Annotated in this window: 46 protein-coding genes and 1 pseudogene (1 of these 47 running past the window's edge); 14 read left to right on the top strand and 33 right to left on the bottom strand. The window is 62.7% G+C overall.

The features are described from left to right. The 5 genes in view from PFU01S_RS13330 to PFU01S_RS13310 are tightly spaced (at most 49 nt apart) and all read right to left on the bottom strand, a layout consistent with a single transcriptional unit that may run on beyond the window. Window positions 1-916: the 5' portion of a 2,3-butanediol dehydrogenase gene (locus PFU01S_RS13330; protein WP_248694607.1), read on the bottom strand. It extends 152 nt beyond the left edge of the window; only the first 916 of its 1,068 coding nucleotides appear in the window; it begins with the start codon at window positions 914-916; its stop codon lies beyond the left edge, outside the window. A 49-nt stretch (window positions 917-965) separates the two neighbouring features. After that, entirely contained in the window at window positions 966-2,072 is a 1,107-nt protein-coding gene (locus tag PFU01S_RS13325) for an acetoin dehydrogenase dihydrolipoyllysine-residue acetyltransferase subunit (RefSeq protein ID WP_028687650.1), read from the bottom strand. Then, window positions 2,069-3,091, bottom strand: a complete 1,023-nt coding sequence (locus PFU01S_RS13320) for an alpha-ketoacid dehydrogenase subunit beta (protein ID WP_028687649.1) — start codon at window positions 3,089-3,091, stop codon at window positions 2,069-2,071. Before PFU01S_RS13320 ends, PFU01S_RS13325 begins: the two co-directional genes overlap by 4 nt. Before the next feature lie 33 nt (window positions 3,092-3,124). Then, on the bottom strand, window positions 3,125-4,102 hold the full coding sequence (locus tag PFU01S_RS13315; protein WP_023534974.1) for a thiamine pyrophosphate-dependent dehydrogenase E1 component subunit alpha: 978 nt from the start codon (window positions 4,100-4,102) through the stop codon (window positions 3,125-3,127). A gap of 22 nt (window positions 4,103-4,124) precedes the next feature. Continuing rightward, complete coding sequence (locus tag PFU01S_RS13310; RefSeq protein WP_028687648.1) at window positions 4,125-5,177, bottom strand: NAD(+)/NADH kinase; 1,053 nt, start codon at window positions 5,175-5,177, stop codon at window positions 4,125-4,127. A gap of 282 nt (window positions 5,178-5,459) precedes the next feature. On the opposite strand from PFU01S_RS13310, the gene PFU01S_RS13305 reads away from it, so the two are divergent. After that, entirely contained in the window at window positions 5,460-7,313 is a 1,854-nt protein-coding gene (locus PFU01S_RS13305; RefSeq protein ID WP_028687647.1) for a sigma-54-dependent Fis family transcriptional regulator, read from the top strand. 211 nt (window positions 7,314-7,524) lie between these two features. Here PFU01S_RS13305 and PFU01S_RS13300 read toward each other — a convergent pair whose 3' ends face one another. From PFU01S_RS13300 to PFU01S_RS13265, 8 genes are all read right to left on the bottom strand, one after another. Beyond that, window positions 7,525-8,727, bottom strand: a complete 1,203-nt coding sequence (locus PFU01S_RS13300) for a DUF6708 domain-containing protein (protein ID WP_050438002.1) — start codon at window positions 8,725-8,727, stop codon at window positions 7,525-7,527. Continuing rightward, complete coding sequence (locus PFU01S_RS13295; RefSeq protein WP_042139571.1) at window positions 8,727-11,333, bottom strand: T6SS effector BTH_I2691 family protein; 2,607 nt, start codon at window positions 11,331-11,333, stop codon at window positions 8,727-8,729. The genes PFU01S_RS13300 and PFU01S_RS13295 overlap by 1 nt, the downstream gene beginning before the upstream one ends. Before the next feature lie 523 nt (window positions 11,334-11,856). Further along, window positions 11,857-13,212 (bottom strand): acetyl-CoA carboxylase biotin carboxylase subunit, encoded by a 1,356-nt coding sequence (accC, locus tag PFU01S_RS13290; RefSeq protein ID WP_027915162.1) that lies wholly within the window; start codon window positions 13,210-13,212, stop codon window positions 11,857-11,859. Between the two features lie 17 nt (window positions 13,213-13,229). Next, window positions 13,230-13,688, bottom strand: coding sequence for an acetyl-CoA carboxylase biotin carboxyl carrier protein (gene accB, locus PFU01S_RS13285; protein WP_023535179.1), 459 nt, complete (start codon window positions 13,686-13,688; stop codon window positions 13,230-13,232). A gap of 96 nt (window positions 13,689-13,784) precedes the next feature. Continuing rightward, window positions 13,785-14,240, bottom strand: a complete 456-nt coding sequence (gene aroQ, locus PFU01S_RS13280) for a type II 3-dehydroquinate dehydratase (RefSeq protein ID WP_003255330.1) — start codon at window positions 14,238-14,240, stop codon at window positions 13,785-13,787. Window positions 14,241-14,419: 179 nt separating this feature from the next. Beyond that, entirely contained in the window at window positions 14,420-16,183 is a 1,764-nt protein-coding gene (locus tag PFU01S_RS13275; RefSeq protein WP_028687884.1) for a protein-disulfide reductase DsbD, read from the bottom strand. Between the two features lie 125 nt (window positions 16,184-16,308). Then, window positions 16,309-18,003: a methyl-accepting chemotaxis protein gene (locus tag PFU01S_RS13270; RefSeq protein WP_414707723.1), complete on the bottom strand. Its 1,695-nt coding sequence runs from the start codon at window positions 18,001-18,003 to the stop codon at window positions 16,309-16,311. A 390-nt stretch (window positions 18,004-18,393) separates the two neighbouring features. Next, the gene (locus PFU01S_RS13265) at window positions 18,394-19,752 is read right to left on the bottom strand and encodes a diguanylate cyclase (RefSeq protein ID WP_028687886.1); all 1,359 of its coding nucleotides are present in this window, start codon (window positions 19,750-19,752) and stop codon (window positions 18,394-18,396) included. Between the two features lie 248 nt (window positions 19,753-20,000). On the opposite strand from PFU01S_RS13265, the gene PFU01S_RS13260 reads away from it, so the two are divergent. The 4 genes from PFU01S_RS13260 to speA all read left to right on the top strand — a co-directional run bounded on the left by PFU01S_RS13260 (window position 20,001) and on the right by speA (window position 24,245). Continuing rightward, a complete protein-coding gene (locus tag PFU01S_RS13260) occupies window positions 20,001-21,068 on the top strand; it encodes a DUF2333 family protein (RefSeq protein WP_027915166.1) in 1,068 nt (355 codons plus the stop codon). A 1-nt stretch (window position 21,069) separates the two neighbouring features. Then, entirely contained in the window at window positions 21,070-21,606 is a 537-nt protein-coding gene (locus PFU01S_RS13255; RefSeq protein WP_028687887.1) for an NUDIX hydrolase, read from the top strand. A 203-nt stretch (window positions 21,607-21,809) separates the two neighbouring features. Continuing rightward, entirely contained in the window at window positions 21,810-22,181 is a 372-nt protein-coding gene (locus tag PFU01S_RS13250) for a translation initiation factor Sui1 (RefSeq protein ID WP_028687888.1), read from the top strand. Between the two features lie 150 nt (window positions 22,182-22,331). Beyond that, window positions 22,332-24,245, top strand: coding sequence for an arginine decarboxylase (gene speA / locus PFU01S_RS13245; protein WP_023535169.1), 1,914 nt, complete (start codon window positions 22,332-22,334; stop codon window positions 24,243-24,245). 97 nt (window positions 24,246-24,342) lie between these two features. Here speA and PFU01S_RS13240 read toward each other — a convergent pair whose 3' ends face one another. Then, a complete protein-coding gene (locus PFU01S_RS13240; protein WP_028687889.1) occupies window positions 24,343-25,680 on the bottom strand; it encodes an MATE family efflux transporter in 1,338 nt (445 codons plus the stop codon). Between the two features lie 203 nt (window positions 25,681-25,883). Between PFU01S_RS13240 and PFU01S_RS13235 the strand changes: the two genes are divergently transcribed. Then, window positions 25,884-30,779 carry an alpha-2-macroglobulin family protein gene (locus PFU01S_RS13235; RefSeq protein ID WP_028687890.1) on the top strand — a complete coding sequence of 1,632 codons (4,896 nt, stop codon included), beginning with the start codon at window positions 25,884-25,886 and terminating at the stop codon, window positions 30,777-30,779. A gap of 52 nt (window positions 30,780-30,831) precedes the next feature. Here PFU01S_RS13235 and PFU01S_RS13230 read toward each other — a convergent pair whose 3' ends face one another. Then, window positions 30,832-31,125: a hypothetical protein gene (locus PFU01S_RS13230; protein WP_023535173.1), complete on the bottom strand. Its 294-nt coding sequence runs from the start codon at window positions 31,123-31,125 to the stop codon at window positions 30,832-30,834. 77 nt (window positions 31,126-31,202) lie between these two features. On the opposite strand from PFU01S_RS13230, the gene pbpC reads away from it, so the two are divergent. Next, a complete protein-coding gene (pbpC, locus tag PFU01S_RS13225) occupies window positions 31,203-33,560 on the top strand; it encodes a peptidoglycan glycosyltransferase PbpC (RefSeq protein WP_028687891.1) in 2,358 nt (785 codons plus the stop codon). Window positions 33,561-33,596: 36 nt separating this feature from the next. Here the strand turns inward: pbpC and PFU01S_RS13220 are convergent, their stop codons facing one another. From PFU01S_RS13220 to PFU01S_RS13185, 8 genes are all read right to left on the bottom strand, one after another. Then, window positions 33,597-34,352 carry a response regulator transcription factor gene (locus tag PFU01S_RS13220; protein WP_080992809.1) on the bottom strand — a complete coding sequence of 252 codons (756 nt, stop codon included), beginning with the start codon at window positions 34,350-34,352 and terminating at the stop codon, window positions 33,597-33,599. Window positions 34,353-34,492: 140 nt separating this feature from the next. Continuing rightward, a complete protein-coding gene (locus tag PFU01S_RS13215; protein WP_023535174.1) occupies window positions 34,493-34,963 on the bottom strand; it encodes an A24 family peptidase in 471 nt (156 codons plus the stop codon). A gap of 207 nt (window positions 34,964-35,170) precedes the next feature. Continuing rightward, a complete protein-coding gene (locus PFU01S_RS13210; RefSeq protein WP_028687892.1) occupies window positions 35,171-35,740 on the bottom strand; it encodes a DUF4136 domain-containing protein in 570 nt (189 codons plus the stop codon). Window positions 35,741-35,759: 19 nt separating this feature from the next. Next, window positions 35,760-36,389, bottom strand: coding sequence for a DUF4136 domain-containing protein (locus PFU01S_RS13205; RefSeq protein ID WP_028687893.1), 630 nt, complete (start codon window positions 36,387-36,389; stop codon window positions 35,760-35,762). 19 nt (window positions 36,390-36,408) lie between these two features. After that, window positions 36,409-37,158 carry a methyltransferase domain-containing protein gene (locus PFU01S_RS13200; RefSeq protein WP_028687894.1) on the bottom strand — a complete coding sequence of 250 codons (750 nt, stop codon included), beginning with the start codon at window positions 37,156-37,158 and terminating at the stop codon, window positions 36,409-36,411. Next, window positions 37,155-37,460 (bottom strand): MazG-like family protein, encoded by a 306-nt coding sequence (locus PFU01S_RS13195; RefSeq protein ID WP_023535180.1) that lies wholly within the window; start codon window positions 37,458-37,460, stop codon window positions 37,155-37,157. The genes PFU01S_RS13200 and PFU01S_RS13195 overlap by 4 nt, the downstream gene beginning before the upstream one ends. 80 nt (window positions 37,461-37,540) lie before the next feature. Continuing rightward, complete coding sequence (locus tag PFU01S_RS13190; protein WP_028687895.1) at window positions 37,541-38,422, bottom strand: MaoC family dehydratase; 882 nt, start codon at window positions 38,420-38,422, stop codon at window positions 37,541-37,543. A 2-nt stretch (window positions 38,423-38,424) separates the two neighbouring features. Beyond that, on the bottom strand, window positions 38,425-39,777 hold the full coding sequence (locus PFU01S_RS13185) for a 3-oxoacyl-ACP reductase (protein WP_028687896.1): 1,353 nt from the start codon (window positions 39,775-39,777) through the stop codon (window positions 38,425-38,427). Window positions 39,778-39,893: 116 nt separating this feature from the next. Here PFU01S_RS13185 and PFU01S_RS13180 point away from each other — a divergent pair, with 116 nt between their 5' ends. Together PFU01S_RS13180 and PFU01S_RS13175 are read left to right on the top strand one after the other, a co-directional pair. Then, window positions 39,894-41,171: an acetyl-CoA C-acetyltransferase gene (locus PFU01S_RS13180; protein WP_028687897.1), complete on the top strand. Its 1,278-nt coding sequence runs from the start codon at window positions 39,894-39,896 to the stop codon at window positions 41,169-41,171. 107 nt (window positions 41,172-41,278) lie between these two features. Further along, the gene (locus PFU01S_RS13175) at window positions 41,279-42,058 is read left to right on the top strand and encodes an AraC family transcriptional regulator (RefSeq protein ID WP_027915180.1); all 780 of its coding nucleotides are present in this window, start codon (window positions 41,279-41,281) and stop codon (window positions 42,056-42,058) included. Window positions 42,059-42,128: 70 nt separating this feature from the next. Here the strand turns inward: PFU01S_RS13175 and PFU01S_RS22930 are convergent, their stop codons facing one another. The 5 genes and pseudogenes from PFU01S_RS22930 to PFU01S_RS13155 all read right to left on the bottom strand — a co-directional run bounded on the left by PFU01S_RS22930 (window position 42,129) and on the right by PFU01S_RS13155 (window position 47,491). Further along, entirely contained in the window at window positions 42,129-42,857 is a 729-nt protein-coding gene (locus tag PFU01S_RS22930) for a methyl-accepting chemotaxis protein (RefSeq protein ID WP_371920049.1), read from the bottom strand. 129 nt (window positions 42,858-42,986) lie between these two features. Next, a pseudogene (locus PFU01S_RS22925) lies at window positions 42,987-43,916 on the bottom strand (cache domain-containing sensor histidine kinase); the annotation flags it as partial. A 333-nt stretch (window positions 43,917-44,249) separates the two neighbouring features. After that, complete coding sequence (gene cueR / locus PFU01S_RS13165; protein ID WP_027915182.1) at window positions 44,250-44,660, bottom strand: Cu(I)-responsive transcriptional regulator; 411 nt, start codon at window positions 44,658-44,660, stop codon at window positions 44,250-44,252. Then, on the bottom strand, window positions 44,657-47,053 hold the full coding sequence (locus PFU01S_RS13160) for a heavy metal translocating P-type ATPase (RefSeq protein WP_028687898.1): 2,397 nt from the start codon (window positions 47,051-47,053) through the stop codon (window positions 44,657-44,659). Before PFU01S_RS13160 ends, cueR begins: the two co-directional genes overlap by 4 nt. A gap of 51 nt (window positions 47,054-47,104) precedes the next feature. Continuing rightward, window positions 47,105-47,491 (bottom strand): hypothetical protein, encoded by a 387-nt coding sequence (locus PFU01S_RS13155; protein WP_028687899.1) that lies wholly within the window; start codon window positions 47,489-47,491, stop codon window positions 47,105-47,107. Between the two features lie 137 nt (window positions 47,492-47,628). On the opposite strand from PFU01S_RS13155, the gene PFU01S_RS13150 reads away from it, so the two are divergent. From PFU01S_RS13150 to PFU01S_RS13140, 3 genes are all read left to right on the top strand, one after another. Next, window positions 47,629-47,826 (top strand): heavy-metal-associated domain-containing protein, encoded by a 198-nt coding sequence (locus PFU01S_RS13150; protein ID WP_028687900.1) that lies wholly within the window; start codon window positions 47,629-47,631, stop codon window positions 47,824-47,826. 98 nt (window positions 47,827-47,924) lie between these two features. Then, on the top strand, window positions 47,925-49,106 hold the full coding sequence (locus PFU01S_RS13145; protein WP_028687901.1) for a multidrug effflux MFS transporter: 1,182 nt from the start codon (window positions 47,925-47,927) through the stop codon (window positions 49,104-49,106). 342 nt (window positions 49,107-49,448) lie between these two features. Beyond that, window positions 49,449-50,162, top strand: coding sequence for an ArsR/SmtB family transcription factor (locus PFU01S_RS13140; RefSeq protein WP_027915187.1), 714 nt, complete (start codon window positions 49,449-49,451; stop codon window positions 50,160-50,162). A gap of 5 nt (window positions 50,163-50,167) precedes the next feature. On the opposite strand, the gene PFU01S_RS13135 is transcribed toward PFU01S_RS13140, so the two are convergent. The 5 genes from PFU01S_RS13135 to PFU01S_RS13115 form a co-directional block, all read right to left on the bottom strand. Continuing rightward, a complete protein-coding gene (locus PFU01S_RS13135; protein WP_028687902.1) occupies window positions 50,168-51,115 on the bottom strand; it encodes an adenosine deaminase in 948 nt (315 codons plus the stop codon). A gap of 85 nt (window positions 51,116-51,200) precedes the next feature. After that, on the bottom strand, window positions 51,201-51,887 hold the full coding sequence (locus tag PFU01S_RS13130) for an SDR family oxidoreductase (RefSeq protein WP_028687903.1): 687 nt from the start codon (window positions 51,885-51,887) through the stop codon (window positions 51,201-51,203). 384 nt (window positions 51,888-52,271) lie between these two features. After that, the gene (locus tag PFU01S_RS13125) at window positions 52,272-52,856 is read right to left on the bottom strand and encodes an IMPACT family protein (RefSeq protein WP_028687904.1); all 585 of its coding nucleotides are present in this window, start codon (window positions 52,854-52,856) and stop codon (window positions 52,272-52,274) included. A 9-nt stretch (window positions 52,857-52,865) separates the two neighbouring features. Further along, window positions 52,866-53,528: a TetR/AcrR family transcriptional regulator gene (locus PFU01S_RS13120; protein ID WP_023535181.1), complete on the bottom strand. Its 663-nt coding sequence runs from the start codon at window positions 53,526-53,528 to the stop codon at window positions 52,866-52,868. Window positions 53,529-53,618: 90 nt separating this feature from the next. Continuing rightward, on the bottom strand, window positions 53,619-54,539 hold the full coding sequence (locus tag PFU01S_RS13115) for a LysR family transcriptional regulator (protein ID WP_027915191.1): 921 nt from the start codon (window positions 54,537-54,539) through the stop codon (window positions 53,619-53,621). A gap of 115 nt (window positions 54,540-54,654) precedes the next feature. Between PFU01S_RS13115 and aptA the strand changes: the two genes are divergently transcribed. Next, window positions 54,655-56,001, top strand: coding sequence for an omega-aminotransferase AptA (gene aptA, locus PFU01S_RS13110; RefSeq protein ID WP_027915192.1), 1,347 nt, complete (start codon window positions 54,655-54,657; stop codon window positions 55,999-56,001). A 69-nt stretch (window positions 56,002-56,070) separates the two neighbouring features. Further along, the gene (locus tag PFU01S_RS13105) at window positions 56,071-57,564 is read left to right on the top strand and encodes a CoA-acylating methylmalonate-semialdehyde dehydrogenase (RefSeq protein WP_028687905.1); all 1,494 of its coding nucleotides are present in this window, start codon (window positions 56,071-56,073) and stop codon (window positions 57,562-57,564) included. Window positions 57,565-57,671 lie beyond the last annotated feature (107 nt).

Here is a 57,671-nt window from a genome sequence, read left to right as displayed (position 1 = left end):
TCACGTCGGCGAACTCGCCGTTGTAGGCCAGGGCGCCGATCACCTGCTTCTCGGTGGACACCAGTTCGAAGAAGTTGAATTCACTCGGCTCTTCGAAAATCCCCACCATCACACACTTGCCGGCCTTGCGAAGGGTGTCGATGGCCAGCTTGGCCGTGTGCTTGTTGCCGATGCACTCGAAGCTCACGTCAGCCCCCAGCCCGGCGGTGAGCACGCGAATCTCGGCCAACACATCGCACTGGTTAGGGTCCAGGACCACGCTGGCGCCCACTTCCAATGCCTTGGCCTTGCGCGCCGAAGACATTTCCAAGGCGATCACCCGCGCCGCGCCTGCCGCCTTGGCGCACATGATGGTGCACAGCCCGATGGTACCGGCGCCCACCACCACCACGGTCTGGCCCAGCAGGCTGCCCGCTTTTTTCACCGCGTGCATGCCGACCGCCAGCGGTTCGATCAGCGCCCCTGCCTCCGCTGGAAAACCGGGCGGCAGCCGGTAGAGCAGATTGGCCGGCACATTGACCCGCTCGGCGAAGGCGCCATTGTTCATCAGTCCGGTGAACGCCAGTCGCTCACAGATGTTGTACATCCCATGGGTACAGTAATAACAGGTCCCGCAGTGCTGGCAGGCGTCCGCCGCCACCGGATCGCCCACCGCATAGCCCTCGACCCCTGCGCCGAGCTTGGCGATCCGGCCGCAGAACTCGTGGCCGAGGATGCACTGGCCCTGAATACCGGTAAGAGGATGTGGCGCGTCTACCGGGATGAAGACCGGCCCGGCCATGTATTCGTGCAGGTCCGAGCCGCAGATGCCGCACCAGTCCACCTGGATCTGCACCCACCCAGGTGCAGGATCGGCCGGCAGAGGCACCTGCTCGACGCGGATGTCGTTGCGCCCGTGCCAGACCGCCGCGCGCATGTGTGGGTTGCTCAAGTCGTTCATAGGAATCTCCAGAAGCCAGGAAGGGTCAATGGCTGCGCAGGAAAGCGAGCAGGTGCTGGTTGACCGCGTCGGCGGCCTCCATCTGCACCATGTGGCCAGCGTCCGGCATGACCACCACCTGGGCTTCCAGGCCCTGGGCGTGACTGGCCGGAATGATCGCGTCCTTGCCGCCCCAGATCACCAGGGCGGGGTGCTGGCCCAGGACGCCGCGCAGGTCGTGGCGTTGCCGATCGCCCTCGGCCAGGGCCGAGGCCAGCACCTGCAGCGCCTGGTCTACGCCCTCAAGACGCTTGAACTTGAGCATGTCTTCGAGCAGCTGCCGCGTGACCAGGGCTGGATCGGCGAACAGTTGCACCATCTGCGGTTTGAGGGCGTTGCGGCTACTTGCCGCGACGAACCCTTGCAGGTATTGCCCATTGATCGCCTCGCCCAGACCCGCGCTGGCGATCAGGCCGAGGCTGGCCACCCGGTGCGGTGCCAGGCGCGCAAGGCCCAGGCAAACCGCGCCGCCCATGGAGTGGCCGACCAGGTGCGCCCGGGGAAGGTCCAGGTGATCGAGCAGGGCCAGCACCGTTTCGCTCAGTTCCTCCAGGTCACCGCGCTGCAAGGCTTTCGCCGACTCGCCATGGCCCGGCAAGTCGAGGGCGATCACGCGTCGCTCGGTGGCCAGGGCAGGGTGGTTGAACAGCCAGTTGTTGAGGTCGCCGCCAAAGCCATGTACCAACACCAAGGGCGTCCCGCCTTCGCCCAATTCGAACCAACGCAACAAGCGACCCTTCACCTCGGCTTTCTGGGGCGCCGGGCCTTGGGCCTGGTCGGTACTACCTTCGGCCACGAACTCGGCCTGGAAGCGCTGTACCACAGCGTCGATGTCGGCGTCGTCGGCTTCGCCTTCAACCACCACGGCCAACAGCGCACCTACCGGCAGGGTCTCATCCGGCCTGGCCACCAGGCGGCGCAGCACGCCACTGAACGGTGCCTCGACGCTGCTGCTGATCTTGTCCGTCTCCACGTCCAGCACTTCGTCGCCCTTGGTGATGACGTCGCCTTCCTGTTTGAGCCAGGTGTCTACCCGGCCTTCGGTCATCGACAAGCCCCATTTGGGCATGGTCAGGGTATGGATCTGGCTCATGCGGCGCTCCTTGTAGCGTCGAGGACGGTGCGCACGGCTGCTTCGATTTTGGCAGCGTCGGGGATATACAGGTCTTCCAGGGCGTCGGAAAACGGAACGGGCGTGTGCGGCGCCGTCACCATTTCGATGGGCCCTTTCAGCGCGCTGAATGCCTTCTGCGCAACCAGGGCGCTGATGTCCGTGGCCATCGAACAACGGGGGTTGGCCTCGTCGATCACCACCAGGCGCCCGGTCTTCTCGACACTCTCAAGGATGCTGTCTTCATCCAGTGGACTGGTGGTGCGCAGGTCCAGGACTTCGCAGTCGATGCCCTGGCGGGCCAGGTTGTTGGCGGCTTCCATGGCCACATGCACCATGCGGCCATACGTCACCAAGGTGACATCGCTGCCATCGCGCAGGTAGTTGGCTTCGCCGAACGGCACCGTGTACACCTCTTCCGGTACGTCGCCCTGCATGCTGTACAGCAGCTTGTGCTCGCAGAAGATCACCGGGTCGTTGTCGCGGATGGCCTGGATCAGCAGGCCCTTGGCGTCATACGGTGAGGACGGGCACACCACCTTCAGGCCTGGGATATGCGTCCACAGCGAGGTGAGCATTTGCGAATGCTGGGCCGCGGCGCGCAGCCCGGCACCGTACATGGTGCGCATGACCAGCGGCGTCACGGCCTTACCGCCGAACATGTAGCGAAACTTGGCCGCCTGGTTGAGGATCTGGTCCAGGCAGCAGCCGGCGAAGTCGACGAACATCAGTTCGCAGACCGGGCGCAAGCCCTGGGTGGCCGCACCAACGGCAGCGCCTACGTAGCCGATCTCCGAGAGGGGCGCATCCAGCACGCGGCCTGGAAACTGGTGGTACAAGCCCTTGGTCACGCCCAGCACGCCACCCCAGGCATCGTCTTCGCCTGGCGCGCCTGCACCGCCGGCCACATCTTCGCCAATGATGAACACGGTATCGTCACGGCGCATTTCCTGAGCCAGGGCTTCGTTGATGGCCTGCTGGTAACTGATCTTTCTTGCCATGGTGGTTCTCCTGTTGTTCTTGTTCTGAGCGGCTCAGGGATAGGCGACGTAGACGTCGGTGAGCAGGTCGGCAGGTTGTGGCTTGGGGTCGGACTTGGCGCGTTGCACGGCGTCTTCGATCAGGTCCTCGACGCGGGCGTCGATGCTGTCCAGCTGCCCTGCTTCGAGCAGCCCCGCGCGCACGGTCTTGTCGCGGAACTGCAGCAGGCAGTCACGGGTTTCGCGCAAGTTCTTCACCTCATCGGGCGCGCGGTAGGTTTGCGCATCGCCTTCGAAGTGACCGTAGTAGCGGCTGAGCTTGACCTCGATCAGCGACGGCCCCTGGCCGGAGCGTGCACGCTCGATGGCGGCACCGGCGGCTTCGTGAACCGCGAAGAAATCGAAACCGTCGATGGTGACCCCTGGCATGCCGAAGCCGGCGGCGCGGTCGGCTATGTGATCGCAGGCCACTGACCAGTTGGACGCCGTGGCTTCGGCATAACCATTGTTCTCGGCGACGAAGATGCACGGCAGGTTCATGATCGCGGCCATGTTCATGGCTTCGAACACCGCGCCTTCATTGGAGGCGCCATCTCCGAAGAAGACCACGGACACATCGTCGCGGCCCTTGAGCTTGGCTGCCAGCGCAGCGCCCACCACCAACGGTGCGCCGGCGCCGACGATACCGTTGGCGCCGAGCATGCCCTTGCCCAGGTCGGCAATGTGCATCGAGCCGCCCTTGCCGCCGCAGACCCCGGTCTTCTTGCCGTAGATCTCGGCCATCATGCCGTACACATCCACGCCTTTGGCGATGCAGTGGCCATGGCCGCGATGGTTGGAGGCGATGCAGTCGCTGTCGCGCAGGTGGGCCATCACCCCCGCCGCGCTGGCCTCTTCACCCGCGTAAAGGTGGACGAAGCCGGGTATTTCGCCTGTGGCGAACTCGACGTGCAGGCGTTCTTCGAAGGCACGAATGGTGCGCATCACTTCATAGGCATGCAGCAGTTGTGCAGAACTCGGTTGATTGGACATCTTGTTGTTCTCCGGGGTTGTCTCAACGGGTCGCGGGGTGCAGCGGGTGGCCCAGGGGTACAGCCAGCAGACGATGCTGGGCGGCATGCGTGAGCACCGCCTGCACGTCCACACTCAAAGGGCCCAGGTGATCGAGGGTGATGGTGGGGGTGTCATGGGCGCAGAATTCGATTTCCCGCTCGCCGTCCAGCGCCAAGGTGCCCTGGACGAGGACCGGGCGGTACGGCGCGTCAGGCGCCATGTAGCCCGAGGCAGTAATGCCGCAGGCTTGCAGCACGCCGGGTGCCACGGGGGCCAGCAGTGCCTGCCCGGCGTCTTCGCCCAGGCGCACCCAGGCCCCGTGAGGCGCTTGCCGCGAGACCGGGCTCCACAGGCCGCACAGTGCCGACAAGCCGATGGCGTGGGGCTCGGCAAAGCAGGCGAAGATTTCGCTCAGGTCCTCGCTGCGGCTCAGGGCCCGCGCACCAATGAAACGCTGAGGCGATACCGCGACCTCCACCAGCGCCCATTCGCTCAGTTGCTGTTGGGGCACCCTGACCAGCAAGCGTTTGTTGCGGCGCAGGCCGATGGAGGTTGGCACCTTGCCGCTGACCACCAGGCCGCCTGCAAGGCCCGCACTGGTGGCTTCGCGCAGCTCTGGGAAGGCGTTGTTGGTGCCGGTGGACAAGGTCAGCAAGGGTACGTCGCCAGCTTCTGCCGCGACGGCCTTGTGCGTACCGTCGCCCCCCAGCACAGCGATCATCGACACCCCCCGCGCCACCATGTTGCGCGTGGCAAGGCGGGTGTCGCTGACGGTCTGGGTCAGCGGCAGGTCGAGTATCTCGAGGGCAGGCCAGTGTTGATCGCGCGCCATCGGCCCGGCGCAGGCTTTGACCACGGCGGCGGCGATGCCAGTCATGTCGCTGGGCATCAGCACGTGGCCGACACCTGTTGCGCCGAATGCGGCGAGCAGGCGCGCGATGGCAGCGGCTTTGTCAGTGCTGGAGTACAAGCCGGCAGTGGCTGTCAGGCGACGCAGGTCTCGGCCTGAAGCAGGGTTGGCAATGATGCCGACCAGTGGGGCGGGTAGCGGCATGGCGCACCTCGTGTTCTTGTTTGCAAGGACAAGAGCAAGCGCGGTGCCAGCTTTGAATGAAATCCCGCAAAGGCCCGCCGCAGAGGCCTGGGATCGTCTTGCCTGCTGCCAGGCGGGTCGCCGTGCTGAGACGCCAGGTGCCGCTCTGGGCGTTGTGCGGCGAGACGCTGAGACGCTGCGTCTCAATCACACCTTTGATCACACCGTGCTTGTCCATGCCTGCGCGCAGGCGCTTAATGGCTGCACAACCACAAGAACAGCAACGAGAACCGGAGGGCCCGAATGCTTGCCGCGAACTCCCGCGCTCATGTCGACTGCGTCAGCAGGGTACTGAAGAACGCCGACCGTCTGCCCCAGGCGCCAGTACCGCCGTTGATCCTCGATTCCTGGCGTCGCTCCATGGAGCTGTACCGTCTCGATCCCGCCTCCGAGCAAGGGCCGCGTATCCTTTCCCAGGCCCTGCTCAACGAATGCCGAGAGCGCTCGGAGCTGTTCCTGCGCATTGCCGGGGATGCCGTGGCGCGCTTGCACGAACAGGTGCGCGAGGCCGACTACTGCGTGCTGCTGACCGATGCCCAGGGCCGCACCATCGATTACCGGGTCGAGTCGGCCATTCGCACTGACTGCCGCAAGGCCGGCCTGTACCTGGGCACCTGCTGGTCGGAAGGAGAAGAGGGTACCTGCGGGGTGGCGGCGGTGCTGACCACCAAGGCACCGGTCACCGTGCACAAGCGCGATCACTTTCGCGCTGCCTTCATCGGCCTGACCTGTAGCGCGGCGCCTGTTTTCGACCCCTTTGGCGAGTTGCTGGGGGTGCTGGACGTCTCTGCGCTGCGCTCGCCCGACGACCGCCGCAGCCAGCACCTGATCCGGCAATTGGTCGAGCAGACCGCACGCGAAATCGAAAACGCCTTTTTCATGCACAGCGCCCAAGGCCACTGGGTGATGCGTGCCCACGGCACCCCAGGCTACGTGGAAAGCCAGCCTGACTATCTACTGGCCTGGGACGCCGACGGTCGCCTGCAGGCGATGAACAGCCTGACACGGCAACGCCTGATGCAGCGCCTGGGACGCTTGCCTGCTCACATTGGTGAGCTGTTCGACCAAGAGCAATTGCGACGGGTCAGCAACGCGTCTGCGCAACGTCTGCCAGGGTTGGGCGAGCTGTATGGCCGGGTCAGCGCCCCCCAGCGCAAGCAGCCGGTCGAGCCCTTGCTGCAAGGCTTGGACCGGCGCATCGAACAACACTTGCGCCTGGCCACACGGGTCAAGGACTGTAACCTAGCAGTACTGGTGCAGGGTGAGACGGGTACAGGCAAGGAAGTTTTTGCTCGCCAGGTGCACCAGCAAAGCAAGCGCGGCACCGGCCCGTTCGTCACGCTCAACTGCGCCGCCATCCCCGAGAACCTGATCGAGAGCGAGTTGTTTGGTTATGTCGCGGGCGCCTTTACCGGGGCTTCGAGCAAGGGTATGCAAGGGCTTGTACACCAGGCCGATGGCGGCACGCTGTTTCTGGACGAGATTGGCGACATGCCACTGAGCCTGCAGACCCGCCTGTTGCGGGTACTGGCAGAAGGTGAGGTAGCCCCCTTGGGGGCTGCGCGGCGCCAGCGCGTGGACATTCAGGTGATCTGCGCCACGCACCGCGACCTCGCGGCGAGGGTGGAGCAGGGACAGTTTCGTGAGGACTTGTATTTTCGCCTGGCCAACGCCCGCTTCGCGTTGCCGGCGCTGCGCGAGCGCGAAGACCGGCTGGGGCTCATTCACCAGTTGCTGGCCGAAGAGGCCGACGCGTGTGGCGTGAGCGTGGCGCTAGCCGACGATGCCTTGCAGGCGTTGCTGGAGTACCGCTGGCCGGGGAACCTGCGCCAGTTGCGGCAGGTGTTGCGTTATGCGTGCGCTGTGAACGAGGGTGGGCAGCTGCGCCTGCTTGACCTGCCTGAGGAAGTTCGTGGGCAGGAGGTTGGCCGAGTCACGAGCGAAGCGTCCTGCCCGGCGCGGCAGCGGTTGTTGGATGCGTTGATCCGGCATCGTTGGAAGCCCGCCGAGGCTGCCCAGGCGTTGGGCATTTCGCGTGCGACATTGTATCGGCGCGTGCACGAGCATCGCATCGAGATGCCTCGTATGAAAGGGTAGCGTCGTGGCGGCATCTTTTTGCTGTTGTTGCTGACCGCGCAATCGTTCAGGCGCCGCAGCTTGCCGCTTCAGAGCCGTGCCCTACGCACAGGCTGCGTTCGGCCTGCTGAAGTCGCGAAGATCAACAGCACAATACACATGGCTGGAAGCAGCGTTCAGTGAATAACCCATGTGGAGTGATCATAGCCAAGAGAAAAACTTCAAGTTGATATCAGCCCGATGAGCCGTCCGCACGATGTGTTTCACCGGAGATATCGTTTTGTAGGCACGCGGTGGCAATTTCGGTCTTTGGCTTACGGGTAGAGGTGCGTTTCTTTCTCTGCGGGCGTTTGCCTGGGCGAGTAGCCCATAGGTAAGCGTTTTCACGCAACCGTGCTTGGATAGCGGGTGGATAATCATCAAGTGTGGTCAGCGGCGGGACGGGTTTTCCGGGCAAACCGGCTTCACGAATGATCCTGGGCCAGCGCGGTTTCCAGCACAGCATCAGGCTTAGCCAATGGCCGGTGCCGATGATCAGGAAGGCGGGCGAGATCAAGACCAGGCCGAGTTTGGTGATTCGAGAGGATTTTCGAAAGTAGTGGGTCAGGCCTTCGAATTGAGGCGTGAAGGCTTGCCAGGGCCAGGGAAAATGCGAGGTGATAGACGGGCGCGGCAGGCCCTCAGGGCCCTCGTCCATGAAGCGGCGGATGAACTCCCACTCGGATTGCTGCTCCGCAAAGTTGTTGGAGGCTTTGCCGACGTGGACGAGTTCTGGATGAAGTGTGCCGGTGAATGAAGGCGGCCATAGGAGTTCCAATGGAAGGCCTACGCCTGCGGCTGTAGCGTATTTTTTATCTGAGCCACTGGAGGTGACGCCGTGCCAGGGAAGTGTGGCGATACCCCCACAGGACGTCGGACGATGCAGGTAGACCTGTTGGGTAATTCGGTTGAAGCGTACTAGCAAATGGCGGGATGTGAACATTTCCAAACGTGAAATACGTAAGCCATATTTTACGTAAGGTATGAAAATCAATAGCGCCAAGCTGGTACTAAATAGCGCTATGAATAGCTGGGGTCCGTATGACTCATCCTGAACGCTTTTATCCATTTCCAACAGTCGCATCAACGATATTGCCGCCATGTATAAGAAAGATGCGGCCGTACCTATGACAGTAGCGGAAATCAGGCTGATAAGTCCGCGTTTATCCTCCCACATGCCACTGCGTATTTCCAGAACGTGCTCGTTATAAATATAAATTGGTCCGCGACTTTTAGGGATATTGCTGGCTGATTTCTTCGCGGCCTCAATCATTTCCTGATCGTCGCTTTCATACACGATTTTTTTTCTGGTTTTTTTATGTCGCTTTTCGAAAGCTTCGCGCTCGTCCTTCGGATCGGTGTAGGCAAGCCATGTAAGCCACTCAAAAAGGTACACTAGGTGGTCTCCCAGATTGCGCTGAACAGGTCTTTGAGTTCTTCTGAGTCTTCGGCATAACCTTTGTCAGATAGTTGAATGCGAAAGCAGCATTTGTTGCACCATTTTTCAAGGGCGTCTTTGTCGATAATAAGTAAGACGGTACTGCTAATGAGCACGATGGCGCCTCCGAACCAGCTCAGGCGACTAAGCCAAAGCATGGCAGCATTGTTCGCGGCCAGTCGTGCTGATAATAGTGACAGCGTAGTGCTTAAGCTACTTGTGTATGTGCTTTTGACGCTGATGGATAGCCAACTTAGAAGCGCACTAGCCTGGGAAAACGCTATTCCTCCTTGTCCCGTGAGTAAGGCAAGAGTAGCGCCTATCCTGGCGCCATAAGCTGCTACTGATAACTGTTCAGATTTAGCTTGTGCATCAAGGGCATCGGAATAGTCCCACCTAATGCTTATGATTCCCCCCACCGCCGCCAAACCAGCCCCCCACAACCGATACCGTCCCAGGCTAACTTGCGCGCCCCGCGCAGTGACGCTGTTCCCACCAACACCCCTGAGTGTCAGTTCAGTGCCCACTGCAAGCAGCTCCATCCCCGCAGCCGCACTGGTAAATGCGGCCGCAGTCACTTCGCTCCAGAAGCGTCGGTCCTTGTCATCCCGTCTGCCTTGTAACAACAGCAGCCCGGCCTCCAACAGCAGCAATCCGCTGGCGACCCGCAAGCGATAGAACTGATTCCCGTGCACCCCGTTCAACGTCTCGGCATAAGCTCGATCAAGCCGGCGCACGATGGGGGCCGCGACGCGACCGGGCGAGGGCGTTTTACCGTCCAGCGCCTGCTCACTCAAGCGCAGTTCCACGGCTTGCTTACCCAGTGAGGCAATGAGGTAGGTGCTCAGGCGTCGATACAGCAACCGGTCAGTGCTACCGGGCGCACCTACTGACAGGCTCTGGCGCCCCAGCTGCCCGAGCCAGGCCAGCGCGCCAGCAGTGTTGGTGGGGCTGTGTTGCGTGAGCTGGTCCAGGTGGCTGTCCAGCCGGCTGAAGTGTGCGGCGAGCTCTTTGGCTTGTTTGAGGGCCGCCTCCAGTTGAAGAATAGGGTCGCTGCCCGGTGCCAGTGCGTCCAGCGCTGTGCGTGTCTGCGCAAGCACCTCTGCGATCTCGCGCTGATTATGGACAAACGAGCGCAGCGCCAGGTTGTCGGGGGTGATAGCGTCGGCGCGCCACCATTGAGCAAGCAGCGCTGCGCCGGATGGCACGCCTTCGAGGCCGGCTACGCACAGCCCTGTCTGGTGCGCAAAGCACAGGCCATTGGCAGGGTCGTTTTCGTCGTAGTGGGCAAGTGCGTCCACCAGCGCGGACGACTTCAACCATGCGAGGTGATCTGCCGCTCTGGACTCGGCGAGACGTTGGGCTTCGGCGCTCTGCGCCTCAAACACATCAAGGTGCTGGTACATACCTTTTAGGTTAACGAGTGACAGATAGCGCTCTTCGAATTGCTTGGCAAATTCTCCATTTTTAGCGCGCGTTTCGAGTTTCTGCCTTTCAAGTTCAGCGGCGCTGTCCAGAATGTGCTCTTTAGCTGTTGCCCACCACTCGGCCATGTACCGTGGAACCGCCTCGTCGCTGCCGAGATAGCCGCGCATCGCCTCTCTGCGGCGATCGACCATTGCGGCAACCTTCCGCTCCGTGAATTGCTGATGCAGTTCGGTGAATGTTTGCGCAACCAACACCTTTCGCTCGTTACTAGGGCCACCGCTCTCAGTGCTGGCTTCCAGCCAATGCTTGAGGTGTTCCATGCCAGCGTTGCGCCAGGCATTGAGTTCCTGGGTAATGCCGATGGCATCCTCCACCACCACGGCAACGCCCCGTGCTTCAGGTTTACTGCCCAAGGGGCCCAAGGCTTGGCGGGCCGCCGCCAGCGAGCTGATGCTTGGTGTACTGAAGACCTGAGCGTCCAACAGCGTGCGCAACACGTCGTTGGATTCCGCGGCAAAGTCGGCGACAAGGTTCAACTGGTCATGACGTATCGTGTAGGGCCTGGGCATTGGGCAGCTGGGGCTGGCGAAGGGCGCTATGTCTACGGCAGGCAGCAGGTCGCGTCGACGCAGCAATTGCCGCTGCGCCGCGATGGTCAACGGATCGGGGCTGTAGAACAGGCGAAGCTCGAGCAAGTCGTCGAGATCATGAACCGTGAATGCCCAGGTCATAGCGCGCACGACATCCTGGAATGTGGAGATGCCAGGCGGTTTTGGCTCTGGATGTTCAGGGTCGAAGAGCGACAGGGCGCCGTTCGCGGCGATTCGGTAGGGAGGGTGAAGGCTGTATTGCCCACTGAGCCTGCGCTTTTCCATGACATACAGGAAACCTTCACGCAGCGGGCGAATGGCATAGTCCGCCTGATGCAGCGCGGCGGTGCGATGCGGGTGGCGCAGGTGTTGAGGCAGAGTAGGGAGCTGCTGACGCTGGTGGGGATTACCGCCCACGGCGGCATAGCGTAATGGCAGAACGGTGAAGGTGCGGGTGCATGAGACGGCGGGCCCTATGGATAAAGGGTCTTGCAAGGCTTCGCAGTTCTGCCGATTGATTTCCATCAGCATCTTCAGATCGAACATGAGGGCCTCTGGCGAATTAAACGGTGCAGGTGTGTTTGAAGGCATTGGGCAAGTGGCAGGCTTTGCTCGAGTGATTCTTCATGGCAGCCTGCCAAACGGAATCGCAAGTCGGTTTTTCGCAAGCAGTACCGAGTAGGCCTGCCGTCTCAACGCCGCATTAACCAGGTACTCATCGAGTCGCTTTCCTGCACTCAATTTATATTCGAAGGTACTGTTTTCGTCTTGCCAGGAAGTTCCCAATGCTCAGTAGGAATTTTCGTTGCAGGGCACGCTTCATACTCAAGCGGCATCGGTGCTTGCTCTTTGCGGCAAGCCAGATCATCAAGTCATGCAAGTTAGAGAGGGCGGCGGGAATACGCAGATTGCTCTGCTAGGTCGGTAGACACCGTTTGCTGGGTGATCGCCATTTGCACAGTGTTTGGCCGCAAGCACCCTGAAGGGCCGTATCAGCCATTAATGAAGCCTAACAGGCAATAAAAAACCCCGGAGCCAGTCCGGGGTTCTTGTACGTCACACTACGCGATCAATCCTGGTTGGCCAGTTTGTGCTCGAGGTAGTGAATGTTGACGCCGCCTTTGCAGAAGCCTTCATCACGCACCAGATCACGGTGCAGCGGGATGTTGGTCTTGATGCCATCGACGACGATCTCGTCCAGGGCATTGCGCATGCGGGCCATGGCTTCGTCACGGTCCTTGCCCCAGGTGATCAGCTTGCCGATCAGCGAGTCATAGTTCGGCGGAACCGAATAACCGCTGTACAGGTGCGAATCGACGCGCACGCCGTTGCCGCCTGGTGCGTGGAAGTGCTTCACCTTGCCGGGGCTTGGGATGAACTTCTTCGGGTCTTCGGCGTTGATACGGCACTCCAGCGAGTGGCCGTGGACCACCACGTCCTCCTGGCGGAACGACAGCTTGTTGCCAGCGGCGATGCTCAGCATCTCCTTGACGATGTCGATGCCTGTGACCATCTCCGACACCGGGTGCTCAACCTGCACACGGGTGTTCATCTCGATGAAGTAGAAGCGGCCATCTTCGTACAGGAACTCGAACGTTCCCGCACCGCGGTAGCCGATCTCGATGCACGCGTCCACGCAGCGCTTGAACACTTCCTGGCGCGCTTTCTCGTCGATGCCTGGGGCCGGAGCCTCTTCCAGCACCTTCTGGTGGCGGCGTTGCAGCGAGCAGTCACGGTCACCGAGGTGTATCGCATTGCCCTGGCCGTCGGACAAGACCTGTACTTCCACGTGACGTGGGTTGGTCAGGAACTTCTCCAGGTACACCATCGGGTTGCCGAAGGCTGCACCGGCTTCGGTACGGGTGAGCTTGGCCGAGGCGATCAAATCCTCTTCCTTGTGCACCACGCGCATGCCGCGACCACCACCGCCACCGGCGGCCTTGATGATCACCGGGTAGCCGACGTCGCGGGCGATGGCCAGCGCGACTTCTTCGTCTTCCGGCAGCGGGCCGTCGGAGCCCGGCACGGTCGGTACACCCGACTTGATCATCGCGTCCTTGGCCGACACCTTGTCACCCATCAGGCGAATGGTGTCGGCTTTGGGGCCAATGAAGGCAAAGCCGGACTTCTCAACCTGCTCGGCAAAATCGGCGTTTTCCGCCAGGAAGCCGTAACCGGGGTGAATCGCGGTCGCGCCGGTGACTTCGGCAGCGGCGATGATCGCCGGGATGTGCAGGTACGAATCCTTGGACGATGCAGGGCCGATGCAGACCGACTCGTCTGCCAGGCCCAGGTGCATCAGTTCACGGTCAGCGGTGGAGTGCACGGCGACGGTCTTGATACCCAGCTCTTTGCAGGCACGCAGGATCCGCAGGGCAATTTCCCCGCGGTTGGCGATCAGGACTTTTTCGAGCTTCCCAGACATCGTTGGCTCTCCGCGATTCAAACGATGGTGAACAGCGGCTGGTCGAACTCAACCGGCTGGCCGTCTTCTACCAGGATGGCGTCGATGACACCGCCGACATCGGCTTCGATGTGGTTCATCATCTTCATGGCTTCGACGATGCACAGGGTGTCGCCTTTCTTCACGCTCTGGCCCACTTCAGCGAAGTTCGGCGAGGTCGGCGAAGGTTTGCGGTAGAAGGTGCCTACCATTGGCGAGCGGATGACGGTGCCCTTGAGGGCCGGGGCAGCGGCGGCAGCTTCGACAGCAGGGGCGGCAGCGGCGACCGGGGCAGCGGCAGGCGCAGCCATCGGGGCAGGTGCGTAGAACTGCTGGGCAGCTGGGGTCTTGCTGTGACGGCTGATGCGAACCGACTCTTCGCCTTCCTTGATCTCCAGCTCGTCGATGCCAGACTCTTCCAGCAGCTCGATCAGTTTCTTGACTTTACGGATATCCATTAATCATCAACTCCCAAAGGTTCGGTCAGGGGGCGAAATTGTTAAAGCGTGTCGACACGCTTCTCTTGACCCTGGCCACCGAGGCCAGGGCTTTCATCATTTGGGCTGTGCGTTGGCAGCCAGCTGTTCCAGCGCGGACTCCAGGGCCAGGCGATAACCGCTGGCGCCCAGACCACAGATCACCCCTACGGCTACATCGGAAAAGTAGGAGTGATGACGGAACGGTTCGCGTTTGTGCACGTTGGACAGGTGCACTTCGATGAATGGGATGCTCACCGCGAGCAATGCGTCACGTAGTGCAACGCTTGTGTGGGTGAATGCAGCCGGATTGATCAGGATGAAATCCACACCCTCGTTGCGTGCCGCATGAATGCGATCGATCAACTCGTATTCGGCATTGCTCTGCAAATACTGCAAATGGTGGCCCGCGGCGCGAGCACGTTGCTCCAGGTCCTGGTTGATCTGGGCCAGGGTCACGGCGCCATAGTGGCCGGGCTCGCGCGTACCGAGCAGGTTCAGATTGGGGCCGTGAAGCACCAGTAGCGTTGCCATCTGCGAGTTCCTTGGATTTGTAGGGCAATTCGACACAGCGCGGCGAGTGTGCCTAAAGCGACGGCAAGTGTCCAGTTCCCGGCAATAGCCAGCACGATGACCGAGATTCGCGCGAAGTATGTGACCGGATAGCAGGATCCGGTCACTGATCGCCGATATGTTCCTATGCCAGCGGGCCGTTACAGGCCTGACGTGTCGCGAACGCGGGACAAAATGGACGCAAAGTTCTCGGCATTTATCTCGCCTATCACCCGATCAGCGGTCAGTTCGCTGCCGTTGGCGGCAAAGAACATCAACGCTGGCGGGCCGAACAACCGATAGCGGTCCAGCAGGGCTCGCTGGGCCGCATCGCTGCGCGTCAGGTCCAGGCGCAACAGTTTGAAGCCCGCCAGTTGCGGCAGTACCTGAGGTGCATTCAACACCTCGTGCTCGATGACTTTGCAACTGATGCACCAGTCTGCGTACCAGTCCAGCAGTACCGGCTGGCCTGCGGCCTTGGCATCGGCCAGTGCAGCATCGAGCGCCTCGGCGGTGGTCAGTGTTTGCCACGCCTGGGCAGGGGGCGCAGCCTGACCAGCCATGCTCTCACCAACCGGAGGCAACGGCCGCAGCGGATCACCCTGGCCGCTGAGGGCGCCATACCCGCAGGCCAGGGCGTAGACCAGCAGCGCCAGGCCAAGCAGTTGGGCCAGGCGTTGGCGAGGCGTCTTGACGACGAATTCCAGTGTCCCCAGGAACACGGCCACCCCGGCCGCGAGCAACCCGATCAGCCCCAAGGTGACGGGCCCTGGCAAGACCCTGCTGAGCAAACCGATGGCCAGCCCCAGCAACAGGACGCCGATGGCGTTCTTGACACTGTTGAGCCATGAGCCGCTTTTCGGCAGCCAGGCGGCGCCACCGGTTGCGACCAGCAGCAGCGGGGCACCCATGCCCAGGCCCAGCGCGAACAGTTTGAGCGCACCGCCCAGGGCGTCTCCACTGGCACTGATATACAGCAGAGCACCGGCCAGCGGCGCCGAAACGCAGGGTGAAACCAACAGGCTGGACAACACGCCCAAGGCCGCGGCGCCCAGCAGCGAGCCGCCTTGGGTGCGATTGGCGACGCCGTCCAGACGGTTGCTCAGGGCCTGGGGCAGCTTGAGTTCGAACAAGCCGAACATGGCCAGGGCGAAAGCCACGAAGAACAGCGCAAAAGGCACCAGTACCCAGGCCGACTGCAGGCGCGCCTGCAGGTTGAGGCCTGCGCCGAACAGGCCCATCAAGGCCCCGAGGGCGGCGAAGCTGGCAGCCATGGACAGCACATAGGCCAGTGACAGCGACAGCCCGCGCAGCCCTCCTGTCTGACCGCGCAGTACCACACCCGAGAGAATGGGCAGCATGGGCAGCACGCATGGCGTGAACGTGAGGCCTACGCCGGCGATGAAGAACAGCAGGAGCGCTTTCCAGTCCCAGACGTGCGTGGCCTGGCTGCTCGGCGCGCTATCACCGTCAATGCTCAGCCGTTCGGTTTCAGGTGGATAGCACAAGCCTTTGTCAGCGCAGCCCTGGTAGCCCACCTGCAAGGTGAAAGCCCTGGAATCATTGCGTGGCAGCTCGATGTCGACGATGCCGTGATACACCTCCACATCGCCGAAGAATTCGTCATGCTTGGCCTCGCCCTTCGGGATGACCGGCGTGCCCAGAACAATGTCGGCCGGCTCGGTTCGAAACACGAAACGGTGGCGGTACAGGTAATAGCCGTCGGTGGCCACCAGGCGCAGCTTGATGGCATGGGCGTCGGCCTGGATCAGGCTGAGCTTGAAGGCTTCGTGTACCGGGAGGAAGTCGGCATTGCCGGCCAGTGAGGAGGCGCCGAGGGTGGCGCTGGGGCGATTGTCCAGCAACCCCGTGGCGAACACCGGGCTGGCCAGCAGTAGGCACAACAGGAAAAACAGGCGGTGCATGGTGAACTCGCAAGAACGAACGTGCCGCGCATCATAACGGAGTTGACGCTCAGGGAACCATGCGTGGGCCTGCCCGTCTTGCCGGTGATGGTCTAAAGCTATTTCGTGGAGCCAGGGCGGTCGGTTCAGGCCCTGAAGGCACCCACCGCCTGGTTCAGTGCGCTGCCAAGGCTAAGCAGGTGGTCGCCTTGCTCGCGTCCTTCACCGATGCGTTGCAGGTTATCTCCGCCCAGTTGATGAATCCGCTCGCTGTGGTCACGGATCTCGCTCACCGCTGCGCTTTGTTGCGCCGTCACTTCGGCAATGCGCAGGGCAGTGTCGGCAATGGTGCGGATCGCGCACACGATTTCGTCCAGTGCACCGTCGGCGGTCTGGGCCTGGTTGGCAGTGGCCTCGGCATGCTCCAGTTGTACCCGCGTACCGTCCACGGCGCCCTTGGCTGCCTGCTGCAATCTGTCGATCAGGGTCTGGATTTCCCCAGTAGCGCCGGTGGTGCGTTGGGCCAGGGTGCGGACTTCGTCGGCTACCACGGCGAACCCGCGACCCATTTCACCGGCGCGGGCGGCTTCGATGGCGGCATTGAGTGCCAGCAGGTTGGTCTGTTCCGCGATGGACCGGATCACTGTCAGCACGCCACCGATCGTGGCCGATTCTTCTGCCAGTTGCTCGATCATGCGCGCGTTGCCCTGCACCTCGTCGACCAGCGTGCGTAAACCCGACAAGCTTTGCCCGATCACCGCCTGGCCCTGTTCCACTGCCCGGCCTGCGTCACGGCTGGCCAGGGCTGCAGCGCTGGCGTCGCCAGCCACCTGCTGGATGGTCGCTTCCAGTTCTCCAAGCGCGTCGCGAATCTGCCCGGTATCCCCGGCCTGTCGTTGTGCGCCATCGTGCAAGGCAGCACTCATGTCGGCCAGCGCATGGCTGCTGCCGGCCACTTGCTCGGCGTTGTGCCGCAGGGCGCCTACCAGTTCGACCAGGTACTGGCGCAGGCGATTGAGCGAAGCCTGGATGTCATGCAGCTCGCGGTTGGTCCTGCCCATTTCGACAGGCTGGGTAAAATCGCCCTCGGCCCAGCGCGACAGCGCAGGCGCCAGGCCGGTGAGTGTGCGTGCAAGACGACGTTGCAGGGTGTCGATGAGCAGGGCGATCAGCAGGATCATCACGATCATCCCCCCTTGCAGGGTGCGCACTTCGCCCGCGATCGTGCCATGCAGGCTGCGCACCTCTGGCTCCAGGGCCGCGATGGCCTGGCGCACTGCCTCCAGTTGTTGCGTGGCGCGGGTCGCCAGGGCGGCGCGCTGGGCGATCTGGGCACGGGTACGTTGCAGCTCGGCCGGATAGCGCCCAACCAGGCTTTGCAACTCGCGCTTGAGGCCTACGGCGACGTCTTCCTGCTGGGCACGGGTATCGGTCTGCAAACCCATCAGCGCGGCAAAGTCATCCGCGCCGGATTCGGCAGCACGGGTCACGCCCAGCAGCGGCAAGCCTTCGATGACGTGCGCCTGGGCCTGAATCGATTGCAGCTCGCGTTCCAGCTCGTTCGCAAGTTCCGGCCGGCCGCTGCCCACCAGCTTTTCCCGCGCCAGGCCAAGCCTGCTCAGGTGCAAGGTCGCCTCGACAAGCGGCAGCAGGTATCGCCCAGCGTCGGGGCTGGTGCTGTCGCGCGCATAGGTGGTCAGTTGCTCCAGATTGGCCCCCAGCTCGCGCTCGGATTGCAGCAACAGCGCCTGGGGGTCACCGGCCAACTTGCCGGCGGCCAGCAACTCACCCGCGCTGAAGGCCTGGAGGTCGTCCAGGCTGGGGCGCAGTTGGCTGGCCATCGCCTCGGGCCATTCGGCCAGCGAGGCTTGCAGTTGAACCGTGGCCTGCAGTGCCGCGGCATGGCGCACGGCATCGCCGTTGCCAAGATAGGCCTGGATGTTCTCGGCCGCCTCAGTCTGGAAATGGCGCGACAGGGTCAGGTAGCGCTCCATCATCTGGTAGGGGCGCTCCAGCGCCCGCTGCGACCACCACAGCGTGACGCCCAGGGCGATGCACACCGTCACCAGTAACAACGTATTCAAATTGGTCAGCCACTTCAGGCGCATAGCCGCGAGCTTCCTGCGGGGGAGGGAGGAGTCAGGGGCCTGAAGTTATTGCGTTCGTGTGACGCGATGATGACGGCGGCACGCAGTTGAATGGCAAAGTGCCTTTATCCTTTGCCCGGCTTTTCAGGGCTCCACACGCACCACGCAATTGCGTCCCGCATGCTTGGCCCGGTACAGCGCCTCGTCGGCCGCGCTGGCCATGGTCAGCGCATCGAGGCCGTCATCGAGTTGCACCACGCCCGCGCTGAACGTACAGCGCAGGTCATGGGGCTGGGCTGGGTAGAGGATTTCGGCAAAACGCCCGCGGATGTCATCGAGCACCTTGTACGCCGCCTCCAATGGGGTATTGGGCATGACGATCGCGAATTCCTCGCCGCCGTAGCGTCCGATGAAATCGGTCTTGCGCAGGCGTTGCTTGAGAAACAGCGCCAGGCTCTTGATTACCCGGTCGCCCATGGGATGGCCGTGGCGATCGTTGATTTTCTTGAAGCGGTCGATGTCGAGCATGGCAAAGCTCAACGGCTGCTGTTCGCGCCGGGCACGGAAGCTGCAATCTTCGAGCAATTGCAGGATATGGGTGTGGTTGTACAGCCCGGTCAGGCTGTCGCGGACCATGCGCGCCTTCAGGTGCCGAGCGCGGGCCGCGCGGTTGCGCACCGTGGTGATCAGGTGGCGCGAGCGAAACGGCTTGGTCAGAAAGTCATCACCGCCTTCGCTCATGGCCTCAAGTTGCTTGTCCAGGTCATCCTCGGCCGACAGGTAGATGATCGGAACACTGACGTAGCGGTCGTTATGGCGAATCACCTTGGCCAGTTCAGGGCCGGTGCACGCCGGCATGTACAGGTCAAGGATGATCAAGTCAGGCTGGAAGTCAGCCAGCTCGGCCATGGTAGCGATCGGGTCGGTCAGGCTGCGGGTGATCATCCCGGCGCCTGCCAACACCCGTTCCGTGAACAGAGCCTGGGTGCGTGAGTCATCGATGATCAGCACGCGCAGGGGATCGTACGGCGCGGCATCGGTCAGTAACTCGACTTTCTCCAGCAGACTGGAAGCCTCCAGTGTCCCGGTGAGGAAATCGCGACCGCCCGCCCGCACGGCGGCCAAGCGCGTCGGGGTATCGGTTTCGTGGTGGCTGAAGAACAGCAGCGGCAGGGGTTTGGTCTGCCGCGCCTGGGCTTCGGCCGCCAACGTCAGGCCCTGGCCGACCCCATTGAAGTCGACGTCCATGATGACCGCCGAAGGCGGGCATTCGTCCACCGATGCGCGAAAGGCATCGGCAGTGGGCAAGGCCTGTACGCCCAGGCCGAAGAATTCCAGTTGCTGGGCCAGGCGCTCGGCGCGGTCGTGGTCCTGCAAGAGGATATAGACCGGCCTGCGCTGGGGCGCCAGCAGCAACTGATCCTGTGGATCGTCCTTGCGCAGGCCACTACGCGCAACATGCTCAGCGGGGCACTGCGGGCTCGGCTCAACTGCTTGGCTCATGTCCTGGCTACTTGTCGTTAGGGGTATGCAGGGGCAGTGATGGCTCTATGCTAGCAGCTCTTGAGCTGCGTATGCGTGGCCCCTTTCAACAAACTGGGCTGAATGACTATTCAGTTCTCGACCCAGGGGTCGCTTATGCGTAAGGCGGTGTCTGCTTTATAGTGCTGTCAGGCGGGCTTGCCGTGGCACCCTGGCGTAGGCCTGTGGTCAAAGCCCCTGAACCGTCGTGACTGATCAAGGATATAGCCATGCTGGACTGGAAAAACCGCGAGGCCAAAGCCGAGCCCCGCGAGCGTGTCGACGGCCGCGGCGCTGCCGCCCGTAGCTATTTTGGTGGCCTGTGGGGCCGCTCACTGTTGGCCCTGATCGGGCTCTACCTGCTGGTGTGCATCGGTCTTGCCTGGTACTGGAGCCAGGAACCCGAATTGTTCCCGGTGCAGCAGAACGCCCAGAGCGCAGCCGAGCGTAACGGCCAGCAGATGGTAGTGGGCTACACCACCGTCGAAACGCTCAAGACCGTGGCGAGCACCTTGTTGAACAAGCCAGGTGGCTATATCGCCAATGACCGTCTCCCGCCAGGCCTGTGGATGGACAACATGCCCAACTGGGAGTACGGCGTACTGGTCCAGGTGCGTGACCTTTCCCGCGCGCTGCGCAAGGACTTCGCCCGCTCCCAGTCGCAATCGACTGAAGACGCCGACCTGGCCAAGGCCGAGCCGCGCTTCAACTTCGATTACAAGAGCTGGATCCTGCCGTCCAGCGAATCGGAATTCGAAGAAGGCATCAAGTCGCTGGCGCGCTATCAGGCTCGCCTGGCTTCAGGCGACAAGGGCGCGATCTTCTATACCCGTGCAGACAACCTGAACAACTGGCTGGGTGACGTCGCTACCCGCCTGGGCTCGCTGTCGCAACGGCTCTCGGCCAGTGTAGGCCGCGTGAAGCTCAACACCACCCTCAAGACCGAGTCCGTGGTGGCTGGCCAGGCGCCGCAGGTAGATGAGGAAGTGGTGGAAACCCCATGGCTGCAGATCGACGACGTGTTCTATGAAGCCCGCGGCCAGGCCTGGGCGCTGTCGCACCTGCTGCGTGCGATCGAAGTCGATTTTGCCGACGTGTTGGCCAAGAAGAACGCCACCGTGAGTGTGCGTCAGATCATCCGGGAACTGGAGGCCTCGCAAGAGCCTCTGTGGAGCCCGATGGTGCTCAACGGCAGTGGTTTCGGCATGTGGGCCAACCACTCGCTGGTCATGGCCAACTACATCTCCCGCGCCAACGCGGCGGTCATCGACCTGCGCCAGCTGCTGTCGCAGGGTTGAGATGAGCTTCAGCCCTGATGAAGCCGCACACCGGGCGGCTTCGGACCGGGAGCAGGTTACCTGGGTGGACGAACACGACCAGGTGCTCGGCGCATTGCCCAGGGCGCAGTTGCGCGAGCGCGGGCTGATCGGGCGCTGCACGTTCATTCTGTTGTTCAATGGTGCCGGTGAACTGTGCGTGCACCGGCGTACCCTGAGCAAGGCGCTGTACCCCGGCTACTGGGACGTTGCCGCCGGCGGCATGGTGGCCGCTGGTGAAACGTACGCCGAATCGGCTGCGCGCGAGCTGGCCGAGGAACTGGGCGTCGCCGACGTGACCTTGCGCTTTCACGAGCGGTTTTTCTTCGATCAGCCTGACAATCGCCTGTGGTGCGCCTTGTACTCGGCAGTGTCCGATGCGCCGCTGCGGCTGCAGCCCGAGGAAGTGATCGAGGCACGTTTCATCGGTATCGACCAGGCCCTGGAGGACAGTCGGCTCAGGCCTTATTGCCCTGACTCGATGGCTGCGTTGATCCGCTACAGGAACAGCCTCGTCTAGCCGCTGCAGAGCGGGTCGCAAAACATTCGCAAAATGGCGCAATCCAGTACTTAGCAACTGCACCGTTTATCGTTACACTGCGCGGCCTTTTCGGGCTGCCGCACGTGTTGCGGCAGTAGCGCCGCCCCTGCCAGAGTGGGGCTTCGCGGTCGGCCTCATGTGCAGGTACGACCAGTTTTTGTCCTCAGCACCGAGGCACAAAAGTGGCCAAGAAAGCTTCTTCCCTCTCCGCCCTCGGCGGTCTCGTTTATTCGACCGATACCGGTCGTCGTTGCCCTGACTGTGGCCAGCCCGTGAATGCCTGTACCTGCAAGCAGCAGGTCATTCCCGAGGGTGATGGTATTGCCCGCGTGCGCCGCGAGAGCAAAGGCCGTGGCGGCAAGACCGTGACGACCGTCACGGGTGTGCCGTTGCCGGCCGATCAGCTCAAGGAACTGGCTGCCACCCTCAAGCGCCGCTGTGGTACCGGTGGCGCGCTCAAGGACGGCGTCATCGAGATCCAGGGTGATCATGTGCAATTGCTGCTCGACGAGCTGAGCAAGCAGGGCTTCAAGGCGAAAAAGTCGGGCGGCTGAGTCGCTCGGCAGGTTTTCGTCCTGCGCTTTCTAAACTCGTCGCAGTGACCAGGGTCTACCCCAGAGCACGGGCGAACCGTCATTTTTGGCTTCTACACTGCTTCCCCGGTTTGACCGGCAGTGTCTTGACTCAATTTATAGGGGACTTGAATGTCCGTACGACGCACACGCAAAGACGATGGTAGCCAATGGACCGTGGCCGACAGCCGCAGTGTTTATGGCATCCGCCATTGGGGCGCTGGGTATTTCGCCATCAATGAAGCCGGGCGCGTCGAAGTGCGCCCCAACGGCCCGGACAGCTCGCCGATCGACCTGTACGAGCAGGTTGACCAGCTGCGCCAGAGCGGCCTGTCGCTGCCTTTGCTGGTGCGCTTCCCCGACATTCTGCAGGACCGCGTACGCCAGCTGACCGGCGCCTTCGACGCCAACATCGCGCGCCTGGAATACCAGAGCCAGTACACCGCCCTGTACCCGATCAAGGTCAACCAGCAGGAGGCGGTGGTCGAGAACATCATCGCCACCCAGAACGTGTCCATCGGGCTGGAAGCCGGCTCCAAACCCGAATTGCTGGCGGTGCTGGCCTTGGCGCCCAAGGGCGGTACCATCGTCTGCAACGGTTACAAGGACCGCGAGTTCATCCGCCTGGCGCTGATGGGACAGAAGCTGGGCCACAACGTCTTCATCGTCATCGAGAAAGAGTCCGAAGTGGCCTTGGTCATCGAGGAAGCGGCCGACCTCAAGGTCAAGCCGCAGGTGGGCCTGCGCGTGCGCCTGTCGTCGCTGGCATCGAGCAAGTGGGCTGACACCGGGGGCGAGAAGTCCAAGTTCGGGCTTTCTGCCGCGCAGCTGATTTCCGTGGTGCAGCGTTTCCGCGATGCCGGCCTTGATCAGGGTATCCGCCTGCTGCACTTCCACATGGGCTCGCAGATCGCCAACCTGGCGGACTACCAGCACGGCTTCAAGGAAGCCATCCGCTATTACGGCGAATTGCGCGCCCTGGGCCTGCCGGTGGACCACATCGATGTGGGCGGCGGCCTGGGTGTGGACTACGACGGCACTCACTCGCGCAACGCCAGCTCGATCAACTATGACATGGATGACTATGCCGGCGTGGTGGTAGGCATGCTCAAAGAGTTCTGCGACGCGCAGGGCTTGCCGCACCCGCACATCTTCTCGGAGAGCGGCCGTTCGCTGACGGCTCACCATGCCATGCTGGTCATCCAGGTCACTGACGTGGAGCGACACAATGACCAGGTGCCGACCATCGAGAACAAGGACGCGCTGCCCGAAACCGTGCAGTGGCTGGCCGATCTGCTGGGGCCCACCGACATCGAGATGGTGACCGAAACCTACTGGCGCGCCACCCACTACATGGGCGATGTAGCCGCCCAGTATGCTGACGGCAAGATCAGCCTGGCCGAGAAAGCCCTGGCCGAGCAGTGCTACTACGCTGTGTGCCGTCGTCTTTACAACTCGCTGAAGGCTCGCCAGCGCTCGCACCGTCAGGTACTCGACGAGCTGAACGACAAGTTGGCGGACAAGTACATCTGCAACTTCTCGGTGTTCCAGAGCCTGCCGGACACCTGGGCCATCGGTCAGGTGCTGCCGATCATCCCGCTGCACCGCCTGGACGAAGAGCCCCTGCGGCGCGCCGTGCTGCAAGACCTGACGTGCGACTCCGACGGCAAGATCAACCAGTATGTCGATGAGCAGAGCATCGAGACCAGCATGCCGGTGCACGCCCTGAACGAGGGCGAGGACTACCTGCTGGGCGTGTTCCTGGTCGGTGCCTACCAGGAGATTCTGGGCGACATGCACAACCTGTTCGGTGACACCGACTCGGTCAACATCTACCAGAATGCCGATGGCAGCGTGTACCACGCCGGTATCGAGACCCACGACACCATCGAGGACATGCTGCGCTACGTGCACCTGTCCCCCGAGGAGCTGATGACTCACTACCGCGACAAGGTGGCCAGCGCCAAGATCACCGCGCGCGAGCGTACCCAGTACCTGGATGCGCTGCGCCTGGGCTTGACCCGTTCGTCCTACCTCTCGTCCTGAGCAGCGTCAGCCCGTGAGGCCTCATTGCCGTCACGCCTTCGCGGCGTGGCGGCAGTGAACACTGGCTTCGAATGCTCACGGGTCCACGCCACTGATCTCACGCCACCCAGGCGTCGTTGCTTTGCAGGCGCCCCGCCACCCAAGCCAACGTCAGGGCGCGCACGCCCATGAAGACGAGAAACGCCAACCACAGGCCATGGTTGCCCAGCCCGCTCAGGGCAAAGGCCAGCGGCAATGCAATCGCGAGCGATGCCAGCATGGCGTTGCGCATTTCCCGAGCACGTGTGGCCCCGATGAACAGCCCATCGAGCAAATAGCTCCACACGGCGATCAACGGCAGGCACGCCAGATAGGGCAGGTACGGGTAAGCCGCCGCCCTGACACTGTCGATATCGGTTTGCAGATCGATGAACAGGTGTCCTCCCACCCAAAACAGACCGGCAAAGACCGAACTCGCAATCAGCGACCATCCACCGGCCACCACCAGCGCACGGCGTAACGTGTCGCGGTCCCGAGCGCCAATGGCGTGACCGCACAGCGCCTCGACCGCGTGCGCCAGGCCATCGAGGGCATAGGCCGTAAGCAGCAGGCCGTTGAGCAGCAGTGCATTGGCCGCCACCGTGGCCTCGCCCAGGCGTGCGCCCTGTACGGCGATTAGTAGAAAGACCAACTGCAAGGCAAGGCTGCGCAAAAAGATGTCGCGGTTCACCGCCAACAGCGGGCGCCAGGCCTGCCAGCGTCTGAGTGCTGCCCAGGCGATGTGGCCCGGATAGGCGCGCAGGGCCGGACGGGTAAGCGCCAGGCCCAGCAGGGCCGCGCACCATTCGGCAATCACCGACGCGCGTGCCGAGCCCAGGACGCCCCAATCCAGGCCGAGCACGAACCACAGGTTCAGCACGATATTGAGCAGGTTGGTGGTCAGCAGGATCGCCAACGGCGCCCGGGCATTCTGTGTCCCCAGAAACCACCCGACCAAGGCGTAGCTGGCCAGTGCCGCCGGCAGGCCCAGCAACCGGGTGTGGAAAAAGGTTTGCGTAGCCTGCCCCAGGGCCGCACTGGGCTGCATGGCGTGCAGTGCCAACTGGCTGAAGGGCATGGCCAGCAGGCCGATGAGCCATGCGAAGCCCACTGCCAGCATCAGGCCCTGAACCAACACCTGGCGCAGGGCGGCGCCATCCCCTCGGCCGGCGGCCTGGGCGGCGAAGCCTGTCGAGCCCATGCGCAAGAAGCCCATCAAGCCGACCATGAAGGTAAACAGCGTAGCGCCCACGGCCACTGCGCCGAGTTGATGGGCATGGGGCAGGTGGCCAATGACGGTGCTGTCGACCAGCGCAACCAGTGGCACCGAGACATTGGACAGGATCATGGGCGCGGCCAGCCCCCACACCTTGAAGTGGGTGGGGCGGTGGTGCCAGTCGGCGAAGAATCGGGGCATGTTCATTCCAGCGAAAACGGGGGCTGCAAACGCTCGAACGGACGCGCGCCAGGCGGCAATGCAAGCCAAGGGCGACAGTGTAACGGCCACGCAACCATTGTGTGCGATCAAGGTCTCATCTGGCGCACAACGCTGGGTGCAGCACTCGGCCTTGCGCTATAGTTGCTGCCTTCATCTACACCCTGCCTTCGAGTGTCTACTCCATGTTCAACAAAGGATTGTTGCTGGCCTGCGCGCTGGCCTTGCTCAGCGCCTGTGACGCCTCAACGCCCGACGCCTCGGCCCCTGCCCAGAAGCCAACCGCCAGCGCTACCGCCAAGACAGCGCAGCGCGAAGACCCCGCCGTGCTTGCCAAGCGCTACGAGGGTCGTGAGCTGACGGTACTGGATGTGTCGGAAGTACAGCTCGATGGCGCGGCCACGCTGTCGGTCAGTTTCTCGGCGCCGCTGGATGCCGACCAGGATTTCGCCAACAGGGTTCACCTGGTGGACACGGTCAAGGGCAAGCTGGACGGTGCCTGGGAGCTGTCCGACAGCCAGATGGAGCTGCGCCTGCGTCACCTGGAACCGCAGCGCAAGCTGGTGCTGACCGTGGACAAAGGCCTGCTGGCTGTCAATGGCAAGGCCTTGCAGGAAGAGTCGATCACTCGCCTTGAGACACGCGACCTGCAACCCACCGTTGGCTTCGCCAGCCGGGGCTCGCTGTTGCCGACGCGGCTGGCAGAGGGACTGCCGGTCATCGCATTGAACGTGGACAAGGTGGATGTGGAGTTCTTTCGCGTCAAACCGGACATGGTCTCCTCGTTCATGGCCAACTGGGGGCGCAGCAGCAGCCTGGAGTACTACCAGTCCAAGGACACGCTGAGCATGGCCGAGCTGGTCTACAGCGGCCGCTTCGACCTCAACCCTGCACGCAACACGCGTGAAACCGTGCTGTTGCCCATTGCCGGCATCAAGCCGCTGCAGGAGCCCGGTGTGTACCTGGCCGTAATGCGCGCCTCGGGTACCTACGATTACTCCCAGCCAGCTACCCTGTTCACCCTGAGCGACATTGGCGTGTCGGCCCACCGCTACCGCGATCGCATCGATGTGTTCGCCCAGGCCCTGGAGGGGGGCAAGGCGATGGATGGCGTCAACATCGAGCTCCACGACAAGAAAGGCAAGCTGCTGGCCCAAGCCAGCACCGATGGCAAAGGCCATGCTGAACTGCCGATCACAACGAAGGCCGATACCCTCATCGCCACCCAAGGCGTGCACACGACCTTGTTGCGGCTCAATACTGCGGCGCTGGACCTGGCGGAATTCGACATCACCGGTCCCCAGGCCAATCCGCTGCAACTCTTCATCTTCGGCCCGCGCGACCTGTATCGCCCAGGCGAAACGGTGCTGTTGAACGGCTTGCTGCGCGACCAGGACGGCAAGCCCGTCAAGGCGCAACCGGTGAACGTCGAAGTACGCCGGCCGGATGAACAAGTCAGCCGCAAGTTCGTCTGGGAAGCAGACGATAACGGCCTGTTCCAGTACCAGTTGCAACTGGCCACCGAGGCGCCGACCGGCCGTTGGCAACTGCTGCTCGACCTGGGCGGCGGACGCAAGCAGGTCTACGAGTTCCTGGTCGAGGACTTCCTGCCTGAGCGGCTGGCCCTCGAACTCAAAGGCAGCAGCAAGCCCCTGGCCCCTGATCAGGACGCGCGCATCGAGGTGACTGGCCGCTATCTATACGGTGCGCCGGCCGCTGGCAATCGCCTGAGTGGCCAGGCCTATGTGCGCCCGCTGCGTGAAGCGGTACCTGCACTGCCGGGCTACCAGTTCGGCTCGGTTACCGAAGGCGAACTGGAGCAGGACTTGGAGCTTGATGAAGTCACCCTCGACCAGGCAGGCAAGGCGGTCCTGGATATTTCCAGCCGCTGGGCAGAGGCGCGTTCGCCGTTGCAACTGACCGTGCAGGCGAGCCTGCAGGAGTCCGGTGGCAGGCCCATCACCCGTCGCCTTGAGCAACCTGTTTGGCCGGCCGAACGCCTCCCAGGCCTGCGCGGGCTGTTCGACGGTGATGAAGCCGACAGTGAAGGCCCGGTGGAATTCGAGTTTCTGGTCGCTAACCGCGAGGGCAAGAAACTGGCCGCCGACGACCTGAAGGTCAGGCTGATCCGCGAGCGACGGGATTACTACTGGAATTATTCGCAAGGTGATGGCTGGAGCTACGCCTACAACGAAAAATTCCTGACCCAGGTGGAAGAGACGGTAAGCGTCAAGGCCGACGCCACGGCCAAGCTGAGCTTCCCGGTCGAGTGGGGCCCCTATCGCGTTGAGGTCGAAGACCCGCAGACCGGCCTGGTGTCCAGTCAGCGCTTCTGGGCAGGCTACCGCGCCCAGGACAATGCCGAGGGCGGAGCGGTACGCCCCGACCAGGTCAAGCTGGCCTTGGACAAGCCCTCCTACGCCGACGGTGCAACGGCCAAGGTCACGGTTACGCCACCAGCCGCCGGCAGTGGTTACTTGATGATCGAGTCCAGCGACGGCCCGTTGTGGTGGCAGGAAATCCAGGTGCCTGCAGAAGGAAAGACCTTCGATATCCCGCTGGACAAAGCCTGGGCACGCCACGACCTTTACCTCAGCACCTTGGTGGTGCGCCCAGGTGAACGCAAGGCCAATGCCACGCCCAAGCGTGCGGTAGGCCTGTTGCACCTGCCGCTCGACCGTGCCGAGCGCAAGCTGGCGGTGACGTTGCAGGCACCGGAAAAAATGCGTCCCAAGCAGCCACTGACGGTGAAAATCAAGGCGGCAAACGCCGACGGCAGCGTGCCTGCACAGGTGCGTGTGCTGGTGTCGGCGGTGGACGTCGGCATCCTCAATATCACCGACTTCAAGACCCCGGATCCCTTTGCAAGCCTGTTTGGTCGCAAGGCCTACGGTGCCGATCAGCTCGACATCTACGGGCAACTGATCGAAGCCGGGCAAGGGCGTCTGGCCAGCCTGGCATTCGGTGGTGACGCGGCGATGGCCAAGGGGGGCAAGCGCCCTAATACCATCGTCACCATCGTGGCCCAGCAGAGCCTGCCGGTGACCCTGAACGAGAAGGGGGAAGGGCAAGCCACGGTCGATATCCCTGATTTCAACGGTGAGTTGAGGCTCATGGCCCAGGCCTGGACCGAGGATCACTTTGGCATGGCAGAGGGCAAGACCGTGGTGGCCGCACCGCTGATTGCCGAACTCTCGGCCCCGCGGTTCCTGGCAGGCGGCGATCAGACGCGTTTGGCGCTGGACCTGGCCAACTTGTCGGGAGCTGCCCAACAGCTGACCGTGCAAGTGACCACCGAAGGGCAAGTGAGCCTGACCGGCAATGCCATGCAGTCTGTGGCGTTGGCCGAAGGCCAGCGGTCCACCCTGATGATTCCGGTGCAGGCCCAAGGTGGCCTGGGGCAGGGCAAGGTGCATGTGCAGGTGACCGGCCTGCAGTTGGCCGGCGAGGCGCAGACCACGTTCGAGCGCGAATGGACACTGGGCGTGCGTCCGGCCTATCCCGCCATGCTCAAGCATTTCCGCGTGGCCTTGAAGGATCAGCCCTGGACGTTGCCCGAGGCGGACCTTGCTGCTTTCGAGCCTGCCGGCCTCGAGGGCACGCTGGCCCTGTCGAGTCGCCCCCCGCTCAACCTCGCCGAACAGATCCGCGCGCTGAAGGCTTACCCGTATGGGTGCCTCGAGCAGACCACCAGCGGGCTGTACCCATCGTTGTATGCGGACGCCGATACCCTAAAACGGCTCGGCATCGAGGGTGAACCGGCCACAGTGCGCAAGCGCAAGATCGAGATGGGCATCGAGCACCTGCTGGGTATGCAGCGCTACAACGGCAGCTTTGGCTTGTGGAGTGCCGACAGCGAAGAGGAATACTGGCTGACGGCCTATGTCACCGACTTCCTTCTGCGTGCCCGCGATCAAGGCTACGGGGTACCCGCCGAGGCGCTGAAGAAAGCCAGCGAGCGGTTGTTGCGCTACCTGCAGGAGCGCAACCTGATCGAGGTGGACTACAGCGAGGACGCCGATCACACCCGGTTCGCCGTGCAGGCTTACGCCGCGCTGGTGCTGTCGCGCAGTCAGCAGGCGCCCTTGGGCGCGCTACGCGGGTTGTTCGAGCGCCGCGCCGATGCGCGTTCCGGTTTGCCGTTGGTGCAACTGGCCGTGGCGCTGGACAAGATGGGTGACAAACCTCGTGCCGACCAGGCCCTGCAGGCAGGGCTCGCCGTCAGCCGCGGCAAGCACTGGATGGCAGACTACGGCAGCCCCCTGCGTGACCAAGCGTTGATCCTGGCACTGCTGCAGGAAAACAAACTTGCCAGTGGCCAGGTGGACCAGCGGCTCTTCGCCCTGTCCGACGAAGTGGCGGCCAATCGCTGGCTGTCCACCCAAGAGCGCAACGCCTTGTTCCTGGCCGGACGTGGCCTGCTGGGTACGCCTGAAGCCAAGTGGCAGGCCCGCCTGGACAGCGCCGGTGAGCTGCGTGATTTCAATAACGCCGAAGCCGGCATGAAGCTGGAAGGGCCCCTGCTGGCATCGCCGCTGACGGTGCAGAACCAAGGCAGCCAGACCGTCTACCAGCAACTGACCCTGTCGGGTTACCCCCGCCAGGCGCCGCCTGCCAGTAGCAATGGCATGCAGATCCGCCGCGAGTACTTGGGCATGAAGGGCCAGCCGCTGGACCTGGCGAACCTGCGCAGCGGCGATCTGGTGCTGGTGCATCTTGCCCTCAAGGCCGATGAGCGCGTTCCCGATGCGCTGGTGGTCGATCTCTTGCCAGCGGGCCTGGAGCTTGAAAACCAGAACCTTGCGCAAAGTGCAGCCAGCCTGGATAACGCCAGCGGCGCAGTGAAGCAATGGCGCGAATCGATGCAAAATGCCAACGTGGTTCACCAGGAGTACCGCGACGACCGTTACGTCGCAGCGCTCAAGCTGGACAGCTACGCAACCACTCACCTGCTGTACCTGGCGCGAGCGGTGACCCCAGGTACCTACCGGGTACCGCCACCGCAGGTCGAGTCGATGTACCGCCCCAACCTGCAGGCCGTGGGGGAAGGGCAGGGTGAAATGACGGTCAAGCCTCGCTAGGGGCAAGCCTTGTGCGGCGATCAGGGCTTTCACCTGTTCGTCGCACGGCCACTCAATGAATCACCCAGCTCATTACCCACAGGCCCAATACCAGCCAGATGATGCCGAGGATGATCGAGGCACGCATGAAGGCGCGGATCGCCGAAAACAGCAACATCAGGCCCACGATCAGGGCCAGGATGCTGACCAGCGAGGTGTCCATGCCCAAGGTGCGCGACAGGCCATCGACGAAGTTGCCGCCCGCATTGGCCAACAGGTTGAACAACCCGCTCAGCGCGTCGACGACGATGCGGATCAGCGATCCCAGTGCTTGCCCCAGCCATTCGAAAAAACCTTCTACATGCATAGTTGCTTCCTGATCAACATGGCGGCGTTCTTGCCGTTTTCAGTGCTTTGGCCCTTGTCGGGGCAGGTCGGTTCCCGATGCCAAGCTTAGCCCGTTGGCGGCGATCGCGAACCGGCAAGGCAGTGCGTGCCCTGGTGATTGGCGCGGTGGCCTTGATGGGGCTGCTGTGGCTGGCCGACCGGATCTGGCCTTTGCCCATGCCTTCCGACGACCTGGCCCGGGTCGTGCTGGCCGAAGATGGCACGCCGTTGTGGCGATTCGCCGATGCCGACGGGGTGTGGCGCTATCCAGTCAGCCCCGAGCAGGTGTCGCCTCTATACCTGCAAGCGTTGCTGACGTACGAGGACCGCTGGTTCTACCATCACCTGGGCGTGAACCCGATGGCTTTGGTCAGGGCGGCGTGGTTGAACGCGCGGGGCGGCCGCGTGGTGTCAGGCGGCAGCACGTTGTCGATGCAGGTAGCGCGCCTGCTCGATCCCCATGATCGCACCGTGGCGGGCAAGTTGCGGCAGCTGTGGCGCACGCTGCAGCTGGAATGGCACCTGTCCAAGCGGGACATTCTGCAAATCTACCTGGACCGCGCGCCGTTCGGCGGCACCTTGCAAGGTGTTGCCGCTGCCAGCTGGGCTTATCTGGGCAAGTCGCCCTTGCACCTGACGCCGTCGGAGGCAGCCCTGCTGGCGGTGCTGCCGCAAGCGCCCAGCCGCCTGCGTCCCGACCGCCACCCCGAGCGCGCCGAACGCGCGCGCAACAAGGTGCTGCAACGGTTGGCGCAGTATCGAGTGTGGCCCGAGCAGCGCCTGCGTGAAGCAGCTGAAGAACCGCTGGTGCTGGCACCGCGCCAGGAGCCGGCATTGGCACCATTGCTGGCCCGCCGTCTGAACACCCCTGGTAGCCCGCCGTTGATCCGTACCACCGTGGACGCCGGGTTACAGCGCCGGCTGGAAGACTTGCTGCTGGGATGGCGAGCGCGCCTGCCGGAGCGCACGTCTGCCGCAATCCTGGTGGTCGATGCGCAGACCATGGCTGTACGCGCTTACTTGGGCTCGATCGACCTCACGGACGCCCGGCGCTTCGGGCACGTGGACATGGTGCGGGCGTTGCGCTCGCCTGGCTCCACGCTCAAGCCGTTTCTGTATGGCCTGGCGATGGATGACGGGCTCATTCATTCCGAGTCGCTGTTGCAGGACGTGCCACGCCGCTACGGTGACTACCGTCCGGGCAATTTTTCCAGCGGCTTCAGCGGGCCGGTGTCGGCCAGTTCGGCATTGGCCCTGTCGCTCAACTTGCCCGCCGTGCAGTTGCTCGAGGCCTATGGCCCGAAACGCTTCGCCGCGCAGCTGCGCATGGGCGGCTTGCCGCTGACGCTACCGCCGCTGGCCGAGCCGAATCTTTCGCTGATCCTGGGCGGTGCCGGTAGCCGCCTGGAAGACCTGGTAGGCGGCTATGCGGCCTTGGCCCGGGAGGGTAAAAGCGCCCAGGTGCGGTTGCAGCCCCAAGCACCCTTGGTGGAGCACCGGCTCTTGTCGCCGGGTGCGGCGTGGATCATTCGGCGCATCCTTGGTGGCCAGGCTCGGCCCGACCGCGATCGGCATGCCGAACTGGTACGTCGCCCCCAACTGGCCTGGAAAACCGGCACCAGCTACGGCTTTCGAGATGCCTGGTCGATTGGCGTCGGCCCTCGCTACCTGATCGGGGTATGGATTGGCCGGCCGGACGGCACCCCTGTGGCCGGGCAGTTCGGTCTGGCCTCGGCCGCCCCGTTGATGCTGCAAGTGCACGACCTGCTCAGCAACCGGGACAGCCAGCGCGGGTTCGAAGCCCCGGTGCAGCGAACGCCTGCCAATGTCGGGGTGGCGGCGATCTGTTGGCCTTTGGGGCAAGCTATGAGCCGCCAGGACGACAACTGCAGGCGCCAGCGCTTTGCCTGGACCCTGGACGGCACCGTTCCCCCTACGTTGCAGGCGGCCGATCAGCCGTTGGGCCTGGGTTTGCGCGAACACATCTGGGTCAACGACCGCGGTTTGCGCGTCGACAGCTCTTGCCCAGGCGCCCAGGCGCGCGAGGTAGCCCTGTGGCCCGCCCCCCTGGAACCCTGGTTGCCTCGAGCTGAACGGCGGGCTGCCCGTCTACCGGCCATGGACCTCACATGCCCACCGCAAGGTCCGGTCAGTGCCCCGCCGCTGGCCATCGTCGGTATTCGTTCTGGTGACCATCTGCGTCGCCCCGCCACCAGTGGTGAGCCGCTGCAAGTGCCAGTGTCGGCGCTGGGCGGTGGTGGGCGGCGTTGGTGGTTCCTCAATGGGCAACCGCTGGGGGAAACCAAGGGGCAGGACAGCCTGCTGGTGCGCCTGCCGCAGGCAGGGCAGGCCGAATTGAGTGCGCTGGACGAAAGCGGTGAGACCGCGCGGGTCGTGTTTCAGGTCAACGAGTAGTACGGCGGTGTGCCGGTGCCTTGGCACCGGCACCTGTCAGTGCGCCGTGAAGCGTTGATTCACCGGGGAGGAGCCTGGTGTCAGAGCCAATGCCAGTTGCGTGCGGTTGTGCATATGGGTCAGGCGCAACACCTGGGACACGTACAGTTTCACTGTGTTTTCGGTGATACCCAATTCACAGGCGATCTGATAATTGGTCTTGCCCTTGCCCACTAGCCGCGCCACCTCCAATTGACGGGGCGAGAGCTTTTCGAACACCGAGGGCAGCTCGGCCTCGGCTTCCTCCGTGTCGCCGGCGCGCCGGTGAGCCCCCTGCCCGCGGGCTTTTTCCAAGTCCTGATACAATTCGTCGACGGACTCTGCCAGATCCTGCAGGCGCTGATTGAGCCCACTGAGGTCGTGGAAACCGCGCTGACGTTCCTGCAGCACCTGCTCCTGGCGGCGTACCCCTTCGAGCAGCTCGTCAAGGTCCATCGGTTTCTGGTAGTAGTCCGCAAAGCCTTCGCGCAGCGCCCGAATGACGTCCTGCTTTTCGGCACGGCCGGTCAACATGATCGCCTCGAACATGCGCTGATTGCCGTCGATCTGCTTTAGAGCCCGCATCAGTTCGATGCCATCGCGTCCGGGCATGTGAAGGTCGCAGATGATCAGACCGATGGCTGGGTCGGCCTTATAGTGTTTTACCGCCTCATCCGTGGAGAGTGCCGATACGCAACTGTATCCCTTGGCTTGCAGGAACTCGCACAGCTGTTCGACGATGACCGACTGATCATCGACTACCAGCACTTTCATTTCACTTACAGGTTTGGACACGATCAACTCCCTGTGAATATACGGCCCTGCTCCCGGGCTAGACGCTCTGGCAGATTAAAAGTAGCCGTACCTCTCGTAGTTGTACAAGGTGTGTACAAGATTAGGGACCGCTGGTTTCTTCATTGGATCCATACAGCTGTCAGAAGGTAGCCAGCCAGCACATAGGGGACGAATGCCTGCTTGTCGCCCATGGCTTCGGTCAGGGCCTGCAGGCGTTTTTTCACCTTGGGGTTGAGCAGCGTCCATAAGCGCCTACGGGTAGTCAGCCAGATCAACAACGCGATCCCGGCCCCGATAAAGGTGCCGAGCACATGATCGGTGCCGGTAGCCAATGCCAGCGCGCCCATCAGTTTGACGTCATCGGCGCCGAAGTGGCCCAGCATGTAGCCGGGCAAGGTGAGGAGCATGACGATGGCCAGCCCCCAGCCTGCCGAGCTAGGGTCGGCGCCAAGCCAAGTGTGGCCGGTTGCGAACAGCCATAGCAGAGCCCCTACGGCCACACCCAGCGTCAATAGATCCGGGAGCTGGCGCTGGCGCACATCCTGTTCGGTACACAAGGCAAGCCACAGAAGAAGAACAATGCTTTGCATCGACAGGTCGCCTTTCCTGGTAGATGAACACTTACCCGTTCAGTCAGGTTTCCTTAGTCAAGATAGACCGGAACCTGCATGACGGCCGTGTGCCGCGAGGAAAAGGCGCTGGGAGAATGAGTTTTGTCGCAGTCGTCGTCTGTCGAGAGGGGCGGTCGGCCTCTGCCTGCACCCCGCCACGGGGCGAGGCAGGCAGAACATGCCCCGCTAGCGTTTGCTGCCAGGTGGATAATTGCCCAGCACCTGAGCCACCGTTTTTTGGATGGCTTCGTTGCGTTCCTGCGGGCTTGGCGGGTAGTTGTTCATGATCTGCTCGGCACTGCCGCGCCAGACCAGCTTGCCATCGCGCCCATCAAGCAAGTCGACCTGGATGGTCGCGACCTTGTAGTCGACGCTGCGGGTTTCGTTGTACATCGGCCCGCCCCAGTAACCTCCCCAATAGCCACCCCACCCGCCGCCGTAGTTGGTGGTGACCTGTTGCTGGCGTTGCTCCACTATCAGATAGGTGCGCACGTTGAGGTCCGCTCGCGTGCCAGGGGGCGCTGGGCGTAGGCCACGCTGATCAAGCTGTTCGCTGACCGCCTGACGGATGCGCTGCTCGGTCAGGTCGCTCTTGATGCGTGGATCGTCAGGACGATATTGCAGGCCGGGCTCCTGCCAGGCCCAGTTGCGGTAGGCGGCAAAATCACGACTCGCGTCGTAGTCCTGCTGCACATTATGGCTTGAGCAGGCAGCCAGCAAGGCCGCGAACGACACGAGTAACAGGCGGCGAAACATGATGAATCTCCGTTAGGCGTTAACTGGGAGGATAGCCGCTGAGGGCCTTGCGCACGGCGTCGCGCACGGCATTTTCACGGTCTCGCGGGGAACCCTGGTCGTTGCCGCTTTCGGCGCTGGCGCTCCAGACGGCCTGGCCGCTGCGGCTGTCGTACAGGTCGATGCGCACCACCATGACCTCAACCTGATAGGTGCGCACCACTGGGGTACTGGCATAACCCCCAAAACCGTTGCGGTAACCGCCATAGCCTACGTTGCCGTAGGGCCCGTAGTAGGGGTCGTAGCCGTCGTAGTCGCGCACTTGGCGCAGGCGTTTCTCACGGCGGATATCGGCGCCGACAAGCAGGTCGCCAACGCCGCTGCGGGCGGGGCGCAAGCCCTGCTGATCGAGCGCTGCGGCGACGGCATCGGCCAACTGCGCAGGATCGGCATTGGCCGAACCGCTGGGCAGGTGGCCGTCACGCCAGCTCCAGCTGCGGTAGCGGCCGTAGTCCCGTGTCGGTGCGGGGTAAGCGCTTGCGTCGAACGTGGTCGCTGCCTGAGGCGGGGCTGGTGGCAGTGGGCGGCTGCTGGCGACGTAGGGATTGGTGCCCTGGCATCCGGCCAGAACCAACGGCAGCAGGGCCAGTGGCAACAGACGGTACGGCATGCTTGCTCCTCACGGCAGGTCAACGTGGGCGACAGACCCAGTGCAGGTAACGGCCCAGGCCGGCGAAACTCGGATGGCGGCGGTGAGCGAGCTCCATTTCCAGCAGGTCCAGCAGCTCGGCGCGGTCCTGAAATTCCTTGGGCATGTAGTCATGGAAAACACGTATGCCACTTTCACTTTCGACCTGCCACAGAGGTTCAAGTTGCGCCCTGAGCGCCCGCGGATCAAGTGGTTTCTGCGGGGTAAGGCTCTGCTTTTCACCTTCGAGGCGATTGCTGCGCAGTTTGCGGAAGTGGCCCTTGAGCAGGTTGCGGTAGACCAGGGCATCGCGGTTGTAGAACGCCAACGACAGCCACCCTTCGGGGGCCGTGAGTTGATGCAGAACTGGCAGGATACTTTCCGGCTCAGCCAGCCATTCAAGTACCGCGTGGCACACGACCACGTCGTAGGGCTCGGTCAGCTCGCCCAGCAACGCTTGCCAGGGTGCCTGGATGAACGTTGCCGCCTGACCCGCTGCGGCAAAGCGGGCCCGTGCCCCTTCGAGCATGGGCTCGGCAGGTTCGGCCAGGGTAAGCTGGTGCCCGCGCTGGGCCAACCATAGCGCCATGTGGCCAAGGCCAGCACCGATATCGAGGATGCGCAACGGGCGATCCGGCAAGGCTTCGGCCAGGTCGGCCTGCAAGACTGCCAGCCTGATCGCACCCTTTGCGCCGCCATAGATCTTTTCGGCAAAACGGGTGGCCAGTTCATCGAAATGACGGTCGTTCATCGTGCGAAGCGCCTTTCACTGTCGGCCAGCTTGGCGCGCACCACCTGGTCCATGTCCAGCCCCAGTTCACTGCACAACAGCAACAGGTAGAGCACGACATCGCCTACTTCCTGACCGGCGTGGGCCAACTGTTCGGGTGGCAGGCGACGTGACTCGTCCTCGCTGAGCCACTGGAAGATTTCAACCAGCTCGGCCATTTCAACGCTGGCGGCCATGGCCAAATTCTTTGGGCTGTGGAAACGTTGCCAGTCATTGGTATCGCGGATTTGATGCAGGCGTTGAGTCAGTTCTTGCAGGTTCATCGGGTTCTCCTCATGGCGCATAGCTTCCGCGCAGGGCCGTTGCAAAGCAAGCTTCCCTGCACGGGGGCAGCACGCGCGAGTCAGCCCTGCAAGCAGGCCCAGCGGCCGAGCATATGTACCACGTCCGCCTGGCCGTCCAGGCGCAGTTCACCCACAGGGCCGGCCTGGCTGGCGCTGAGCACCACCTCCGAGGGCAAGCGCACGGGTTTGTGGAAGTCCACTTCGAACCGATAGCCACTGTGGGGCAAGTGCCCGTGCAGCGCGGCCATGGCCATGGCCTTGCTCCACATGCCGTGGGCGATGGCAGTGGGAAAACCGAACAGCTGGGCGCTGGGGGCGCTGAGGTGAATGGGGTTGTAGTCGCCGCAGACCTTGGCATAACGGCGGCCGATATCACTGTCGGCATACCAGCGCGTGACTTCAGGCAAGCTGCTGGTCTGTTCCTCGGCCGTTTCTGCAGTTTCTGCAGTTTCTGCTTCTACGGGGTCGCCGTCGAGCTTCAGCCCGCGCACGAGCATGCGGCTGGTTTCCCGCCAGAGCACGCCGATACCGTCCGCCGCCTCGGTGACCAGGTCGAACGTTCCACCTTTGGGGTGGGGCTGCAGGTTGTCGGCGTGAACCGCCATTCGCAGCGACTCGATGCCCCCAAGAGGGCGAATGACGTCAATGCGGTTGTGCAGGTGGACCAGCCCCAGTAGCGGAAAGGGAAACTGCTCGGCGGTCATCAGCTGCAGTTGCAGGTTGAACGCCATGATGTGCGGATACGTGGCAGGCAGCCGGCCATCGTCGACGAAACGACACAACTGCCGGTAGGCATGCAGTTGCTTGGGCTGAACCGCCAGGGTGCAGCGCAGCCCGTGCATAGGCAGTTGATCACCGGTGATGCGTCGTTTGCCCGCTGCGCGCAGGTACAGGCTGGCGCGGCTGGCGGGTTGGTGCAGGTCATGCCATTGTCGTTGCATGCTCAGGCCCCCATCAGTGCTTGGCCGCACACCCGCAGCACCTGGCCGCTCACGACACCGGAGCCAGGTTGGCTAAGCCAGGTGATGGCTTCGGCCACATCCTGGGGCTTGCCGCCCTGGCCGAGCGAACTCAGGCGTCGCCCTGCCTCGCGCAAGCCCATGGGCATGGCGCCAGTCATATGGGTCTCAATGAAGCCAGGCGCCACTGCGTTGATGCTGATGCCTTGCTCGGCAAGCGTCGGTGCCCAGGCCTGAGCCAAGCCAATCAGCCCAGCTTTGCTGGCCGCATAGTTGGATTGCCCACGGTTGCCGGCGATGCCGCTGACCGAAGCCAGCAGGGTGATGCGGGCGTCCGCGTGCAACGCGCCGTTATCGAGCAGGGCCTGGGTCAGCACCTGCGGAGCCTTGAGGTTCACCGCCAGCACGGCGTCCCAATATTCGGGGGTCATGTTCGCCAGGGTCTTGTCACGGGTGATGCCTGCGTTGTGCACCAGGATGTCGAGGCCATCGGGCAAGGCCGCCAGCAACTGTTCGGCGGCGTCACTGGCGCAAATGTCCAGTGCTAGCGCCTTGCCACCCAGGCGCGCAGCGAGCGCCTGCAATGGCTCGCTGGCCTGGGGCACATCGAGCAGCAACACGTCGGCACCGTCGCGGGCCAGGGTTTCTGCAATGGCGGCGCCGATGCCGCGGGCAGCCCCGGTGATCAGCGCACGCTTGCCGCTAAGCGGCCGTGTCCAGTCCTCCACCTGAGCCTGGCAGGGCTGAAGGCGCAGCACCTGCCCCGACACGAAGGCGCTCTTGGGTGACAGGAAGAAGCGCAAGGCGCCTTCGAGTTGAGATTCGGCGCCATCACCCACGTACAGCAACTGTGCAGTAGCGCCGTTGCGCAGCTCCTTGGCCAGTGACCGGCTGAACCCTTCAAGCGCACGCTGGGCGACGCTGGCCATCGGGTCAGCGACGGCCTCAGGCGGGCGACCCAACACCACGATATGGGCGCAGGGCGCCAGGTTGCGCAGCAGCGGCTGGAAGAATTCGCGCAACTGCGTGAGCGCATCGCTGTCGGACAAGTGACTGGCATCGAACACCAGCGCCTTGATCTTGGGGCCCAACCCGGCGACCCAGGGTTCGCACTGGAGGCCTTGGCCGTTGAAACCGTAAACCGCGTCGGTCAACCGCGCTGCGAGTGTTTCGACCTGGCGTGCCAAGGGGCCGCCGCCAAGGACCAACGGCCCGTCCACTGGCCGCATGCGGCCCGCTTCCCAGCGCTCCAGGGTGGCTGGACGAGGCAGGCCCAGGCTGTCGACAAGTTTGCGGCCGAGGCTTGAGTTGGCAAAACCAAGGTAGCGATCACTCATGGTGGGTCCTCCGAAAGCAAGTCTGACAGTGTGGACCAGGATTGTGGCCAGGTCGTTCGAATGCAGCAAAAACACCTAGGCTCTACGGATCAAATTGTTTCAGGAGGAACATGCGCATGCGCTCACTTCGCCGGGTCGCTATCTTGGGCGGCAATCGAATCCCATTCGCCCGTTCCAATGGTGCGTACGCCACCGCCAGCAATCAGGACATGCTGACTGCCGCACTCGAGGGGCTCATCGAGCGCTACCGCCTGCACGGCCTGCGCCTTGGCGAAGTGGTGGCAGGGGCGGTACTCAAGCATGCCCGGGACATGAACCTTACGCGCGAGTGCGTGCTGGGTTCACGCCTGTCGGCCTCGACCCCCGCCTATGACATTCAGCAGGCCTGCGGCACCGGGCTTGAAGCTGCATTGCTGGTGGCCAATAAAATTGCCCTCGGGCAGATCGACTGCGGCATCGCCGGCGGCGTCGACACGACCTCCGACGCACCCATCGCCGTGAGCGAAGGGCTGCGCCGAATGATGTTGCAGGCCAACCGGGGCAAGACGCTGGGTGACCGACTCAAGCCTTTTCTGGGCTTGCGGCCTCACCATCTCAAGCCGTCGCTGCCGCGCAACGGCGAGCCACGCACCGGGTTGTCGATGGGCGAGCACTGCGAACGCATGGCCAAAACCTGGCGCATTGGCCGGGACGAGCAGGATGAGATGGCGCTGCGTAGCCATCAATGCCTGGCACGTGCCTACGAAGAAGGTTGGCAGGACGATCTGATGACCCCTTTTCGGTCGCTGACCCGGGACAACAACTTGCGCCCCGAGCTGACACGGGAGCAACTGGCCAAGCTCAAACCGGCCTTCGACCGCAGCGATGAGGGCACCTTGACGGCAGGCAACTCCACGCCGTTGACCGATGGCGCCTCGCTGGTGTTGCTGGGGACTCAGGAGTGGGCAGACCAACATGGCCTGCCGGTGCTCGCCTACCTGGTCGATGGCGAAACAGCCGCGGTGGATTTCGTCGACGGCCGCGAGGGCTTGCTGATGGCGCCCGTGTATGCGGTGCCGCGATTGCTGGCCCGCAACAACCTGACGCTGCAGGATTTCGATTACTACGAGATCCATGAGGCATTCGCGGCCCAGGTACTGTGCACCCTCAAGGCCTGGGAGGATGACCAGTACTGCCGGGACCGCCTTGGGCTGGATGAGCCGCTGGGGGCGATCGACCGTTCTCGGCTGAACGTGAAGGGCAGCTCACTTGGGGCAGGCCATCCATTCGCCGCAACGGGTGGGCGCATCCTGGCCAACTTGGCCAAGCTGCTGTCGACAGCGCCCCAAGGGCGAGGCCTGATCTCGATCTGCGCCGCAGGCGGGCAGGGCGTTACGGTCATCGTCGAGCGGTGAGCGTCGGTGTTGATCCGGCTGGGTGACCGAAGGTGGCCATCGAGCCGGATAACGCCGAGGGCGCCTGGGCTGTTAGGCTTGTCCGATCATCATGATAAGAAGTCGCCATGCCTGCCATCGGACATCCCCGTCCCATTCCAACGCTCGATTGCCTGCCTCGACCACTCTATGCCCGCGCCGAGCGACTGGTCGCCGGCTCGTGGACGACGTCGCATCAACACGACTGGGTGCAGTTTTCCTATGCCATCAGTGGCGTATTGGGGGTGTACACCCAGGCAGGCAGTTACTTCGCCCCGCCGCAATGGGGCGTGTGGATACCCGCGCAGGCCGAGCATGCGGTGTCCAGTTCGATGCAGGCTGAAATGCGCAGCCTCTACATACGCCGCGATGCCTGCCCTTGGGCGGCTGAGCGTTGCCGTGTGCTGGAAGTGACCCCCTTGGCCCGTGAGCTGATCAAGCAGTTCTGCCTGTACCCTGCACATTACCCAGAAGGCGATAGCGCACAGGCGCGTCTGGTCGCCGTGCTGCTTGACCAGTTGCAAGCGTTGCCAGAGGTGGCGTTTTCGTTGCCGCTGCCGCAACACCCAGGCTTGCTTGCCCTGTGCAATGGCCTGATCGCTGCACCGGAGCAGCCGCAGACCTTGCAGCAATGGGCGCGCGAACTGGGGTGTTCGGAAAAGACCCTGATGAGGTTGTTCCAGCGCGAGACCGGGTTGAGCTTTCGCAACTGGCGCCAGCGCATGCGCCTGCTGTCGTCCTTGACCGCGCTCGAGGCGGGGCACACGGTCACTGACGCGGCGCTGGGCTGCGGGTACGACTCGACCTCCGCCTACATCGCCGCGTTCAAGCAGCTGTTCGGTGCCACGCCAGGCGAGCTTAAACTCTAGCGGCTTACCTGGTGCGGCGCCCCGCGGGCCGGGTGAACGTGCACGCCCGATACTCGCGAGGCTTTTGCCGTCAGGTACGGAACCTGCGGACCAGCGCGTCCAGCTCGTTGGACAGGCCGGCGAGGCTTTCGGAGTCCTGGCGGGCTGCCTGGGCCAGTTCTGCCACCAGCTGGGCATCGCCGTGGATCTGGCTGATGTGCCGGTTGATGTCCTCGGCTACTTGGTGCTGCTCTTCGGCTGCCGTGGCGATCTGCGTGTTCATGTCACGGATAACGTCCACCGACTCGCGTATTTGACCAAAGCTGTCGCGGGCCATGCCGATACGGCTCACCGATTGCTGCGAAACTTCGAGGCTGGCGTGCATTTGCGCCGCCACCTCGGCCGTACGCCCGGCCAGGTTGCCCAGCAGGCCGTCGATTTCGGCCGTGGAGTCGGCGGTTCGCTTGGCCAGGGCGCGCACTTCATCTGCCACCACTGCGAACCCACGCCCTTGCTCACCGGCACGGGCCGCTTCGATGGCGGCGTTGAGCGCCAGTAGGTTGGTCTGCTCCGCAATGGAACGGATAGTGCCCAGGATCGACTGGATGGCGTTGCTGTCGCGCTCAAGCTGCTGAATCGACTGCGCCGACTGTTCGATCTCGTGGCTCAGGCGGTCGACGCTGCTGACGGCGGCATCGATCTGCTGCTGGCCTTCGCGCGCCTGCTGCTGGCCGCTGTCGGCCGACTGCGCCGCCTGGCTGCAGGAACGTGCGACCTCGTTGGCAGTGGCGACCATTTCATGGAAGGCGGTGGAGACCATGTCGACTGCCTCACGCTGGCGCCCGGCGGCCTCGGCCATGTCGCTGGACACGCGTGTCGAGCTGGTGGAGGTGTTGAGGATATTGCCGGCCGCGGCGCTGATGTGCTGGATAAGGCTGCGAATGGCCCCCAGGAACTGGTTGAACCAGCTCGCCAGCTGGGCAGTTTCGTCACGGCCGCGGATTTCCAGGTTGCGGGTCAGGTCCCCTTCGCCCTGGGCGATGTCCTCAAGCCCGTTGGTGACGCTGTTGATCGGGCGCACGATCAGTTTGGCGAAGGTGGCACCCACGACGGCGAACACGGCAGCCAGTACCAGCGCGACGATCCCGATCAGCCAGGTCAGGCGGGTGGTGGTCTGCATCACCTCGCGCTGCTCGATCAGCCCGATAAGCGTCCAGCCCAGCTGTTCGTCCGGGTAGATGTTGGCCATGTAGCGAACACCGTCCAGCTCGACTTCAGCCAGGCCCTTGCCGTGCTTGGCAAGCTCGGCGTAGCCGTCGCCGAAGCTCGCCAGTTGTTTGAAGTTGTGCGCGGTATCCCGTGGGTCTACCAAGACGTTGCCGTTATTTTCGACCAGCAGCAGGTACCCACTTTCGCCCAGCTTGATCTGCTTGACGATTTCGGTGAGGCCTTTGATGGAAACGTCGACGTTGACTACGCCGCCAGGGTTGCCCAGCTGGTTGGCCACGGCACGCACGGTGCTGACCAGTACGGCATCGTCGGCGGCCCAGTAGTAGGCACCGGTGCGCAGGGTCTTGCCAGGGTTGGCCATGGCCAGCTGGTACCAAGGGCGCGTACGCGGATCGTAGTTGACGAACTTCTGCCCTGCCGGCCAGCCGACGTAGCCCCCGTCGGCGACCCCGTAGGAGAGGTAGGCATAGGCAGGATGAGCATTGGCCAGGCTGGTCATGAACGCCAGAATCTTGCTCGATTGCTCGCCCAGCTCGTAGGACGGCGTGGCGCTCGTGTACTTGGTCAGCTCGTTGCCAGTGGCCGCCACCAAGGGTTGCGAGGCCATGTACTCCACGTTCTGGCTGATGCCTTGGAAGAAGATGTTCATCGCGTTGCTGACCTGACGGATTTCTCGACTGCTGCTGTCGAGGAAGCCGTCCCTGGCCTCGCCGCGTAGGTTGAGTACCACCAGGGTGGCCACCAGCACGATGGGCAGGGCGGCGATGATCGCAAAAGCCCAGGTCAGTTTCTGTTTGATGCTCATCGGCGCTCCCGAATTATTGTTGTCGACACATGAGGCAGGTACCTAATGCATCGGCAGCAACCGAATTTTATGTAGGAAAACGCCCGTAATTATTGGGCGAAGTCGCTATTGATGCCTATTCGGTCGCGTTTGGACGGGTATGCCCTATGAGCTTGGTTGCACGGGTGCCGGGAATGCTCAGCGGCAGCAGCGCCCCGGCGCTTCGTTGGCCAGTTCCTTGAGAATCGGGCAGTCCGGGCGGTCATCACCGTGGCAGCTGGAAACCAGCTCGACCAAGGTGTCGCGCAGGCTAAGCAGTTCGTCGATACGTTTGTTCAACACATCGATATGCTGGTTGGCCAGTGCTTTGACATCAGCACTGGCTCGCTGCCGGTCCTGCCACAAGGTGAGCAGCTTGCCGACCTCCTCGAGGGAAAACCCCAGGTCTCGCGAGCGCTTGATGAAGGCCAAGGCGTGCAGGTCGGCAGGCTGATAGATCCGATAACCGCTGTCGCTGCGCAGGGCAGGCTTGAGCAGGCCGATGGATTCGTAATAGCGGATCATCTTGGTGCTGAGCCCGGTCCGGGCCGCCGCTTGGCCGATATTCATGGTGCCTCCTGATCGAGGGCGGGCTTCCAGGCCTTGAGCAACAGCGCATTGCTGACCACGCTGACGCTGGAGAGCGCCATGGCCGCGCCGGCCATGACCGGGTTGAGGTAACCGAAGGCAGCCAGCGGGATGCCGACGAGGTTGTAGATGAACGCCCAGAACAGGTTCTGGCGAATCTTCGCGTAGGTTCTACGGCTGATTTCGAGGGCTGCCGGCACCAACCGCGGATCCCCGCGCATCAGGGTGATGCCGGCGGCCTGCATGGCCACATCCGTGCCACCGCCCATGGCGATGCCAATGTCTGCAGCCGCCAATGCCGGTGCGTCGTTGACGCCGTCGCCGACCATGGCTACGGCACCACCCTGCTTGAGGGTCTCCACGGTGGCGGCCTTATCCGCTGGCAGCACCTCGGCGTAGACATCGGTAATGTCGAGGGCGGCCGCCACGGCCATGGCGCTGCCCCGGTTGTCGCCTGTGAGCAGGTGGCTGCTGATGCGCTGGCTGCGCAGCGTCTGGACCGCCTGACCGGCTCCGGGCTTGAGGCTGTCACCGAATGCGATCAAGCCAAGCACGCTGGGCGAAGTCCCGCGCTGGACGAGCCAGGACAAGGTGCGCCCTTGTGCTTCCCAGGCGTCAGCCGACGCGGCCAGTTCGCCGGGTGCCAGGCCAAGGTCTTGCAGCAGGCGGCGATTGCCCAGTGCCAGGTCACGTCCATCGACACGCCCGGCAATGCCGCGGCCGGTCAGGGATTGGCTGTCAGTTACCTCGGGCACCCGCAGGCCACGCTCGGCGCAGGCGTCCAGCACGGCCTTGGCCAGCGGGTGTTCACTGCCGCGCTGAAGCGCGCCGGCCAATCGGTAAAGGTTGTCCGTATCGCCGTCCAGTGCTTGGCTATGCACCACGTTCGGGCTGCCGGAGGTGAGCGTGCCTGTCTTGTCGAACACGACGCGGTTGACGGCCTGCGCGCGTTCCAGTGCTTCGGCATCTTTTATGAGAATGCCGTGGCGTGCGGCAACGCCTGTACCCGCCATGATCGCGGCCGGCGTGGCCAGCCCCAGCGCGCATGGGCAGGCGATGACCAGAACGGCCACGGCGTTGATCACAGCGGTTTCGAACGGGGCACCGGCCAGCCACCACCCCATCAAGGTGATCGCGGCGAGTATCAGTACGGCGGGCACGAACACCTGGCTTACCCGGTCGACCAGTTTCTGAATGGGCGCTTTGGCGGCTTGGGCGTCTTCGACCAAGCGGATGATGCGCGCCAGGACGGTTTCGGTGCCAAGCGCCTGGGTGCGGACCAGCAACCGGCCTTCGCCGTTGATCGCACCCCCGGTGACGCTGTCCCCGGGTTGCTTGGCGACTGGCAGGCTTTCGCCGCTGATCAGGGCCTCATCGGCATGGCTGTGGCCGTCTTCGACGATACCGTCGACCGGAAAACGCTCACCTGGTTTGACCATGACCAGGTCACCCACGCGCAGCTGGGTGATGGCGACCTCCTGCTCCACGCCATCGATGACCCTTAGCGCACGCTCGGGACGCAGCGCTTCCAGCGCGCGTATGGCGCTGGCGGTCTGGCGCTTGGCACGGCTCTCCAGGTACTTGCCCAGCATGACCAGGGCGATGACCACTGCACTGGCTTCGAAGTAGAGGTGGGGTGTGCTACCCGATGGCGCGTTGGCCCATTGATAAAGACTCAAGCCGTAACCAGCACTGGTCCCGAGGGCGACCAGCAGGTCCATGTTGCCGCTGCGCGCACGCACGGCCTTCCAGGCCGCAACGTAGAAGCGGGCACCCAGGATGAACTGCACCGGCGTTGCCAGCAAAAACTGCGCCCAGGCCGGCAGCATCCAGTGCAGGCCCAACGGTTGTACCAGCATAGGCAACACCAGGGGAGACGCCAGCAGCAGCGCCGCAGCGACTGCAAGCCGTTCCCGGCGCAAGCGGCGCTGGATCGTCGCTTGTTCATTCTCGGGCGCGCGCGGCAGGCTGGCGTCATAACCGGCTTGCCCTATCGCATCGATCAGCGCCGCGTCCGGCACGCCGTCGAGAACGTCCAGGTGGGCACGTTCGTTGGCCAGATTGACGCTGACCTTCAGCACCCCCTGCACCTTGGCCAGCGCACGCTCGACTCGGCCGACGCAGCTGGCACATGTCATGCCGGCGATCTGCAATTCCACCGTATGACTGGGTACAGCGTAACCGGCTGCGTGGACGGCGTTGACCAGTGCATCCAGGCTATCGGCCGGCGCCTGCACACGGGCCTGCTCACTGGCAAGGTTGACGGTGACGTGATCTGCGCCGGTGACCTTGCGCAAGGCACGCTCCACTCGGCCAGCGCAGCTGGCGCAGGTCATGCCGGAGACGGGCAGGTGATAAGTGACGGGCGTGGACATGGTTTCCTCCTTGGGCACGCTGCCAGCATCAACCTTGCCACCTGGGGAAGGTCAATAGTCCAGCGGCGTTCGCTTGAGCTCCATCCCATAGTGGCCCATCGCGATGCGGTACTTGTTGATCTGCCCGGCTTGCAGGTTCAACCGGGTGCTACGTTGATCCTCAAGGCCCGGGGCGCAACCGGGTGTCTGCCCAGGCAGCAGGCGCAGGCGTACATCGACGGGGCCCGCAGGCAGGTTGAACGACGTGGACTGTTCCTGGAACAGTCGCCCCGCCAGTTGATCGTTGAGGTAGACACCGATCTCGCAACTGGTGGCCACTTCAAGCCGTTCGCGGGAAATGATCAGTACGCTGTAGGCCGAGTTGTCTTCGGCGGTGGCCGGCGGCACTGCAGCGAGCGCACCCAGCAGCCCGATGAAGCCCATTGCTGTCCTGAACATGAACACTCTCCTGCTTGCCTGTTTCAAAGTCGCAGCTTGGCCGAGGTGGACGCGAATTGCCACCTCCAGACACGCCCGCTTGACCTTGCCCCCATGGCAAGCTTGAAACTCGCTGAAAACCTTGAGGAGGTGTTTCCATGCACGTATTCACTGTAGAAGGCATGACCTGTGGCCATTGCGTGAAGGCGGTCACCCAAGCTGTTCAGGCGCTCGATGGCGCTGCCAAGGTCGATGTCGATTTGGCCAAGAAGCAGGTTCGCGTCGATAGCAGCGCCGACCCAGCGCAGATACGGGCGGCCATCCAGGAAGAGGGTTTCCAGGCCGAAATTGCGTAGGCGCTCAAGCTGGCAACGCTATTGTTGGATTGTTTTGCGCAGCACGGGGTCCACAGCAGGTAGAATGTGCAACTTTGTTAGCTTGCTATGGATTCCCGATGAACCTGCGAATGGTCCTTATCCTGGGCGCACTCAGTGCGTTCGGGCCTTTGGCGATCGACTTCTACCTGCCTGCCTTTCCGGCGATAGCCCAGGCGTTCGCCACTGATGAAAAACACGTCCAGACCACTCTGGCTGCCTACTTTCTCGGGTTGTCGATCGGGCAGCTCCTCTATGGCCCGGTAGCTGACCGTTTCGGTCGGCGCAAGCCGTTGCTGTTTGGCGTGGCGCTTTTTACCCTGGCATCGCTGGGATGCGCCTATGCGCCCAACCTGGACACCCTGATTCTGGCGCGCTTTGTCCAGGCACTGGGCGGCTGCGCGGGTATGGTGCTATCCCGGGCGATCGTCAGCGACAAGTGCGACCCGGTGGCTTCGGCCAAGGTGTTCTCGCAGCTGGTGCTGGTCATGGGCTTGGCGCCGATCCTTGCGCCCATGCTCGGCGGCGTGCTGGTCAACCATGCTGGGTGGCAATTCATTTTCCTGTCCTTGAGCCTGTTCAGTGCCGGTTGCCTGCTCGCCGTCAGCCTCGGGCTGCCTGAAAGCATGCCTGATCATATTCCCCGGCAGCCATTGTCAGGGGCTTTGCGTCAGTACCTGCGCCTGCTCGCCGACCGTGTGTTCCTGGGGCACGCCTTGACGGGCGGTATCGCCATCGCCGGCATGTTTGCCTACATCGCAGGCTCGCCGTTCGTGTTCATCAAGTTGTACGGAGTACCTGCCGAGCATTACGGGTGGTTCTTCGGTGCCAATGCTGCGGGGTTCATCCTGATGGCTCAGGTGAACGCACGCCTGCTGGCTAAACGCGGGCCCGCCTGGCTGCTGACCCGGGCGGTATGGGTATACCTGGCAGCAGGCCTGGTTTTGCTGAGCATGGCGGCAATCAGGCCCCCAGCGCTCTGGCCGCTATTGGTACCGCTATTCGTGTGCATAGCGAGCCTGGGCTTCATTCTGCCCAACGCCTCGGCTTGCGCCATGAGCGGGCAGGGCGCTCGGGCTGGCAGCGCGTCGGCCATGATGGGCTGCGTGCAGTTCAGTGTTGCCGCTGGGGCCGCGGCGTTGGTGGGTTTGCTGCACGATGGCAGCGCGGTGCCCATGGCGCTGGTGATGAGCCTGTGTGGGGCATTGGTGGTCACGGTTGCGCTGTTGACGCGGCGCTTGCAATTTAAACGCTCGGTATGAGGCGTGAAGAACCTTCGATTATATCTGCGCTATTTGGTGAAGACGGCTGTGGGCATCTTCCGAATTTGCAATAAGTGATATGCCTTAACTCACTCCATGCTGGGCCATGTTTCCTGTCAAACCGCCGATATACAGGCTGTTTTGCGAACATGCCGTTGAATAAGTCTCCTGCAAAGGGTAGCCCTACCCAGTGCATTTTTGCGACAACTAGGCCTGGGAGTGGCGCCAGGGTGGCTCCAGGTGCGGCTTATACTGACGAGCCAGGCCGGCGCGAGCGAGGGCGTTCGTGGGCCAGGGTCGGCCATCGCACCTACACAGTGAATATGCAGGAGTCACAGGGACATGAAAGCAGCCAGCAGCATCAGCCAGATCGCCAGCCTGATGGCCGACCCCAAGCGCAGTGCCATGTTATGGGCCTTGATCGATGGCACCCCCCGCCTGGCCAACGAGTTGGCCATCATGACCGGGCTCAGCGCCTCATCGGCCTGTGCACATCTTTCGCTGCTTTCTTCAGCGGGCTTGCTTCGGCATGAGGCCAGGGGACGCAAGCGTTATTTCCGCCTGGCAACGCCTCAGGTGGGCGCCGCTGTAGAGGCCCTTGCCAGCGTGCAACTCGAACAGGCAAGAAACCGTCATGCCCACACGCCGCGCCCTTCATTGCCCATGTCCGTGCGACGCGCCAGGCGGTGCGGCGATCACCTGGGCGGTGAGCTTGCAGGCGAACTCTACCATCGACTGGTAGTGGCTGGATGGCTGGATGGTTGTGGGCGGCAGTTGGTGGTCAGCGATGAGGGGCGAGCGCAACTGGCTCGCCTCGGCGTATACATCGATGCGCTGGCACCGCATCAGCCCCGAGCATGCACGATGTGCCGCTGCACCGAGTGGCACGACATGGAACCGCACCTGGGGGGCATTCTGGGCCAGGCGCTGTTCCGGCTGTTCCTGCAATCAGGGTGGATGCGCGAGGCCGAAGATACCCGGGCGTTGCACATATCACCGCTGGGTATCCAGCAGATCAATCGCATCGCCCGGGTCGAGACGCTGCAGGTGGGCTGAACGCGTCAGACCAGGCGCGCATCCAGGCTGTTCTGGGCAAGCCGGCGAGCTTGCTCTTGGGTCATACCCAGGTGAGTGTGCAGGGCGTGGAAGTTTTCCGTCACGTAGCCACCGAAATAGGCTGGGTCGTCCGAGTTGACGGTGACCTTCACGCCTTTTTCCAACATGTCGAGAATGTTGTGTTGGCTCATGTGGTCGAACACGCACAGCTTGGTGTTGGACAGTGGGCACACGGTCAAGGGGATCTGCTCCTCGACGATGCGCTGCATGAGGCGCTCGTCCTCGATGGCGCGCACACCGTGATCGATACGCTTGATCTGGAGCATGTCCAGCGCTTCCCAGATGTACTCGGGCGGGCCTTCCTCGCCGGCATGCGCGACGGCCACGAAGCCTTCGCTGCGTGCCCTGTCGAACACACGCTGGAACTTGCTCGGTGGGTGGCCCATTTCGGAACTGTCCAGCCCAACGGCAATGAATGCGTCGCGAAACGGCAGGGCCTGGTCCAACGTCTTGTGGGCTTCGTCTTCGCTCAGGTGACGAAGGAAGCTCAGGATCAGGCCGCTGCTGATGCCCAACTGGTCACGGCCATCCTTGAGTGCCTGGTTGATGCCATTGAGCACCACTTCGAAAGGGATGCCGCGGTCGGTGTGTGTCTGTGGATCGAAGAAGGGCTCGGTGTGAATCACATTCTGCGCTTTGCAACGCTGAAGGTAAGCCCATGTGAGGTCATAGAAGTCCTGTTCGGTGCGCAGAACGTCGGCACCCTGGTAGTACAGGTCGAGAAACTCCTGCAAGTTGTTGAAGGCGTACGCACCGCGCAACGTCTCGACATCAGCCCAAGGCAGGGCAATCTTGTTGCGCTCGGCCAGGGCGAACAGCAACTCGGGTTCCAGGGAGCCTTCAAGGTGCAGGTGCAGTTCGGCCTTGGGCAGGGCGTTCAACCAGTCATACATATAAGGTGATCTCAATCAGGTACGGTTGCCGCCATTCTACAGGGCCCGGCCCGGCCGTGCGCCCCAATGGCGGCAACCTGCCCAATCACCAGACCAAGGGTTCGCCCTTGTAGTTGATGAAGCGCAGGCCCGCCGTTCCACCCTGGGCCTTGATCTGCTCGAGCATGCCACGCGTGCTGGTCAACACGTCGATCTCCGCGTTTTCTCCGCCCATGTCGGTTTTCACCCATCCTGGGTGCATGGCCAATACGCACAGGTCATGGCGCTGCTGGGCCACCACAAAACTGTTGATCATGGAGTTGAGGGCCGCCTTGCTGGCTTTGTACAAGCAAATCTCCCCGCCATCAGGCACTGCGACACTGCCCAGAATGGAGCTCATGAAGGCGAGTACGCCGGTATGTTCACGTACATATTCAACCAGGCGGCGTGCGACACGAATCGGTGCAACGACGTTGGTCATGAACAGGTCACCGATTTCTTGGTGTGTGACGTTTTCCACATCCTGTGGGAGAGGGCCCATGACACCTGCGTTGATAAACACCAGGTCGAATAGCTGGCCGGTCAGACGCTCGGCCAGGGTGTCGAGTTGGGCTGGGTCATTCATTTCCAGCTGTTCGATACGCACGCCTGGAACATCAGCCAGAGCGCCTGGTGTTTGCAGAGTGCGTACGGTGGCGGTGACCTCCCATCCGTCTTCGTACAGGCGGTTGACCAAGCCTAACCCCAGGCCACGTGAGGCCCCGATGATCAGAGCGGTTTTTGAATCGGCCATGAGCGTGCTCCGTATGATTGTCAGAGCCACTGAGCATAATCCATAGGGCGCGGGGTCGTGCCAGGTCATTCGTGTTGTTGCTCGGGAGAGCGTTGCTGCTCGAAAAATGAGCGAACCTCGGTGCGGCCTTGTGCAACAGGCGCCCTGTCGTTCCACTCACGGGTTATCCACAGGCTGCTCCACAATTAATGTGTGCAAACCGCAGCGGTCCAACCTTATTGCCACCTGCGCATGGGGATAACTCGGGCCGGCTTTGGTCAAGCCGCCGATCCAGCAACCGTGGTCAAATTTTGAACAAACCTGTGGAGGGCTCATGCTTATTGGGCTCTAGGCGTATGCCCCAAGCTTATCCACAGCCAGGCCCACAGTTGCTGTGGGCAATACTCAGCAACTCTCCAACAGGATCCGGCCGCGGCTCAGGTCTGCCAATTGCTGCTGCAGTGGCTGCCTGTGGGCATCTTCAAAGGCAAGCCTCAGGTCTACACCATTGGCGGTGAAGTGCTCTTCAAGCACCAGACCCTGAACGTCGGCGATCCGCAGTTTCACCAATGCCAACTCGCTGAACGCACAACTGCAAGTGAACTCGCTGCGCTGTACCAGCAGGCGCTTGGGGGCCTGCTGCAGGCATTTGTTGGCACCGCCGCCGTATGCCCTGGCCAACCCGCCGGTGCCAAGCTGAATGCCACCGTACCAGCGGATGACCAGTACTACTACCTGATCGCAATCCTGTGCCTCGATGGCTGACAAGATCGGGCGCCCGGCCGTGCCGCCGGGTTCACCATCGTCGCTGCTGCGGTATTGAGCACCGATTTTCCATGCCCAGCAATTGTGGGTGGCGTCGGGGTCGCTGTGACGCTCGATGAAACTCATGGCATCGCTGGCACTGTCGATGGGCCCGGCCAGGGTAATGAAGCGGCTTTTGCGAATGTCCTCGCGGTATTCGCAGAGGTCGAGCAGGGTAGAAGGCATAAATGTCGGTCAGGCAACTGGCGCGATGCCGCATCCTTTGAGAATGATGTGGATAAGGTTGGTGCTGGCATCTTCCATGTCTTGCTTGGTCAACCGGCTGCGGCCAGTGACTTGGCAGATCTGCGTGGCGAAGTCGGCGTAATGCTGGGTACTGCCCCATAGCAGGAAGATCAGGTGGACGGGGTCGACAGGGTCCATCTTGCCGGCGTCCATCCAGGCCTGGAACACTGCCGCCCGGCCCCGGAACCACTCGCGGTAGTCAGCGCTGAAGTATTCGGTCAGGCATGAGCCGCCGCTGATGACTTCCATGGCGAAGATTCGGGACGCCTGCGGGTTGCGCCTGGAGAACTCCATCTTCGTGCGAATGTACCGGCTAAGCGCCTCGCCCGGGTCGTCCTCGACGCTCAAGGCGTTGAAGGTGCTGTCCCATAGCTCGATGATGTTGCTGAGTACGGCAATATACAGGCCCAGCTTGTTGGTGAAGTAGTAATGCAGGTTGGCTTTGGGCAGCCCCGCCTTGAGGGCGATGGTGTTCATGCTGGTGCCCTTGAAACCATGACGGGCGAACTCGTCTTCGGCGGCCTTGATGATGGCCTGTTCGTTTTTCTGTCGAATACGGCCTGCGGGTTTGCCGGAGGCGGATAGGCGATGCGCAGGGACTTCTAATGTCATGAACGATTCCGTGCAGGGGGATGGCTGCGTCTGTAGGACAAGATTACCTTCCCACGGCAAAGTAACAAGCATTGGCGGCAGAGAGTGGCATCAACGTGTCGCAGCCAGACTTTCCAGAAAACTCTCAAGCACCAGGTTGGGCCGTCTGCCTTTTCGCGTCACCCAGCTCAAGCTCAGGTCATAGAAACGTTGCTGCGGCTTGAGCGCTCTCAGCCTTCCTTGCTGGACCCAGAGCGCAGCGTAGTGATCAGGCAAGTAACCCATGTAGCGCCCTGTCAGGATCAGAAACGCCATGCCTTCGCGATCAGAGGCGCTGGCCGTGCAGTTGAGCACCTGGTAGTGGGCCTGGACTTCGGCAGGCAAGCGGAAGGTTGGGGTAATGGCTTCCTGGCGATTGAGGCGCTCATCGTCGAGCAGATGGTCATCGGCGTAGAACAGCGGATGACCGACGGCGCAGTACAGCAGCGAGCGTTCGCTATACAGCGGTTGATATTCCAGCCCCGACAACGGGCTGGTCTGGGGGACGACGCCCACATGCAGGCTACCATCTAGAACGCCGTGCTCCACCTGGCTGGGTGCAATCATGCGGATCTGGATACGCACGTCCGGACCTCGGTCCTTGAGTTCAGCCAGCGCATGGGTGATGCGCATGTGCGGCAGGGTGACGAGGTTATCGGTCAGGCCGATGTTCAACTCGCCGCGCAAATGCTGGTGCAGGCCGTTGACTTCGGTACGGAAGGTCTCCAGTGCGCTCAGCAGTTGCAGCGCCGAGTGATAGACCTCTCGGCCTTCCTCGGTCAACGAGAACCCTGCACGCCCGCGCTGGCACAGGCGCAAACCCAGACGCTGCTCAAGATCGTTCATCTGCTGACTGATAGCCGATCGCCCGATACCCAGCACGTTTTCCGCGGCGGAAAACCCGCCACATTCCACCACGCTGCGGTAGATTTTCAGCAGGCGAATATCGAAGTCGCTGACTTGGGCAAGCGGATCGGGGCGTCGGCTCATCAGTTTAGTCGTGGCCTGTGTAAAGGTTAGAAATGCAGGCTTTTTCAGACTTTATCGCCGTGCCAAGTTAGCTGCAACAACATCCATCGTTGCCTAATCGTCTCTCGAGGAACCGCCGATGAACATGCTCCAAACCGCGCCTGCCGGTATCGCCAGCCAGCTCAAGCTGGATGCGCACTGGATGCCCTATACCGCCAACCGCAATTTCCAGCGCGATCCTCGGCTGATCGTGGCGGCCGATGGCAACCATTTGGTGGACGACAAGGGGCGCAGGATTTTCGATGCCCTGTCAGGTTTGTGGACATGTGGCGCGGGCCATACCCGCAAGGAAATCACCGAGGCGGTGTCGCGTCAGATCGGCACCCTGGACTATTCGCCGGGGTTTCAGTTCGGGCACCCGCTGTCCTTCCAGCTGGCTGAAAAGATTGCCGAACTGACCCCGGGTGACCTGAATCATGTGTTCTACACCAACTCAGGCTCCGAATGTGCCGATACGGCGCTGAAGATGGTGCGCGCCTATTGGCGCTTGAAAGGCCAGGCCACCAAGACCAAGATCATTGGCCGCGCCCGTGGCTACCATGGGGTGAACATCGCGGGTACCAGCCTGGGCGGTGTCAACGGCAACCGCAAGATGTTCGGGCAGTTGCTGGACGTCGATCATCTGCCCCACACCGTATTGCCGGCCAACGCGTTCACCAAGGGCCTGCCGGAAGAAGGCGGCATCGCGCTGGCTGACGAGATGCTCAAGCTGATCGAGTTGCACGACGCGTCCAATATTGCAGCGGTGATCGTCGAGCCGCTGGCGGGTTCGGCCGGCGTGCTGCCGCCGCCCAAGGGTTACCTCAAGCGTTTGCGTGAAATCTGCACTCAGCACAATATCCTGCTGATCTTCGACGAAGTGATCACCGGCTTTGGCCGCATGGGCGCGATGACCGGCGCCGAGGCCTTCGGCGTTACGCCTGACCTGATGTGCATCGCCAAGCAGGTGACCAACGGGGCGATCCCCATGGGGGCCGTGGTCGCCAGCAGCGAGATCTATCACACCTTCATGAACCAGCCGACGCCGGACTATGCCGTGGAATTCCCCCATGGCTATACCTACTCCGCACACCCGGTCGCCTGCGCGGCAGGTCTTGCCGCACTGGATCTGCTGCAAAAAGAAAACCTCGTGCAGTCTGCTGCCGACCTGGCACCGCATTTCGAGAAGCTGCTGCACGGCGTCAAAGGCACCAAGAATATCGTCGATATCCGCAACTATGGCCTGGCAGGCGCCATCCAGATCGCCGCCCGGGACGGAGATGCCATCGTTCGCCCTTATGAAGCGGCCATGAAACTGTGGAAAGCGGGCTTCTATGTGCGGTTCGGTGGCGACACCTTGCAGTTCGGCCCAACCTTCAATACCAAGCCCGAAGAGCTGGACCGTCTGTTCGATGCCGTGGGCGAGACCCTGAACCTGATCGACTGATTTCCTGCGTTCAAGGCAGGCGTTTGCCGCAGGCACGCCTGTCACGCCTCTTTTTTTCTGGAGTGTTACATGAGCATTGTTCAGCACCTGATCAACGGTGACCTGGTTACCAAGGGCGAGCGCACCGCCGATGTGTTCAACCCTTCCACTGGCCAGGCCATTCGCAAGGTCGAACTGGCCAGTCGTGCGACCGTGCAGCAAGCCATCGATGCCGCCAAAGCCGCGTTCCCGGCCTGGCGCAACACCCCGCCGGCCAAGCGCGCGCAAGTCATGTTCCGTTTCAAGCAGCTGCTCGAGCAGAACGAAGCGCGAATCGCACAGATGATCAGCGAGGAGCACGGCAAGACCCTGGAAGATGCCGCCGGTGAGTTGAAGCGCGGTATCGAGAACGTCGAGTTCGCCTGTGCTGCACCTGAATTGCTCAAGGGCGAGTACAGCCGAAACGTAGGACCCAATATCGACGCCTGGTCCGACTTCCAACCGCTGGGCATAGTGGCGGGTATCACGCCCTTCAACTTCCCGGCGATGGTGCCGCTGTGGATGTATCCACTGGCAATCGCATGCGGCAACGCATTCATTCTCAAGCCGTCGGAGCGCGACCCCAGCTCGACGCTGTTCATCGCCCAGCTGTTGCTGGAAGCGGGCCTGCCCAAGGGCATCCTCAATGTGGTGCACGGTGACAAGGAAGCGGTGGATGCCCTGATCGAGGCACCGGAGGTCAAGGCGCTGAGTTTCGTGGGTTCCACGCCGATCGCCGAGTGCATCTACGCTGAGGGTACCAAACGTGGCAAGCGCGTCCAGGCACTGGGCGGCGCGAAAAACCACGCAGTGCTGATGCCCGATGCCGACCTGGACAACGCCGTCAGTGCGCTGATGGGGGCTGCCTATGGTTCGTGCGGTGAGCGTTGCATGGCCATTTCGGTCGCGGTATGCGTGGGTGACCAGGTGGCCGATGCGCTTATTGCCAAGCTTGAGCCGCAAATCAAGGCACTGAAGATCGGTGCGGGCACATCGTGCGGCCTGGACATGGGGCCGCTGGTCACGGCGGCTGCTCGCGACAAAGTGGTTGGCTACATCGAGGAAGGCGTAGCGGCGGGGGCCAGGCTCGTTGTCGACGGTCGCGGCTTGCGCGTATCGGGTAATGAAGAAGGCTATTTCGTTGGCGGCACCTTGTTCGACAAGGTGACCCCGCAAATGCGCATCTACAAGGAAGAGATTTTCGGGCCGGTGTTGTGTGTAGTACGGGTCGACAGCCTTGAACAGGCCATGCAACTGATCAATGATCACGAGTATGGCAACGGTACCTGCATCTTTACCCGTGACGGTGAAGCGGCGCGGTTGTTCTGCGATGAGATCGAAGTAGGCATGGTGGGGGTGAACGTTCCGCTGCCGGTCCCTGTGGCCTACCACAGCTTCGGCGGTTGGAAGCGTTCGCTGTTTGGTGACCTGCATGCCTACGGGCCGGACGGCGTGAGGTTCTACACCCGGCGCAAGGCCATTACTCAACGCTGGCCGCAACGTGCCAGCCATGAAGCATCGCAGTTCGCGTTCCCTAGTTTGTAAGCGTGCTGTAAACGAAGAAGGAGGCCACGGGGCCTCCTTCTTCTATATAGCGTCATGGTTCATTCATGTACGGCGTCTTTCCCACCCACGGCCTGAATATTTCAAAT

Origin of the sequence: Pseudomonas fulva NBRC 16637 = DSM 17717, assembly GCF_000730565.1 — a bacterium.
GTDB lineage: Bacteria > Pseudomonadota > Gammaproteobacteria > Pseudomonadales > Pseudomonadaceae > Aquipseudomonas > Aquipseudomonas fulva.
This window is presented reverse-complemented; position numbering and strand designations above follow the sequence as displayed.

Excerpts from the sequence above, each read along its gene's own strand:
- PFU01S_RS13325 (WP_028687650.1), bottom strand. The coding sequence starts at position 2,072 with ATGAGCCAGATCCATACCCTGACCATGCCCAAATGGGGCTTGTCGATG.
- PFU01S_RS13320 (WP_028687649.1), bottom strand. The coding sequence starts at position 3,091 with ATGGCAAGAAAGATCAGTTACCAGCAGGCCATCAACGAAGCCCTGGCT.
- PFU01S_RS13315 (WP_023534974.1), bottom strand. The coding sequence starts at position 4,102 with ATGTCCAATCAACCGAGTTCTGCACAACTGCTGCATGCCTATGAAGTG.
- PFU01S_RS13310 (WP_028687648.1), bottom strand. The coding sequence starts at position 5,177 with ATGCCGCTACCCGCCCCACTGGTCGGCATCATTGCCAACCCTGCTTCA.
- PFU01S_RS13305 (WP_028687647.1), top strand. The coding sequence starts at position 5,460 with ATGCTTGCCGCGAACTCCCGCGCTCATGTCGACTGCGTCAGCAGGGTA.
- PFU01S_RS13295 (WP_042139571.1), bottom strand. The coding sequence starts at position 11,333 with ATGTTCGATCTGAAGATGCTGATGGAAATCAATCGGCAGAACTGCGAA.
- accC (WP_027915162.1), bottom strand. The coding sequence starts at position 13,212 with ATGTCTGGGAAGCTCGAAAAAGTCCTGATCGCCAACCGCGGGGAAATT.
- accB (WP_023535179.1), bottom strand. The coding sequence starts at position 13,688 with ATGGATATCCGTAAAGTCAAGAAACTGATCGAGCTGCTGGAAGAGTCT.
- aroQ (WP_003255330.1), bottom strand. The coding sequence starts at position 14,240 with ATGGCAACGCTACTGGTGCTTCACGGCCCCAATCTGAACCTGCTCGGT.
- PFU01S_RS13275 (WP_028687884.1), bottom strand. The coding sequence starts at position 16,183 with ATGCACCGCCTGTTTTTCCTGTTGTGCCTACTGCTGGCCAGCCCGGTG.
- PFU01S_RS13270 (WP_414707723.1), bottom strand. The coding sequence starts at position 18,003 with ATGGCCAGCCAACTGCGCCCCAGCCTGGACGACCTCCAGGCCTTCAGC.
- PFU01S_RS13265 (WP_028687886.1), bottom strand. The coding sequence starts at position 19,752 with ATGAGCCAAGCAGTTGAGCCGAGCCCGCAGTGCCCCGCTGAGCATGTT.
- PFU01S_RS13260 (WP_027915166.1), top strand. The coding sequence starts at position 20,001 with ATGCTGGACTGGAAAAACCGCGAGGCCAAAGCCGAGCCCCGCGAGCGT.
- PFU01S_RS13255 (WP_028687887.1), top strand. The coding sequence starts at position 21,070 with ATGAGCTTCAGCCCTGATGAAGCCGCACACCGGGCGGCTTCGGACCGG.
- speA (WP_023535169.1), top strand. The coding sequence starts at position 22,332 with ATGTCCGTACGACGCACACGCAAAGACGATGGTAGCCAATGGACCGTG.
- PFU01S_RS13240 (WP_028687889.1), bottom strand. The coding sequence starts at position 25,680 with ATGCCCCGATTCTTCGCCGACTGGCACCACCGCCCCACCCACTTCAAG.
- PFU01S_RS13235 (WP_028687890.1), top strand. The coding sequence starts at position 25,884 with ATGTTCAACAAAGGATTGTTGCTGGCCTGCGCGCTGGCCTTGCTCAGC.
- PFU01S_RS13230 (WP_023535173.1), bottom strand. The coding sequence starts at position 31,125 with ATGCATGTAGAAGGTTTTTTCGAATGGCTGGGGCAAGCACTGGGATCG.
- pbpC (WP_028687891.1), top strand. The coding sequence starts at position 31,203 with ATGCCAAGCTTAGCCCGTTGGCGGCGATCGCGAACCGGCAAGGCAGTG.
- PFU01S_RS13220 (WP_080992809.1), bottom strand. The coding sequence starts at position 34,352 with ATGAAAGTGCTGGTAGTCGATGATCAGTCGGTCATCGTCGAACAGCTG.
- PFU01S_RS13215 (WP_023535174.1), bottom strand. The coding sequence starts at position 34,963 with ATGCAAAGCATTGTTCTTCTTCTGTGGCTTGCCTTGTGTACCGAACAG.
- PFU01S_RS13210 (WP_028687892.1), bottom strand. The coding sequence starts at position 35,740 with ATGTTTCGCCGCCTGTTACTCGTGTCGTTCGCGGCCTTGCTGGCTGCC.
- PFU01S_RS13205 (WP_028687893.1), bottom strand. The coding sequence starts at position 36,389 with ATGCCGTACCGTCTGTTGCCACTGGCCCTGCTGCCGTTGGTTCTGGCC.
- PFU01S_RS13200 (WP_028687894.1), bottom strand. The coding sequence starts at position 37,158 with ATGAACGACCGTCATTTCGATGAACTGGCCACCCGTTTTGCCGAAAAG.
- PFU01S_RS13195 (WP_023535180.1), bottom strand. The coding sequence starts at position 37,460 with ATGAACCTGCAAGAACTGACTCAACGCCTGCATCAAATCCGCGATACC.
- PFU01S_RS13190 (WP_028687895.1), bottom strand. The coding sequence starts at position 38,422 with ATGCAACGACAATGGCATGACCTGCACCAACCCGCCAGCCGCGCCAGC.
- PFU01S_RS13185 (WP_028687896.1), bottom strand. The coding sequence starts at position 39,777 with ATGAGTGATCGCTACCTTGGTTTTGCCAACTCAAGCCTCGGCCGCAAA.
- PFU01S_RS13180 (WP_028687897.1), top strand. The coding sequence starts at position 39,894 with ATGCGCTCACTTCGCCGGGTCGCTATCTTGGGCGGCAATCGAATCCCA.
- PFU01S_RS13175 (WP_027915180.1), top strand. The coding sequence starts at position 41,279 with ATGCCTGCCATCGGACATCCCCGTCCCATTCCAACGCTCGATTGCCTG.
- PFU01S_RS22930 (WP_371920049.1), bottom strand. The coding sequence starts at position 42,857 with ATGGTCTCCACCGCCTTCCATGAAATGGTCGCCACTGCCAACGAGGTC.
- cueR (WP_027915182.1), bottom strand. The coding sequence starts at position 44,660 with ATGAATATCGGCCAAGCGGCGGCCCGGACCGGGCTCAGCACCAAGATG.
- PFU01S_RS13160 (WP_028687898.1), bottom strand. The coding sequence starts at position 47,053 with ATGTCCACGCCCGTCACTTATCACCTGCCCGTCTCCGGCATGACCTGC.
- PFU01S_RS13155 (WP_028687899.1), bottom strand. The coding sequence starts at position 47,491 with ATGTTCAGGACAGCAATGGGCTTCATCGGGCTGCTGGGTGCGCTCGCT.
- PFU01S_RS13150 (WP_028687900.1), top strand. The coding sequence starts at position 47,629 with ATGCACGTATTCACTGTAGAAGGCATGACCTGTGGCCATTGCGTGAAG.
- PFU01S_RS13145 (WP_028687901.1), top strand. The coding sequence starts at position 47,925 with ATGAACCTGCGAATGGTCCTTATCCTGGGCGCACTCAGTGCGTTCGGG.
- PFU01S_RS13140 (WP_027915187.1), top strand. The coding sequence starts at position 49,449 with ATGAAAGCAGCCAGCAGCATCAGCCAGATCGCCAGCCTGATGGCCGAC.
- PFU01S_RS13135 (WP_028687902.1), bottom strand. The coding sequence starts at position 51,115 with ATGTATGACTGGTTGAACGCCCTGCCCAAGGCCGAACTGCACCTGCAC.
- PFU01S_RS13130 (WP_028687903.1), bottom strand. The coding sequence starts at position 51,887 with ATGGCCGATTCAAAAACCGCTCTGATCATCGGGGCCTCACGTGGCCTG.
- PFU01S_RS13125 (WP_028687904.1), bottom strand. The coding sequence starts at position 52,856 with ATGCCTTCTACCCTGCTCGACCTCTGCGAATACCGCGAGGACATTCGC.
- PFU01S_RS13120 (WP_023535181.1), bottom strand. The coding sequence starts at position 53,528 with ATGACATTAGAAGTCCCTGCGCATCGCCTATCCGCCTCCGGCAAACCC.
- aptA (WP_027915192.1), top strand. The coding sequence starts at position 54,655 with ATGAACATGCTCCAAACCGCGCCTGCCGGTATCGCCAGCCAGCTCAAG.
- PFU01S_RS13105 (WP_028687905.1), top strand. The coding sequence starts at position 56,071 with ATGAGCATTGTTCAGCACCTGATCAACGGTGACCTGGTTACCAAGGGC.